Origin of the sequence: Bradyrhizobium sp. 2TAF24 (genome assembly GCF_052115025.1) — a bacterium.
Classification (GTDB): domain Bacteria; phylum Pseudomonadota; class Alphaproteobacteria; order Rhizobiales; family Xanthobacteraceae; genus Bradyrhizobium_A.
Genome location: NZ_JBFRFW010000032.1, coordinates 1 through 43,890 on the forward strand (window position 1 = coordinate 1; position 43,890 = coordinate 43,890).

42 protein-coding genes are annotated in these 43,890 nt (G+C 66.5%); 16 read left to right on the top strand and 26 right to left on the bottom strand.

Features of this window, described 5'->3' with window-relative positions; genetic code table 11:
* Nucleotides 1-249: 249 nt before the first annotated feature.
* From AB4Z37_RS30825 to AB4Z37_RS30850, 6 genes are all read right to left on the bottom strand, one after another.
* Nucleotides 250-711 (bottom strand): cupin domain-containing protein, encoded by a 462-nt coding sequence (locus AB4Z37_RS30825; protein WP_441520493.1) that lies wholly within the window; start codon nt 709-711, stop codon nt 250-252.
* 39 nt (nt 712-750) lie between these two features.
* Nucleotides 751-1,449, bottom strand: coding sequence for an ABC transporter ATP-binding protein (locus AB4Z37_RS30830; protein WP_441520494.1), 699 nt, complete (start codon nt 1,447-1,449; stop codon nt 751-753).
* Nucleotides 1,449-2,201: an ABC transporter ATP-binding protein gene (locus AB4Z37_RS30835; protein ID WP_441520495.1), complete on the bottom strand. Its 753-nt coding sequence runs from the start codon at nt 2,199-2,201 to the stop codon at nt 1,449-1,451. The genes AB4Z37_RS30830 and AB4Z37_RS30835 overlap by 1 nt, the downstream gene beginning before the upstream one ends.
* Nucleotides 2,198-3,181 (bottom strand): branched-chain amino acid ABC transporter permease, encoded by a 984-nt coding sequence (locus AB4Z37_RS30840; protein ID WP_441520496.1) that lies wholly within the window; start codon nt 3,179-3,181, stop codon nt 2,198-2,200. The genes AB4Z37_RS30835 and AB4Z37_RS30840 overlap by 4 nt, the downstream gene beginning before the upstream one ends.
* 10 nt (nt 3,182-3,191) lie before the next feature.
* Nucleotides 3,192-4,112, bottom strand: coding sequence for a branched-chain amino acid ABC transporter permease (locus tag AB4Z37_RS30845; protein WP_441520497.1), 921 nt, complete (start codon nt 4,110-4,112; stop codon nt 3,192-3,194).
* A 361-nt stretch (nt 4,113-4,473) separates the two neighbouring features.
* Nucleotides 4,474-5,628 carry an ABC transporter substrate-binding protein gene (locus AB4Z37_RS30850; protein ID WP_441520528.1) on the bottom strand — a complete coding sequence of 385 codons (1,155 nt, stop codon included), beginning with the start codon at nt 5,626-5,628 and terminating at the stop codon, nt 4,474-4,476.
* 597 nt (nt 5,629-6,225) lie between these two features.
* Here AB4Z37_RS30850 and AB4Z37_RS30855 point away from each other — a divergent pair.
* The 7 genes from AB4Z37_RS30855 (at nt 6,226) to AB4Z37_RS30885 (ending at nt 13,342) form a co-directional block, all read left to right on the top strand.
* Nucleotides 6,226-6,747, top strand: a complete 522-nt coding sequence (locus AB4Z37_RS30855) for a MarR family winged helix-turn-helix transcriptional regulator (protein ID WP_441520498.1) — start codon at nt 6,226-6,228, stop codon at nt 6,745-6,747.
* Between the two features lie 65 nt (nt 6,748-6,812).
* A complete protein-coding gene (locus AB4Z37_RS30860) occupies nt 6,813-7,646 on the top strand; it encodes an alpha/beta hydrolase (protein ID WP_441520499.1) in 834 nt (277 codons plus the stop codon).
* A 234-nt stretch (nt 7,647-7,880) separates the two neighbouring features.
* Nucleotides 7,881-9,098 carry an acyl-CoA dehydrogenase family protein gene (locus AB4Z37_RS30865; RefSeq protein WP_441520500.1) on the top strand — a complete coding sequence of 406 codons (1,218 nt, stop codon included), beginning with the start codon at nt 7,881-7,883 and terminating at the stop codon, nt 9,096-9,098.
* Nucleotides 9,099-9,258: 160 nt separating this feature from the next.
* On the top strand, nt 9,259-10,917 hold the full coding sequence (locus tag AB4Z37_RS30870) for a benzoate-CoA ligase family protein (RefSeq protein ID WP_441520501.1): 1,659 nt from the start codon (nt 9,259-9,261) through the stop codon (nt 10,915-10,917).
* A gap of 67 nt (nt 10,918-10,984) precedes the next feature.
* Nucleotides 10,985-11,416 (top strand): RidA family protein, encoded by a 432-nt coding sequence (locus AB4Z37_RS30875; RefSeq protein WP_441520529.1) that lies wholly within the window; start codon nt 10,985-10,987, stop codon nt 11,414-11,416.
* A gap of 105 nt (nt 11,417-11,521) precedes the next feature.
* Nucleotides 11,522-11,695, top strand: a complete 174-nt coding sequence (locus tag AB4Z37_RS30880) for a hypothetical protein (RefSeq protein ID WP_441520502.1) — start codon at nt 11,522-11,524, stop codon at nt 11,693-11,695.
* 75 nt (nt 11,696-11,770) lie between these two features.
* Entirely contained in the window at nt 11,771-13,342 is a 1,572-nt protein-coding gene (locus AB4Z37_RS30885) for a B12-binding domain-containing radical SAM protein (RefSeq protein ID WP_441520503.1), read from the top strand.
* A gap of 7 nt (nt 13,343-13,349) precedes the next feature.
* Here the strand turns inward: AB4Z37_RS30885 and AB4Z37_RS30890 are convergent, their stop codons facing one another.
* Together AB4Z37_RS30890 and AB4Z37_RS30895 are read right to left on the bottom strand one after the other, a co-directional pair.
* On the bottom strand, nt 13,350-14,246 hold the full coding sequence (locus AB4Z37_RS30890) for an NAD(P)/FAD-dependent oxidoreductase (RefSeq protein WP_441520504.1): 897 nt from the start codon (nt 14,244-14,246) through the stop codon (nt 13,350-13,352).
* Nucleotides 14,236-14,697 (bottom strand): Rrf2 family transcriptional regulator, encoded by a 462-nt coding sequence (locus AB4Z37_RS30895; RefSeq protein WP_441520530.1) that lies wholly within the window; start codon nt 14,695-14,697, stop codon nt 14,236-14,238. Before AB4Z37_RS30895 ends, AB4Z37_RS30890 begins: the two co-directional genes overlap by 11 nt.
* Nucleotides 14,698-14,910: 213 nt before the next feature.
* Here AB4Z37_RS30895 and AB4Z37_RS30900 point away from each other — a divergent pair, with 213 nt between their 5' ends.
* Nucleotides 14,911-15,093, top strand: a complete 183-nt coding sequence (locus AB4Z37_RS30900) for a hypothetical protein (RefSeq protein ID WP_441520505.1) — start codon at nt 14,911-14,913, stop codon at nt 15,091-15,093.
* Between the two features lie 280 nt (nt 15,094-15,373).
* Here the strand turns inward: AB4Z37_RS30900 and AB4Z37_RS30905 are convergent, their stop codons facing one another.
* Nucleotides 15,374-16,078, bottom strand: coding sequence for an SDR family oxidoreductase (locus AB4Z37_RS30905; RefSeq protein WP_441520506.1), 705 nt, complete (start codon nt 16,076-16,078; stop codon nt 15,374-15,376).
* 189 nt (nt 16,079-16,267) lie between these two features.
* Here AB4Z37_RS30905 and AB4Z37_RS30910 point away from each other — a divergent pair, with 189 nt between their 5' ends.
* The 3 genes from AB4Z37_RS30910 to AB4Z37_RS30920 are packed head-to-tail and all read left to right on the top strand — an operon-like array spanning nt 16,268 to nt 18,988.
* Nucleotides 16,268-17,272 carry a phosphotransferase family protein gene (locus AB4Z37_RS30910; RefSeq protein WP_441520507.1) on the top strand — a complete coding sequence of 335 codons (1,005 nt, stop codon included), beginning with the start codon at nt 16,268-16,270 and terminating at the stop codon, nt 17,270-17,272.
* A gap of 4 nt (nt 17,273-17,276) precedes the next feature.
* Nucleotides 17,277-17,651, top strand: a complete 375-nt coding sequence (locus AB4Z37_RS30915; RefSeq protein WP_441520508.1) for a DUF6285 domain-containing protein — start codon at nt 17,277-17,279, stop codon at nt 17,649-17,651.
* Between the two features lie 41 nt (nt 17,652-17,692).
* Nucleotides 17,693-18,988, top strand: coding sequence for an acyl-CoA dehydrogenase family protein (locus AB4Z37_RS30920; protein WP_441520509.1), 1,296 nt, complete (start codon nt 17,693-17,695; stop codon nt 18,986-18,988).
* 7 nt (nt 18,989-18,995) lie between these two features.
* Here AB4Z37_RS30920 and AB4Z37_RS30925 read toward each other — a convergent pair whose 3' ends face one another.
* Nucleotides 18,996-22,145, bottom strand: coding sequence for an efflux RND transporter permease subunit (locus tag AB4Z37_RS30925; RefSeq protein ID WP_441520510.1), 3,150 nt, complete (start codon nt 22,143-22,145; stop codon nt 18,996-18,998).
* A gap of 9 nt (nt 22,146-22,154) precedes the next feature.
* On the bottom strand, nt 22,155-23,366 hold the full coding sequence (locus AB4Z37_RS30930) for an efflux RND transporter periplasmic adaptor subunit (protein WP_441520511.1): 1,212 nt from the start codon (nt 23,364-23,366) through the stop codon (nt 22,155-22,157).
* Nucleotides 23,367-23,628: 262 nt separating this feature from the next.
* On the opposite strand from AB4Z37_RS30930, the gene AB4Z37_RS30935 reads away from it, so the two are divergent.
* Both AB4Z37_RS30935 and AB4Z37_RS30940 read left to right on the top strand, forming a co-directional pair.
* Nucleotides 23,629-24,225: a cysteine rich repeat-containing protein gene (locus tag AB4Z37_RS30935; protein ID WP_441520512.1), complete on the top strand. Its 597-nt coding sequence runs from the start codon at nt 23,629-23,631 to the stop codon at nt 24,223-24,225.
* A gap of 75 nt (nt 24,226-24,300) precedes the next feature.
* A complete protein-coding gene (locus AB4Z37_RS30940; RefSeq protein ID WP_441520513.1) occupies nt 24,301-24,537 on the top strand; it encodes a hypothetical protein in 237 nt (78 codons plus the stop codon).
* A gap of 74 nt (nt 24,538-24,611) precedes the next feature.
* Here the strand turns inward: AB4Z37_RS30940 and AB4Z37_RS30945 are convergent, their stop codons facing one another.
* The gene (locus AB4Z37_RS30945) at nt 24,612-24,968 is read right to left on the bottom strand and encodes a hypothetical protein (protein ID WP_441520514.1); all 357 of its coding nucleotides are present in this window, start codon (nt 24,966-24,968) and stop codon (nt 24,612-24,614) included.
* A gap of 410 nt (nt 24,969-25,378) precedes the next feature.
* Here AB4Z37_RS30945 and AB4Z37_RS30950 point away from each other — a divergent pair, with 410 nt between their 5' ends.
* Complete coding sequence (locus tag AB4Z37_RS30950; RefSeq protein WP_441520515.1) at nt 25,379-25,690, top strand: hypothetical protein; 312 nt, start codon at nt 25,379-25,381, stop codon at nt 25,688-25,690.
* 175 nt (nt 25,691-25,865) lie between these two features.
* Here the strand turns inward: AB4Z37_RS30950 and AB4Z37_RS30955 are convergent, their stop codons facing one another.
* From AB4Z37_RS30955 to AB4Z37_RS30995, 9 genes are all read right to left on the bottom strand, one after another.
* A complete protein-coding gene (locus tag AB4Z37_RS30955; RefSeq protein ID WP_441520516.1) occupies nt 25,866-27,089 on the bottom strand; it encodes a phenylacetate--CoA ligase family protein in 1,224 nt (407 codons plus the stop codon).
* A 187-nt stretch (nt 27,090-27,276) separates the two neighbouring features.
* A complete protein-coding gene (locus AB4Z37_RS30960; RefSeq protein ID WP_441520517.1) occupies nt 27,277-28,116 on the bottom strand; it encodes an ABC transporter ATP-binding protein in 840 nt (279 codons plus the stop codon).
* A gap of 172 nt (nt 28,117-28,288) precedes the next feature.
* Nucleotides 28,289-29,569, bottom strand: coding sequence for an ABC transporter substrate-binding protein (locus AB4Z37_RS30965; protein ID WP_441520518.1), 1,281 nt, complete (start codon nt 29,567-29,569; stop codon nt 28,289-28,291).
* A gap of 35 nt (nt 29,570-29,604) precedes the next feature.
* Nucleotides 29,605-30,678, bottom strand: a complete 1,074-nt coding sequence (locus AB4Z37_RS30970) for a branched-chain amino acid ABC transporter permease (RefSeq protein WP_441520519.1) — start codon at nt 30,676-30,678, stop codon at nt 29,605-29,607.
* A gap of 181 nt (nt 30,679-30,859) precedes the next feature.
* The gene (locus tag AB4Z37_RS30975) at nt 30,860-31,753 is read right to left on the bottom strand and encodes a branched-chain amino acid ABC transporter permease (RefSeq protein WP_441520520.1); all 894 of its coding nucleotides are present in this window, start codon (nt 31,751-31,753) and stop codon (nt 30,860-30,862) included.
* Between the two features lie 8 nt (nt 31,754-31,761).
* Nucleotides 31,762-33,693 (bottom strand): long-chain fatty acid--CoA ligase, encoded by a 1,932-nt coding sequence (locus AB4Z37_RS30980; protein WP_441520521.1) that lies wholly within the window; start codon nt 33,691-33,693, stop codon nt 31,762-31,764.
* A complete protein-coding gene (locus AB4Z37_RS30985) occupies nt 33,690-34,493 on the bottom strand; it encodes an ABC transporter ATP-binding protein (protein WP_441520531.1) in 804 nt (267 codons plus the stop codon). Before AB4Z37_RS30985 ends, AB4Z37_RS30980 begins: the two co-directional genes overlap by 4 nt.
* Nucleotides 34,494-34,920: 427 nt before the next feature.
* Complete coding sequence (locus tag AB4Z37_RS30990; RefSeq protein WP_441520522.1) at nt 34,921-35,403, bottom strand: hypothetical protein; 483 nt, start codon at nt 35,401-35,403, stop codon at nt 34,921-34,923.
* 168 nt (nt 35,404-35,571) lie between these two features.
* A complete protein-coding gene (locus AB4Z37_RS30995; protein ID WP_441520523.1) occupies nt 35,572-35,694 on the bottom strand; it encodes a hypothetical protein in 123 nt (40 codons plus the stop codon).
* Between the two features lie 734 nt (nt 35,695-36,428).
* Here AB4Z37_RS30995 and AB4Z37_RS31000 point away from each other — a divergent pair.
* The gene (locus tag AB4Z37_RS31000) at nt 36,429-36,992 is read left to right on the top strand and encodes a TetR/AcrR family transcriptional regulator (protein ID WP_441520524.1); all 564 of its coding nucleotides are present in this window, start codon (nt 36,429-36,431) and stop codon (nt 36,990-36,992) included.
* 209 nt (nt 36,993-37,201) lie between these two features.
* Here AB4Z37_RS31000 and AB4Z37_RS31005 read toward each other — a convergent pair whose 3' ends face one another.
* The 5 genes from AB4Z37_RS31005 to AB4Z37_RS31025 form a co-directional block, all read right to left on the bottom strand.
* Entirely contained in the window at nt 37,202-37,897 is a 696-nt protein-coding gene (locus AB4Z37_RS31005) for an ABC transporter ATP-binding protein (RefSeq protein WP_441520525.1), read from the bottom strand.
* On the bottom strand, nt 37,897-38,661 hold the full coding sequence (locus AB4Z37_RS31010; protein WP_211963599.1) for an ABC transporter ATP-binding protein: 765 nt from the start codon (nt 38,659-38,661) through the stop codon (nt 37,897-37,899). The genes AB4Z37_RS31005 and AB4Z37_RS31010 overlap by 1 nt, the downstream gene beginning before the upstream one ends.
* On the bottom strand, nt 38,658-39,959 hold the full coding sequence (locus AB4Z37_RS31015; RefSeq protein WP_211963602.1) for a branched-chain amino acid ABC transporter permease: 1,302 nt from the start codon (nt 39,957-39,959) through the stop codon (nt 38,658-38,660). The genes AB4Z37_RS31010 and AB4Z37_RS31015 overlap by 4 nt, the downstream gene beginning before the upstream one ends.
* The gene (locus tag AB4Z37_RS31020; protein WP_441520526.1) at nt 39,956-40,897 is read right to left on the bottom strand and encodes a branched-chain amino acid ABC transporter permease; all 942 of its coding nucleotides are present in this window, start codon (nt 40,895-40,897) and stop codon (nt 39,956-39,958) included. The genes AB4Z37_RS31015 and AB4Z37_RS31020 overlap by 4 nt, the downstream gene beginning before the upstream one ends.
* A 185-nt stretch (nt 40,898-41,082) precedes the next feature.
* Nucleotides 41,083-42,315: a branched-chain amino acid ABC transporter substrate-binding protein gene (locus AB4Z37_RS31025; RefSeq protein WP_441520527.1), complete on the bottom strand. Its 1,233-nt coding sequence runs from the start codon at nt 42,313-42,315 to the stop codon at nt 41,083-41,085.
* A 376-nt stretch (nt 42,316-42,691) separates the two neighbouring features.
* Here AB4Z37_RS31025 and fcl point away from each other — a divergent pair, with 376 nt between their 5' ends.
* Nucleotides 42,692-43,636: a GDP-L-fucose synthase gene (gene fcl, locus AB4Z37_RS31030; protein WP_441520532.1), complete on the top strand. Its 945-nt coding sequence runs from the start codon at nt 42,692-42,694 to the stop codon at nt 43,634-43,636.
* Nucleotides 43,637-43,890 lie beyond the last annotated feature (254 nt).

A 43,890-nucleotide genomic window follows, 5' to 3' on the forward strand; every position in this document is an offset into this window, starting at 1 on the left:
GCCGGACAAACTCCCGTCGTTGCTCCATCACCGACACCTTGCGCCATGGCATGGACCGACTCCCTAACAGCCTGTCCATGTATTGTGATGTGTCGGCTATGTCTCCGAACACCCGTCGGTGATGTCCCCGGACTGAACATCAAGCCCGGTGATGACGCCGTGCTTGTGAAGCCGCCGGTGGCCCGCCCAGCAAAATGCCCGGCGCGAGGCCGGGCATGATGTCGTCCACGATCGCTTGCGCCGATCCCGTCACGCCCCCGGAGGCGGCGGGAGGAAGTGGATGTTGTACTCGGCGGCGAGCGCGACCACGTCCTCGGGCTTCTGCTCCCGCATGTTGTGGATGCCCCAGAACAGGTCGTAGAGGCGGCGGGTCGGCGACACCCAGAACAGCACCTTGGCGAGCTGCTGCGACTTGTTGAAGATGCCGTGCGGCTTGCCCATCGGCAGGCGCACGAGGTCGCCCGGGGTGGCGAATTCGTCGGCGCCGTCGAGCATGAAGTCGAGGCGGCCTTCGAGGATGTAGAGATATTCGTCCTGGTCGGGATGGATGTGCGGCGGCACGAAGGTGCCGGGCGGGAAGGTGGCGTGCCAGGAGAACGAGTGCTCGGTGCGCGTCTTCGGCACATAGGTCTGGCCGAGAATGCTCCAGCTGATGCCCTGCAGGCCTTCATTGGCCCGTGTGATGCCGGCGGTCTCGATCGGGGTGGCCATGGTCGTTCCTCTCTTTCTGCGTCCCGGCGGGACGCCCTTTCAGACGTGCAAGAACCTGTCCTTGATGGTGGGGTCGTTCTTCAATTCGCCGCTTGTGCCGGTCCAGACCACGCGGCCCTTCTCGACGACGACATGACGGTCGGCGAAGGCGGCCAGCGCATCGACGTTCTTGTCGATCACCAGGATCGCCTGGCCCTCGCTCTTGAGCCGCTTGAGGCAGTTCCAAATCTCGGTACGGATCAGCGGGGCGAGGCCTTCGGTGGCCTCGTCCAGGATCAGCAGCCTGGGATTGGTCATCAGCGCGCGGCCGATCGCCAGCATCTGCTGCTCGCCGCCGGACAGCTGGGTGCCGAGGTTGTTGCGCCGTTCCCTGAGGCGGGGAAACAGCTCGTGCACGACGTCGAGCGTCCAGCGCGCCGCGCCGCGGCGCGAGGCGGCGGTGGCGACAAGGTTTTCGTCCACGGTCAGGGTCGGGAAGATCTGCCGGCCCTCGGGCACGAGGCCGATGCCGCATTGCGCGATGCGGTATGACGGCAGGCCGGCCAGCGCGGTCTGGTCGAAACGCACCTCGCCGCCGGTCGGCGCCAAGAGGCCCATGATGGCCTTGATCGTGGTGGTCTTGCCCATGCCGTTGCGGCCGAGCAGGGTGACGACCTCGCCGGCATTGATGCCGAAGGAGATGTCGAACAGCACCTGGGCTGCGCCATAGCCGGCCTGAAGATTGGATACCGCGAGCATCAGGCCGTCTCCTCGCCGAGATAGGCGGCGCGCACCTCGGCATTGTTGCGGATCGCGTCGGGCGACCCGCTGGCGATGACGCGGCCATAGACCAGCACCGATACGGTATCGGCCAGCGCGAACACCGCCTCCATGTCATGCTCGATCAGGATGATCGGCAACTCCTGCTTGAGCGCCTGCAGCGTCGCGGTGACGCGGCGGGATTCCTCATGGCTCGTGCCGGCGAGCGGCTCGTCGAGCAGGAGAAGGCGCGGCTTGGCAGCGAGCGCGACCGCAAGCTCGAGCTGGCGCTTCTCGCCGTGCGAGAGGACGCCGGCGAGCACCTCGGCGCGCGCGGCGAGGCCGAAGCGGGCGAGCAACTCGTGCGCCTCCTCGTTCAAGTGCCGCTCGGCAGCGGCATTGCCGAAGAAGCGGAAGCTCGAGCCGGCGCGCGCCTGCGCCGCCAGCGCGACGTTCTCCAGCACCGAGAAGCCGGGCAAGATCGAGACGATCTGGAACGAACGCACGAGGCCGAGCCGCGCGCGCTCGTGCATCGGAAGTCCCGTGACGTCACGGCCATCGAACAGGATGCGGCCGGTGTTGGGGGTGATGAGGCCGGAGATCTGGTGCACCAGTGTGGTCTTGCCGGCACCGTTAGGGCCGATGATGGCATGCAGCTCGCGGGCGCCGACGGTCAGGGACACGTCGTCGGTGACGCGCAGCGCACCGTAGCTCTTGCGCAGGTGCTCGATGACGAGGATCGGGCTGCTCATCGCTCGCTCCGCAGCAGGCTGACGAGGCCGCCCCGGGCGAACAGCACCACGAGCACCAGCACCGGACCGAAGATCAGGCCCCAGTATTCGGTCAGGCCGGACAGGTATTCCTCGAGCAGGGTGAACACCACGGCGCCGAGGATCGCGCCATGCAGCGAGCCGAGGCCGCCCAGCACCACCATGAAGATCAGGTCGCCGGAGCGCTGCCAGGTGGCGTAGGCGGGGCTGATGAACTCACTCTGGTTGGCGAGCAGGCAGCCGGCGAAGGTGGCGATCAGGCCGGCAATGACATAGGCGGTGAGCTGGTAGCGGTAGGGCGCAAAGCCGATCGCCTCCATCCGCACCGGGTTCTCCTTGATGCCGCGCAGCACGCGGCCGAACCGTGACGCCACGATGGCGCGGCACATCAGATAGAGCGCCAGCAGCACGCCGAATACGACGTAATAGAGCGTGAGGTCGTTCTTCAGCAGCGGCGCGCTGAAGATGCGGCTGCGCGAGGGCAGGCTCATGCCGTCATCGCCGCCATAGGCCGCCAGCGAGGTGGCGAGGAAGTACAGCATCTGGCCGAACGCCAGCGTGATCATGATGAAGTAGACGCCGCGGGTGCGCAGCGAGATCGCACCGGTGGCGAGGGCAAACAGGCCGGCGACGGCGAACGCGGCGCCAAGCTGGACGAAGGCGTCGTCGATGCCATGGCTCGACAGGATGCCGACCGCATAGGCGCCGATGCCGAGGAACGCGGCATGGCCGAAGCTGATCATGGCGCCGCAGCCGATCAGCAGATCGAGCGACATCGCCGCCAGCGCCAGGATCATGGTGCGGGTCAGCAGCGCCAGGATGAAGCCGGTGGCGCCGAACTGGGCGGCGAGCGGCACCAGCGCCAGCGCCGCGAACAGCAGGGCAGGGAGCACGATGCCGCGCCGGCGCCGGCGCGGTGGCGCCGTGGTCGCGGTGGCGTCGATCTCAGCAATATCGTTCACGTGGGCAGCCTCACTTGCGCGCCGGAAACAGGCCCGTGGGCCGGAAGAACAGCACCGCCGCCATCAGCACATAGATCAGCATCGGCGCGATCGCCCGGCCGGTCTGGCTCGCGGTTGCCGGATCGAATGCCGCGCGCAGCAGCGTCGGGGCGAAGAAGCGGCCGAGGGTGTCGGTGAGGCCGATCAGCAACGCTGCGATGAACGCGCCGCGGATCGAGCCGATGCCGCCGATCACGATCACCACGAAGGCGAGGATCAGCACGTTGTCGCCCATGCCGGGCTCGACCGACAGGATCGGCGCGACCATGGCGCCGGCGAAGCCCGCGAGCATGGCACCGACCCCGAACACGATGGTGAAGAGGAGACGGATGTTGACGCCGAGCGCCGACACCATCGGCGCGTTGCTCGCGCCCGCCCGCACCAGCATGCCGAGCCGGGTGTGGTTGACGGTCCAGTAGAGGAGGCCGCCGACGGCGAAGCCCGCGGCGATGATGACAAGGCGGTACACCGGATAGAGCATGCCCGGCGCCAGCGTCACCGTGCCCGACAGCAGCGCCGGCATCGGCACGCTGAGCGGCGCCGCGCCCCACAGGAACTTGACCGCCTGGTTGAGGAAGATGATGACGCCGAAGGTGGCGAGCACATGGGCGAGGTGGTCGCGGTCGTAGAGATGACGGAAGATCAACACTTCCAGCAGCAGGCCGAACAGCAGCGCTGCCGGCAGCGCCAGCGCAAGGCCCATGGCGAAGCTGCCGGTCATGGCGGTGAAGGCGGCGGCGAGATAGGCGCCGACCATGTACTGCACGCCATGGGCGAGGTTGATGAAGTCCATCACGCCGAACACGATGGTCAGGCCGGCGGCGATCAGGAACAGGATCAGCCCGAACTGCAGCCCGTTGAGGATCTGGACGAGGGCGAGGGTCAGCGTCATGCGCGGTGGCTGCCGGGTTGGGGTGGGCGCATCGGGGGGATCACGCGCAACATGTCCAATCGCTTTGCAAATGTAGCCCGGATGAGCGCAGCAATATCCGGGATCCAACATTGTCTCAGACCCGGATGTCGCTGCGCTCATCCGGGCTACGAGTCTTGGCAGCTAGCCATTCACCGACGTCATCACCGGGCAGGGCGATCCGTCTTTGACGGATCGCCGGGACTTAAGGTGTCCCGGTGATCCACGTCGTCACGACCGTGCAGCAGGCCAAGGCGCAAGTCGGATATATCCGACTTGCGGACAAGTCCGGCCATGACACGGTGGTCGTGGCGCACGCTGTGCCTGGTCCTGTCCTGCAGGCTCAGTTGCCTGCCGGGCAGTCCTTGGCGAACTGGTCGCCGAAGTTGGAAAACACCTTCTGCACGATCTCGGTCTGGAACTTGTTGTCCGGGCGCTTGACCGCCTTGACGAGATAGAAGTCCTGGACCGGATAGCCGTTGGTGTTGAACTTGAACGTCCCGCGCAGCGAGGTGAAGTCGGCCTTCTTCAGTGCCGCCTTGACCGCGTCCTTGTTGCTGAGATCGCCCTTGGTAGCCTTGACCGCGCTGTCGATCAGCAGCGCCGCGTCATAGGCCTGGAAGGCATAGGTGCCGGGCACGCTGTTGTAGGCGGCCTCATAGGCGGTGACGAACTTCTTGCTCTGCGGCAGGTCGAGGTTGGGCGCCCAGTTGGCGCCGCCGAACATGCCGACGGCAGCGTCCTGCTGTGCCGGCAGGGTGGATTCATCGACCGTGAACGCCGACAGGAAGGGGATGCGGTCGGCAAGGCCGGCCTGCTTGTACTGCTTGACGAGATTCACGCCCATGCCGCCGGGCATGAAGGTGAAGATGGCGTCGGGGTTGAGGGCGGCGATCTTGGACAGCTCCGCCTGGAAGTCGAGGGTGTTGAGCGGCACGTAGGATTCCTCGACCACCTCGCCCTTGTAGTCGATCTTGAAGCCGGCGACCGCGTCCTTGCCGGCCTGGTAGTTCGGCACCAGCAGGTAGACGCGCTTGTAGCCGCGCTCCTGCGCCACCTTGCCGAGCACCTGGTGGACCTGGTCGTTCTGATAGGAGGTCACGTAGAAGAACGGGCTGCAGGCCTTGCCGGCGAAGCTCGACGGGCCGGCATTCGGGCTGATCAGGAAGGTCTTGGATTCCACCACCGGCTTCTCGATGGCGCCGAGGATGTTGGAGAAGATCGGGCCGACCACGAAGTCGACCTTGTCGCGCTCCAGCAGGCCCTTGACCTTGGTCACCGCGACGTCGGGCTTGAGCTCGTCATCGACCACGATGACCTCGACATCACGCCCGCCGAGCTTGCCGCCGAGGTCCTTGACTGCGAGGTTGAAGCCGTCGCGCGCCTGCTGACCGAGCACCGCGGGCGGGCCGGACAGCGTCAGCACAAGGCCGACCTTGAGTTTCTCCTGAGCGATCGCCTGGCCGGCCATCAGGCCTGCCATTGCCGCAACCGCCATCCCTCCGAAGATCCGCTTCATCGTCGTTCTCCTGCCCATCGAGCTTGTCGGACTTGACCTGAACCTAGCTGGCTTCGCGGCATCGCCGCAAGCCGACGCCGGCCGTTGCGGTGTCGCACCATGAAGAACCCGTCTCGCTCCCTGCCATGCCGCGGTCGCCGCCGCGTCATGTTGCTTAATTATTTTAATCTTAAAGGAATTGGCGGGGTGGCGCAAGCGCCTGTGCTGCCTAAACCGCGAGCGGGCGGCTCGCCCTGCCGCTACCGTGCTGCGGCGCAAGCCGGCCTTGTATTTCCGCAGCATACACGACGCGAGGCCGGCGGCGACAGAGCTGCGACGCAATTGAGCGCGGCGCGCAAATTTTTCGCAGCGGCGCCGTCGGGGAGGAGAAAACACCAGGCACGTGGCGTCCCGCATCCAGGGCGGGGCGGGGACACTCGCCCGCGGCGCGTTCTTTGACTTTCACGCCGTTCCGAATTATTTGAAGGTTCAAGGTGATCGGTGTGACTCGATCGGCGCGACGGCCGCCGCCCTCGCCATGGATCGCGTTGGCGCCGATGCCGCAACCGGGCGCAACGGGCGACATCCCATATGTCCATGACCTTCGATTCCGAGACCAAGGCCGTCGAGACGCCGGAAGACCATGGCGACGAACTGCGGCTGTGGCTGCGGCTTTTGACCTGCACCACCCTGATCGAGGGCGAGGTGCGCAGCCGGCTGCGCGAGCGCTTCGACGTCACCCTGCCGCGCTTCGACCTGATGGCCCAGCTCGACAAGGCGCCGGACGGCATGACGCTGTCGGACGTGTCCAAGCGCATGATGGTGTCGAACGGCAATGTCACCGGCCTCGTCGAGCGCCTGGTGGAATCCGGCCATATCGACCGCCGCACCTCGCCGGAGGACCGCCGGGTGCAGATGATCCGCCTGACCAAGTCCGGCCGCGCCGTGTTCCGCAAGATGGCGGCCGAGCACGAATTGTGGATCGCCAGCTTCTTTGCCGACCTCACCGAGAAGGACGTGCGCGACATGATGCGCCTGCTCGGCAAGGCCAAGGTGTCGACGCAGCGCGCCGCCGCCGAGCGCGCGGCGCAGCGCGAGGGCGCGACGCCGGACAGCTGAGCGCCCCGGCATCATCCGCTTCATTTCAGGCAAATGACGACAAGACCTTCCGGAAGGGGCTGCCCGTGACTGCGATCGACTTCGAGGCCGAGTACAACAACCGCGCCCGCGTGCCGGAGAGCGGCGAGATCATCGCCTCCTGGGGGCGGGACGCGCAGGCCTATCGCGCCGCGCGGCACGGCCATGTCCGTACCCTGCGCTATGGCGGCGGCGAGCGCCACGGCCTCGACCTGTTCGCGGCCGATGCCGACGAGGGCGCCATTGTCGTCTTCATCCATGGCGGCTACTGGCAGGCGCTCGACCGCTCGTTCTTCAGCCACATGGCGCGGGGGCTCAACGCCCGCGGCGTCACGGTCGCGGTGCCGAGCTATGACCTGTGCCCGCAGGTCGGCGTCGCCGATATCATCACCCAGATGCGCGCCGCGGTGCGTGAGTTGGCGCGGCTGAACCGGCCGCTGGTGGTCAGCGGCCATTCCGCCGGCGGCCAGCTCGCCGCCTGCCTGCTCGCGACCGACTGGGGCGCGGTCGACAAGGCTCTGCCGGCGGGGCTCGTGGCCTCTGCCTATGCGCTGTCCGGCGTGTTCGATCTCGAGCCGCTGGTCGGCACCTCGCTCAATGGCGCGCTGCGGCTGAATGCGCAGGAGGCCCGCGCCGTCAGCCCGCTGCGCTGGACATCGCCGCGCCGCGGCAGCCTCGACGCCGTCGTCGGCGGCGCCGAGAGCGCAGAATTCCTGCGCCAGAGCCGGGACATGGCGGATGCCTGGGGCGCCGCCGGCGTGGCGACGCGGTATGAGGAGGTTCCCGGCGCCAACCATTTCACCGTCATCGCGCCGCTCGCCGATCCCGCCTCGGCGATGACCGCGCGGCTCGCGGAGCTGGCGGCGCAGGCCGCGCGCTAGCCGTATCCGGATGCAGGCGGGGCGGCGGGTTGCTGTCGGCAACCGCCTGAAACAGGCCCATTTTCCAATCAGCTGAGCGGCGACGGCGGATGCGCCGGCGCGACCGTCGGCCCGCCCTGGCGCAGGCGGCCGGCATTTTCACAGTTGCGCAAAATTATTTTAGGTTTAAAATGATTGGCAAGCGGTCGGGCAAAGACCGCAAGCTCACGAGGCTGCGAGCGGAGGCGTGATCCGATGACGACCGGTGCAATGGACACAAGGCTGGCCGAGACGCTCGCGTGGCCGTTCTTCGAGGATCGCCACCGCGCGTTCGCCGCCGAGCTTGCGAGCTGGGCGCGCGTCCATCTCGCGCCGCTGGTCGATCATCACGACGTCGACGCCTCGTGCCGCCGCCTCGTGCGCGCGCTCGGCGAGGGCGGCTGGCTGCGTGCCGCGGTGCCCGCCGCCTATGGCGGGCTGACGCCGCAGTTCGATGTCCGCACGCTGTGCCTCGTGCGCGAGACACTCGCCTATGAAAGCGGCCTTGCCGATTTCGCGTTCGCGATGCAGGGGCTCGGCACCGGGCCGATCTCGCTGTTCGGTTCCGACGAGCTGAAGCAGGTCTACCTGCCGCGCGTCGCGCGCGGTGAGAGCATCGCGGCGTTCGCGCTGTCGGAGCCCGACGCCGGTTCCGATGTCGCCGCCATGAGCACGGTCGCGGTGCCCGATGGTCCCGATCACGTGCGCATCAACGGCCTGAAGACCTGGATTTCCAACGGCGGCATCGCCGATCACTATGTGGTGTTCGTGCGCACCAATGAGGCAGCGGGTGCCCGTGGCATTAGCGCCTTCGTGGTCGATGCCGGCACGCCGGGCTTCGAGATCGGCGAGCGCATCGACGTCATCGCGCCGCATCCGCTGGCGACGCTGCATTTCACCGACTGTCGCGTGCCGCTGGCGCGCCGCGTCGGTCCCGCCGGCGAGGGCTTCAAGGTCGCGATGGCGACCCTCGATGTCTTCCGCTCCACCGTCGGCGCCGCCGCGCTCGGTCTCGGCCGCCGCGCGCTGGATGAGGCGCTCAGCCGCGCCGCGAGCCGCCGCATGTTCGGTGGCGTGCTCGGCGACCTGCAGCTCACCCAGGCCGGCCTTGCCGACATGGCGACCAGCATCGATGCCGCAGCGCTGCTCGTCTACCGCGCCGCGTGGACCAAGGATCGCGGCGCTGCGCGCGTCACGCGCGAGGCAGCGATGGCCAAGATGTTCGCTACCGAAGCCGCGCAGGCGACGATCGATCGTGCCGTGCAGGTGTTCGGCGGCCTCGGCGTCAAGAGCGGCGTCAAGGTCGAGGAGCTCTATCGCGAGATTCGCGCGCTGCGCATCTACGAGGGCGCGACGGAAGTGCAGAAAGTGGTCATTGGCCGCGAATTGATGAAGACCGCGCAGACGGTCGCAGTGCAGCGCGCCGCGGAGTGATCCGCGGCTGCAGGCGCTGCTGGAATGAATGCCGGCTCCGCCATGTGAGTGGCGCGAGACATGCATAGGGCAGCGGGAGGCCCGGCTGCCGCGATCGGGCGAGACGTCTGACGTCTCGTGACGACGCGGTGCAACGGGCGACGCTGAAAAGGAACGCACGATGGCACAGACGGCTCATGTCGATACATTCGCCCGCGATCATCTTCCGCCTCGCGAGCTGTGGCCGGATTTGATCTTCACCCGCCCGGAATATCACTATCCGGAGCGGCTCAACTGCGTGCACAACTTCCTCGACCGCTGGATCGCGGAAGGCCATGGCGACGCGCCCTGCATCTACACCGACAAGAAGACCTATAGTTATCGCGAGCTGCAGCAGCTGGTGAACCGCATCGCCAATGCGCTGACCCGCAAGCTCGGCCTCGTGCCGGGCGGCCGCGTGCTGCTGCGCTCGGCCAACACGCCGATGATGGTTGCGGCCTATCTCGCGGTGATCAAGGCCGGCGGCATTGCAGTCGCCACCATGCCGCTGCTGCGCGCCAAGGAAATCGCCTATCCGGTGCAGCGCACGAAGATCGCGCTGGCATTGTGCGACCACAAGCTCGCCGACGAGATGGAGAAGACCAAGACGGTCGCGTCCGAGCTGCAGCGCGTCGTGTACTGGGAATCCGGCGCGCCGGATTCGCTGGAAGCGCTGATCGCCGACGAGAGCGACGTCTTCACCGCGGTCGACACCGCCGCCGACGATCTCTGCCTGATCGCGTTCACGTCGGGCACCACCGGCGACCCCAAGGGCACCATGCACTTCCACCGCGACATGCTCGCGGTGTGCGACGGCTTCGCCGGCAACATCCTGCGCGCCCGCAGCGACGACCGCTTCATCGGTTCGGCGCCGCTCGCCTTCACCTTCGGGTTCGGCGGCGTGCTGTTCCCGATGCACATCGGCGCCTCGTTCATCCTGCTGGAGAATCCGGCGCCGCCGAACCTGGCGGCTGCGGTCGAACGCTTCAAGGCGACGGTGTGCTTCACCGCGCCGACCGCCTACCGCGTCATCCTCGGGCTCAACGGCAAGCACGATCTGTCGTCGTTGCGCAAATGCGTATCGGCGGGCGAGACGCTGCCCAAGGGCACCTTCGACGCCTGGCTCAAGGCGACGGGCCTCAAGCTGATCGACGGCATCGGCTCGACCGAGATGCTGCACATCTTCATCAGCGCCACCGAGGACGAGATTCGCCCCGGCGCCACCGGCAAGCCGGTGCCCGGCTATGAGGCCAAGATCGTCGACGACGACGGCCATGACGTGCCGCCGGGCACGCTCGGCCGCCTCGCGGTGCGCGGGCCGACCGGCTGCCGCTATTTCGCCGATGAGCGCCAGCGCAAATACGTCCTCAATGGCTGGAACCTGACCGGCGACACCTATGTGATGGATCAGGACGGCTACTTCTGGTACCAGTCGCGCTCCGACGACATGATCGTGTCGGCCGGCTACAACATCGCCGGCCCCGATGTCGAGGCCGCGCTGATGACCCACGACGCGGTCGCCGAGTGCGGCGTGGTCGGCGCGCCCGACCATGACCGTGGCATGATCGTGAAGGCCTATGTGGTGCTGCGGCCCGGTGTCGTCGGGGATGCCGCGCTGGTCGGCGCGCTGCAGGACCATGTCAAGCGGGAGATCGCCCCGTACAAGTACCCGCGTGCGATCGAATTCGTGACGGAACTGCCGAAGACCGCAAGCGGCAAGCTGCGCCGCTTCACCCTGCGCCAGATGGCGCAGGCCGAGGCAGAGGCCGTCAAATCCATGACCAGCACCGCGGCGGAATGAGTCCGCCGCGGCGCCTACCCTTGAAGGAGACAGGCCGGTGAACGCACCGAAAGCAACCAATGTGGCGGTGTTGCCCGCGACCCAGGAGCAGCCGCCGGCAGGGCGCCCGCAGGTGCTGCAGCCCGGCGGCTGGCCGCGGCCGAAGGGCTATGCCAACGGCATGCTGGCCGAAGGCCGCCTCGTCGTCACCGGCGGCGTCGTCGGCTGGGATGCGGAAGGCCGCTTCCCGAACACTTTCGTGGCACAGGTGCGGCAGACGCTGGAAAACATCGTCGCCATCCTGGCCGAAGGCGGCGCCGGGCCGCAGAACCTCGTTCGGCTGACCTGGTACGTCGTCGACATGGAGGAGTATGTCTCCAACCTGAAAGCGATCGGCCAGGCCTATCGCGAGGTGTTGGGCGCTCATTATCCCACCATGGCGCTGGTCCAGGTGGTGCGGCTGGTCGAACCGTCCGCACGGGTCGAGATCGAGGCGACGGCGGTTCTGCCGCGCGACTGAGCGGCGCGGCGCTCGCGCGCCACATGTCCTGCCTTGTGAACCTGAATGCCGCCGTCGCCCGCAACGGACCATGGGTCCTCTGCCGGCGGCGGCGTTGTCATGTGCATGATGCGCAATGTGTCTGATCATGGCTATGCGCGTCTGACGGTGCGCGATGCGCAAATGTCGCGCCCCAAAGCCGCCATGCTGACCGGCAAATGCCACAATCGCTCGGGATGCTCGCGCATGACGATCTGCGGGGCCGGCACCAAAGCCGGCGATGCGGGTTGTCATGGGTGATCTGGCACTTGATCAGCGATCGGTTCGCAGACCGGTCGGTCTGACGCGATCGGGGGATCCATGGCGCATGACGGCATGTTGCCGGCACGGAAGATTCTGTGCGTGTTTCCGCGCTACACGCCCTCGTTCGGGACGTTCGAGTATGCCTACGCCCTGACCGACGGGGTGCGCGCCTTCATGCCGCCCCAGGGGCTGCTGGTGATCGCGGCGGTGCTGCCGCCGTCCTGGCAGGTGCGCTTCGTCGACGAGAACATCGATCCGGCGACGCCCGGGGATTTTGCATGGGCCGACGCGGTGTTTGTCAGCGGCATGCATATCCAGCGTCGCCAGATCAACGATATCTGCGGCCGTGCTCATGCCGCCGGCAAGGTGACCGCGCTCGGCGGCCCATCGGTCAGCGCGTGTCCCGAGTACTATCCCGATTTCGACTATCTCCATATCGGCGAACTCGGCGACGCCACCGATACATTGATCGAGCGGCTGGGCCGCGATCCGTCGCGTCCGGCCCACCAGGTGCGCCTGACCACGGCGGTGCGTCGCGACATGACCGAGTTTCCGCAGCCGGCCTACGAACTGCTGCCGCTCCAGCGCTACTTCATCGGCAGCATTCAGTTCTCCAGCGGCTGTCCCTACCAATGCGAGTTCTGCGACATTCCCGGCCTCTACGGCCGTAACCCGCGCCTGAAGACGCCGCAGCAGATCACCGCCGAACTCGACAAGCTGCTCGCCTGTGGCCTGCTCGGCGCGGTGTATTTCGTCGACGACAACTTCATCGGCAATCGCCGCGCGGTGCAGGAGCTGCTGCCGCATCTCATCGCATGGCAGAAACGCAACGGCTTCGCCCTGCAATTCGCCTGCGAGGCGACGCTCAACATCGCCAAGCGGCCCGAAATTCTCAGCCAGATGCGCGACGCTTACTTCACCACGGTGTTCTGCGGCATCGAGACGCCGGACCGCGACGCGCTCAAGGCGATGGCGAAAGCCCACAACACGATGGTGCCGATCCTCGAGGGCGTCCAGACGCTCAATCGGTATGGCATGGAGGTGGTGTCCGGCATCATCCTTGGCCTCGACACCGATCGGCCGGACACCGGCGACAGCATCCTCGACTTCATCGCGCAGTCGCAGATCCCGATGCTGACCATCAACCTGCTGCAGGCGCTGCCGCAGACGCCGCTGTGGGATCGCCTGGCACGGGAGAACCGCCTCGTCGACGACGACGGCCGCGATTCCAATGTCGACTTCCGCCTGCCTTATGACATGGTGGTCGGGATGTGGCGGGAGACCATGGCGCGCGCCTACACCCCGCAGAAGCTGTTCGCGCGCTTCGAACACCAGGACCGCGTGACCTATCCCAACCGCCTGCAGCCGCCGAACTCGCCGCAGCGGGTGTCGTGGCCCAACATCAAGCGCGGGCTCACCATGCTGGCCAAGATCCTGTGGAAGGTCGGCGTTTGCAGCGACTACCGCCGCGAATTCTGGCGCTTCGCCTGGCCGCGGCTCAAGACAGGCGACATCGAGCGTATCATCAGCGTCGGCCTCGTCGCCCACCACCTCATTCTGTTCGCGCGCGGCGCCGCCAGCGGCCGGCAGAACGCGTCGTATTATTCGACGCGGCTGCGTGAGGCGGCGGTGCCGGCGGAGTAGCCGCTTCTCAGGCGGCCGCCATTACCAGCGAACGATGGGCGGCGACGCCGGCCATGGCGCCGTCGGCGACCGCGAGCGACACCGACGTCATCGCCAGCGCCGCGTCGCCGCAGGCGAACACGCCGGGCACGCTGGTTGCCTTGAATTCGTCGGTGGTGACGTACGGGCCGAGCATGCCTTCGGTGAAGGCGCAGCCGAGTTGGGCCGCCAGCGGGCTCGCCGGCTCGGTCCGCGGCGCCGCGAACAGCCCGGCGAGAGGGAAGGTGCGGCCGTCGGCAAGCTCCACGGTGACGTCGTCGTTGCCGGTGACGGCCGCAACTGCGCCGGCCACGACGGTGACGTTGCGCCGCCGGAGCATCGCCTGCTGCTCGTCGTCGGGTGTGAAGCTGTCGTTGAGGAACAGCGTGGTCGGGCCCCAGTCCGGCACCAGTTGCGCGTGATGGAGCGCGAGAGGTCCCGACGCCAGCACGCCGAGGGGCCCCTGCGCGAACTCATAGCCGTGGCAGTAGGGGCAGTGGACCACTGTTCGGCCCCAGCGCTGGCGCAGGCCCGGGATCTCCGGCAGGTGATCGACGATGCCGGTGGCAAGCACCAGCCGCCGCGCGTCGTGGCGCTCGCCGTTCGCCGTCGACACCGCGAAGGCGTCGATCGATCCTGCCGCCTCGGATGCGCGGCCCTCGCGCCAGGTGACGGTGGGGTAGGCGAGCAGCTGCGCTCGCGCATCCGCGGTGATCGCCGCCGGCGGGCGGCCGTCCTGGCCGAGAAAGCCATGGGAGGCATGGGCGAAGCGGTTGCGCGGCTCGCCGGCGTCGATCACTAGCACGTCGCGGCGGGCACGCGCGGCCTGCAGGCCGGCGGCGATGCCGGCGTAGCTGCCGCCGACAATGATGACATCATACGGCACGGGGTTTCTTTCTCGATTGACTGCGGTAGGCGGCGAACCGCCGGTTGAAATCGTCCGACAGGTCCGCCAGCGAAATGGTTCCGAGACGCGCGAGCAGCAGGGCTTCGGCATCATGGAACGCGCTGTCGAGCGCGCTGTTGAGCGCCTGCTCGACAAGGCAGCCGGGCGCCTCGGTGCGGTTGCCGAGCGCGAACACCGTGGGCGCGCCCAGCGCGTCGTAGATGTCCTTGATGCTGACGGCCTTGAGGTCGCAGGCGATGGTCCAGCCGCCGCCATGGCCCTTTTCGGATTGCACGAAGCCCGCTTCGCGCAGCCCCGCCATCATGCGCCGTACCACCACGGGGTTGGTGCTCATGCACAGAGCAAGTTCGTCCGATGTCATCGGCTGGCCGCGCTCGGCCATGTGCAGCAGCACATGCAGGGCGCCGGAAAGTCTGCTGTCTCGTCTCACGTAACTTCGTATGCTACATGAAGCCGGCGACGTCAAGCGCGCCATGGCGTCCGTCGGGATCGGTCAGCAAGTCTGACCGTGACGCACCAGCGATCGTGATCGGCGCTGCCTTGCGGTCGCCCCGATGCGGGACGACATTCGAGGGCAGGGGCGCATCCGGCGTTGTCGTTGCGATCACCAGGCGTGGTCGGAGCGGCACAGAGGAGTGACACCATGCGCGAGATGGAAATCCACGACATCGCCCGTCAGATGCTCGAGCGTCACGGCCAGCAGGCCATCGCCACCGCTGCGCAGAAGGCGCAGGCGTGCGAGAAGGATGGCGACAAGGTCGAGGCGCGGAACTGGCGCCACATCGAGGACGCCATGAAGATGATGCGCGGCCCGCATCAGAGCTAGCTGCGAGGCGCCTACATCCGTTCCTGATGGCGAGGAGCGGCCAAAGGCCGCGTCTCGAACCATGAGGCCGGTGCGCATCGTCGGTGGCCTCATCCTTCGAGACGGCTGCTCCGCAGCCTCCTCAGGATGAGGGGAAAGCAGCGAAGGTCGTCTTGTCCTTGCTTGTGATTGAAGCCCGCGCGCCGGGGCCGATCCAAACCCGGGTGAGCACGGCGATATCCAGCAGCCCCGATCTCTCCGCAGTGGCCGGGCTTGTCCCGGCCACCGTTGCTTCCGATGCTCACACCGACCGGGTGATGCCGCCGTCGACACGGATGTTCTGGCCGGTGATGTAGCCGCCGCCGGGCGAGGCGAGGAAGGCGATGGTCGCGGCGATCTCCTCGCTTTTGCCATAGCGGCCCATCGGAATGCGCTGGCGGCGGTCTTCCGTCTCCGGCAGGCTGTCGATGAAGCCGGGCAGCACGTTGTTCATGCGCACATTGTCGGGCGCGTACTTGTCGGAGAACAGCTTGGTGTAGGCCGCGAGCCCGGCGCGGAACACGCCGGAGGTCGGGAACAGCGGATCGGGTTCGAACGCGGCGTAGGTCGAGATGTTGATGATCGCGCCGCCGCGCTGTGCCGCCATGATCGGCGCGACGAGACGCGTTGGGCGGATCACGTTCATCAGGTAGACATCGAGGCCGGTGTGCCAGTCGTCATCCGTCAAATCGAGGATCGGCGCGCGCGGACCGTGGCCGGCACTGTTGACGAGCACGTCGACCCGGCCCCATGCGGCCATCGCGGCCTCGACCAGCCGGCCGAGGTCGTCGTTGGAGCGGTTGGAGCCGGTGATGCCGATGCCGCCCAGCGACGTTGCCAGCGCCTCGCCCTTGCCCGACGACGAGAGGATCGCGACCTTGAAGCCATCGGTGGCGAGGCGCTGCGCGGCCGCCGCCCCCATGCCGCTGCCGCCCGCGGTGACGATGGCGACCTTGTGCTGAGACATGACGATCCTTTCGATGCTCGTGCTCTTTGCGAGATGGGCGCCTTGATAGCATCGGTCGCCGCGATGTTCGATCGGGTTTTTCGTCACGCAGAAATTCGCGCGGCGCATGCGACGGCGGAGGGCCTATCCTTCCCGCCTGTTTGTCGTCATGATCCCCGCCGCAATGATGGCTCGGCGCGGCAGGGATCGATGACCGATGTGACCACAGCGGACGAATTCTCCACGGCGCTGACGCACCTCGTCCCGCGGCTGTTTGGTGCCGACTGGCGGCTCTCCGCGCTCCACCGGCTGTCCGGCGGCGCCAGCAAGGAAACCTGGGCGTTCGACGCGACCGACGGCGGCGCGCGGCGCCGGCTGATCCTGCGCCGCGCGCCGCCGCATGCCAATGCGCGCATGGGCGGGGCGGAGCTGGAAACCGAAGCGGCCCTGATGCGCCTTGCCGGTGCCGCCGGCGTGCCGTCACCGCATGTGTTGCATGTGCTGTCGGAAGCGGACGATCTCGGCCAGGGCTTTGTCATGGCGCATGTTGCGGGCGAGACCATCGCACGCAAGATCCTGCGGGACGAGGCGTTCGCGCGCCTGCGGCCGCGCCTCGCGCGCGAACTCGGCGGCATCCTGGCGCGGCTGCATGCCATCGCCGTCGACAGCCTGCCGCCGCTCGGCACCGTCACCGCGGCGGAAGAATTGGCGCACATGCGCGAGACCTATCGTGCCGACGGCCAGCCGCGGCCGGTGTTCGAATACGCCTTTCGCTGGCTCGCCGACCATGCGCCGGCCGAGCCGCCGCCGTCGCTGGTCCATGGCGATTTCCGTCTCGGCAACTTCATCGTCGACGGGCAGGGCGTGCGCGCGATCCTCGACTGGGAGCTTGCCCATCTCGGCGATCCGCTGCGCGACATCGGCTGGATCTGCACCGGCTCCTGGCGCTTCGGCGGCATCGACAAGCCGGTCGGCGGCTTCGGTGAGCTCTCCGACCTCGTCGCCGGTTATGAAGACGCCGGCGGCGCGCGCGTGGATCTGGCGCGGGTCAAATTCTGGGAAATCTTCGGCTCGCTGCGCTGGGGCGTGATGTGCCTCTCGATGCTGGCGCGCTACGAGCGGGGAGGCGACCGCACCATCGAGCGTGCCATGATCGGCCGCCGTGCTTCCGAAACCGAAATCGACCTGTTGCGGCTGCTGTTGCCGCGGAGCTGATGCCATGCAGGACCGTCCCGATCCCGTCGACCTGATCCGCACCGTCGCCGCCACGCTGCGCGACAAGCTGATGCCGCAGCTTGCCGGCAGTGCCGCATTCGAGGCCCGCGTCGCCGCCAACGCCCTCGATCTCGTCGTGCGCCAGCTCACGCTGGCCGGTGCCAGCGAGGACGCCGAGCTGGTGCGGCTCGAGGCGCTGCTCGGTGTGGGCGGCCCGCTCGCCGACCTCAACCGCTTGCTGTGCGAGCGCATCGCGACCGGCGCCATCGCCGCTGATGACGCGGCGCTGCGCGACCATCTGTGGGCGACCACGCTCGACAAGCTCGCGGTCGATCAGCCGACCTACGCCGCCTACCGTGCGGAGGCCGGCAAGACCTGACCTGCGCCTGCACAACGACAAGAGCCGAAAAGGGAAACGCCATGGATTTTTCGCTGCCGCCGGAGCTGACCGCCTATCTCGCCGAGCTCGACGCCTTCATTGCCAGCGAGATCACGCCGCTGCAGCAACAGGACGACAACGGCCGCTTCTTCGACCATCGCCGCGAATGGGCGCGCACCGATTTCGACAATGACGGCCTGCCGCGCCATGAATGGGAAGCGCTGCTGCGCGAGGCCAAGAATCGCGCCGACCGCGCCGGCCACCTGCGCTTCGCGCTGCCGAAACGCTATGGCGGCCGCGACGGCAGCAACCTGTGGATGGCGGTGATCCGCGAGCACTTCGCCAGCCAGGGGCTCGGCCTGCACAACGACCTGCAGAACGAGCATTCGATCGTCGGCAATTTTCCCCTCGTCACCATGCTCGACACCTACGGCACCGAGGCGCAGAAGCAGCGCTACATCGAGGCCAGCATCCGCGGCGAGGTGCGCATCGCTTTCGGCCTGACCGAGCCCGATCACGGCTCGGACGCTACCCACATGGAGACGCGCGCCGTGCGCGAGACCCGCGACGGCATCGACGGCTGGCGCATCGACGGCGAGAAAATGTGGACCACGGGCATGCATGTGGCGACCCACTGCGCCACCTTCGTGCGCACCTCCGGCAAGGACGGCGATGCCTCCGGCATCACCTGCTTCCTGGTGCCGACCGACACGCCGGGGGTGAAGGTCGAGGAGTACCTGTGGACCTTCAACATGCCGACCGACCATCCGCGGGTGTCGTTCACCAATGTTTTCGTGCCCGACGAGGCGCTGTTCGGGCCCATCGAGCGCGGGCTGTCGCTGGCGCAGTGTTTTGTGCATGAGAACCGCATTCGCCAGGCGGCGAGCTCGCTGGGCGCTGCGGTCTATTGCATCGAGGAGAGCGTGGCTTACGCGCGCGAGCGCAAGCCCTTCGGCAAGCCGCTCGCCGACAACCAGGCGATCCAGTGGCCGCTGGTGGAGCTGGCGACGCAGGCGGAAATGCTGCGGCTGCTGATCCGCAAGACCGCCCACGAGATGGATGGCCTCAGCCGCGATGGCATCGAGAAGACGCTGTCCGACAAGGTCTCGATGTGCAATTACTGGGCGAACCGGCTGTGCTGCGAGGCCGCCGACCGCGCCATGCAGGTGCATGGCGGCATGGGCTACTCCCGCCACAAGGCGTTCGAGCACATCTACCGTCATCACCGCCGCTACCGCATCACCGAGGGTAGCGAGGAGATCCAGATGCGCAAGATCGCGGCCTTCCTGTTCGGCTTCATGGGGCCGCGCAAAGTCAGGGCAGGCACGTTGGCGTGACGCGCAGCTAACGGGGGGCAGCGGCGCCCTGCGGCTTGCTCCGCCGCGCCGCCAGCCAGTTCTCGAAGCGCTGCACGACGACGAAGAAGGCCGGCACGAACAGCACCGCGAGGCAGGTCGATGCGATCATGCCGCTGAACACGGTGATGCCGATCGACTTGCGGGCGCTGGCCCCCGCGCCGGTGGCCAGCACCAGCGGCGCGACGCCGAGGATGAAGGCGAACGACGTCATCACGATCGGGCGGAAACGGGCGCGCGCGGCTTCGATCGCCGCGGCGAGCAGCGGCTTGCCGTCGCGGACATAAAGCTCGCGCGCGACCTCGACGATCAGGATGGCGTTCTTGGCCGACAGCGCGATCAAGAGGATCAGGCCGATCTGGACATAGAGATTGTTCTCGATCCGCAGTCCCGTCAGCACGGACATCGGCCCGAGCAGCGACAGCGGCACGGCGAGGATGACTGCGACCGGCGCGTACCAGCTCTCGTACTGTCCGGCCAGCACCAGATAGACCAGCAGCATGGCGAGGCCGAAGACGTAGTAGATCTGCCTGCCGACCGCCTTTTCCTGGTAGGACATCGCCGTCCATTCATAGGCCATGCCGCGCGGCAGGGTTTTGGTCGCGATCTCTTCCATCAGCGCGATCGCCTGGCCGGAGCTGAAGCCCTGGGCGGGCAGGCCGACGACGGTCGCGGAGGGGTAGAGGTTGTACAGGCTGACCAGCGATGGGCCGATCGTCGGCGTCACCTTGGCCACGGTCCCGAGCGGAATCATGCTGCCCTGCTGGTTGCGCACCATCAGGCCCTCGATGTCCTGCGGGCGCAGGCGGAACGGGGCGTCCGCCTGGGCGTAGATCTGGAAGGTGCGGCCGAAGCGGTTGAACTGGCTGACGTAGCTCGACCCCAGATACGAGGCCAGCGCCGAGAACACCTGGTCGGTCGAGACGTGCAGCGTCTGAATCTTGACACGGTCGACCTCGACATTGAACTGCGGTACGGCCGAGCGGAACGGCGAGCTCACCCGCTGCAGGGCGCTCTGGGTTGCGGCGTTGGCGACGACGGCGTTGGTCACGGCCTGCAGCTTGCCATAGTCGGAGCTGCCGTCGCGCAGCTCGACCTGCATGGCGAAGCCCGCGGCGTTGCCGATGCCCTGGATCGGAGGCGGCGGCAGCACGATGATGCGCGCCTCGGCAATCGCGGCGAGCGACTGGTTGAGGCCGACGACCAGCGCGCGCAGGTCTTCGCCGGCGCCGCGCGCGCTCCAGTCGTTCAGAACGATGTAGGCGACGCCGGCATTGGCAAGGCTCGCACTGTTGTCGAGGGCGGAGATGCCGGAAATGCCGATGGTGTGGGCGACGCCGGGCGTCCTGCCGGCGATCGCGCTGACCTCGTCGAGCACGCGCTGGGTGCGGTCGAGCGCGGCGCCGTCCGGCAACTGGACGGCCGCCAGCAGGTAGCCCTGATCCTCGATCGGCAGGAAGCCGGTCGGCACCCGCGCGAGACCATAGCCGCCGACGCCGATCAGGATCAGCGCGACCAGCACCGCCGCATGGCTGTGTTCGACCAGCCGTCCGATCAGGCCGGCATAGCCGCGCTCGATCCGGGCGTAGATGGCGTTGAAGCCGCGATAGAACCAGTTGCGTCGCTCGGCGGGCACCGGAGGCCGCAGCCACAGCGCGCATTGCGTCGGCTTCAATGTCGCGGCGTTGATGGCGCTGATCAGCGCGGTGGCGGCGATCACCAGGGCGAACTGGGCGTAGATCCGTCCGGTGAGGCCGGGGAGGAACGCGGCCGGCAGGAACACCGACACCAGCACCAGCGTGATGCCGATGATCGGGCCGAACAGCTGATTCATGGCACTGATCGCCGCCTGCGGTCCGGTCATGCCGCGCTCGATGTTGTGGGCCGCGCCCTCGACCACGACAATGGCGTCGTCGACCACGATGCCGATGGCGAGCACGATGGCGAACAGGGTGGAGAGATTGACGGTGAAGCCGAGCGCGGCCATGGCGGCGAACGCGCCGATGATGGTGACCGGCACCGTGGTCGCCGGCACCAGCATCGCGCGCCAGTCCTGCAGGAACACCAGGATCACGATCAGCACCAGAAGGGCGGCCTCGACCAGGGTCTTGTAGACCTCGTCGATCGAGGCGGTGACGAACTTCGTGGTGTCGAAGGGGATGTCGAAGGTTAGCCCGGACGGGAAGCCGCCGGACAGCTCGGTCATTCGCGCGCGGACCGCGTTGGCGACATCGAGCGCGTTGGCGCCCGGCGACTGGAACACGCCGATGCCGGTGGCGGGACGCCGGTCGAGCGAGAACACCTGGCTGTAGGTCTGGGCGCCGAGCTCGACGCGGCCGACGTCGCGCAGCCGCGTCACATCGCCATTGTCGCCGGTCTTGACGATGACATCCTCGAACTGGGCGGCCTGGTCGAAGCGGCCGTTGACGTTGAGCGTGTACTGGAACGCCTGGCCGGCGGGCGTCGGCGGCATGCCGACCTGTCCGGCGGTCACCTGCTGGCTCTGCTGCTGCACCGCCTGGACGACGTCCTGGGGCATCAGGCCGCGCGACTGCAGCCGGTTCGGGTCGAGCCACAGCCGCATCGAGTACTGGCCGGCCCCGAACACATTGACATTGCCGACGCCGGGAATGCGCGCGAGCTCGTCCTTGATGTTGATGGTGGCATAATTGCTGAGATAGAGGCTGTCGTAGCGCGCATCCGGCGAGGTCAGCGTCACGAACATCAGGATCGCCGTCGACCGCTTCTGGACGTTGACGCCTTGCGTCTGCACCGCCTGCGGCAGCGACGACAGGGCGCTCGACACGCGGTTCTGGACCAGGACCTGTGCGAAGTTGAGATCGGTCCCGATCCTGAACGTCACCGTCAGGGTGTAGGTGCCGTCGGCGCCGCTGTAGGACTGCATGTAGAGCATGCCCTCGACGCCGTTGACCTGTTGCTCGATCGGCAGCGCGACGGTGTCGATGACGATCTGGGCGCTGGCGCCGGGATAGCGCGTCGTGACCTGCACGGTCGGCGGCACGACGTCCGGATACTGCGCGACCGGAAGGCCGAGCAGTGCAACAGTGCCGATCAGCACCATCAGAACGGCGATGACATTGGCGAGAACGGGCCGCTCGATGAAGAATTTCGAGATCATGGGCGATCCCTATTTGTCAGCCGCGCGGGTCTGTTCGCTCGGGCGCTGCACCGGGTCGACCTTCTGGCCGGGGATCGCGCGCAGCAGGCCGGACACCACGATCCGGTCATCCGGACCAAGGCCCTTTTCGATGACCCGCAGCTCGCCAAGGATCGGCCCGACCTCGACCTTGCGCTGCTCGACGATATTGTCCTTGTTGACGATCAGCACGTAGCGGCCGCCCTGATCGCTGCCGAGCGCGACATCGGGCACCACAAGGCTGTCCGGCGTTTCGCGCAGCGGCACGCGGACACGGACGAAATAGCCGGGCAGCAACGTGCGGTCGGCATTGGGCAGCACGCCGCGCACGGTGAGCGTTCCCGTCGACTGGTTGACGGTCGGCGCGGCATAATCGAGCTTGCCGGCATGGGGATAGCCGGTGTCGGTCTGCAGGCCGACCTCGATGCGGACTTTCTGCAGATCGTCCGAGGTCAGGCCCTGGCGCATCGCGCCGGCATGGATGCGGATGACGTCCTGCTCGCTGACCGTGAAGTTGACGTAGATCGGGTCGAGCTGGACGATGGTCGCAAGCTGGGTCGGCGATGCCGCCCCGACCAGTTCGCCGACCGAGACGAGATGCGCGCTGACGATGCCGTCGAACGGGGCCTTGACGCTGGTGTAGCCGTAATTGACGTCGGCGATGCGGGTGTTGACCTGCGCCTGCTGCAGGTTGGCGCGGGCATTGTCGCGGGTGGCTGCGGATTGCTCGAAGGTCGCCTGCGACGCGAACTGCTTGGCGGCGAGATCCGACTGGCGCTTGTAGTCGGCTTCCGACTGGGTCAGCGACGCCTGGGCGCCGGCCTCCGCCGCCTGCGCCTGCTCGAGCTTGAGCTTGTAGGTCTGCGGTTCGATCGTGAACAGCGTGGTGCCCTGCTTGACGAAACTGCCGTCCTTGTAGTCGATGGTCTCGAGCACGCCCTGCACCCGCGCGACGAGATCGACGATCTTGACCGGTGCGGTGTTGCCGGTGGCTTCGAGATAGCGCGTCACCGCTTGTCGCTGCGGCGTCGCGACGTCGACCTTCGGTGCGGGTGGCGGAACGAAGTTGTTGTCGTCGCATCCGCCGAGCGCTGCGAGCGATCCCGCCGCGGCGATGACGGCGATCGGGAAACGCGCGTGATGTGCGACGGTCCTGATGCAACCGCGAAGTCGCGGGCCCATCGAAGGATGCCTGGGCGTCATCGCCGTTCTCCCTGTCGATCGCGTTCGGCGGTCGCTGCGCCACGTCAATGGTACATTCGCGCTTGCTGAACAATTCAAAAACAGGCAGTCTGGTCCGGATTGAGGTCTCTCTGCTGATCGGTTGCCTGATCTGACGTGATCGAAGCCGCCTTCATCGAAGGCAAAGTGCTGGAGATCCGAAATGCCTCACTCAAATGTGTCTCATCATGTAAAGCGCCGTCCTGCGACGCAAGCCATTTTCATCGCGGCGGCCAGCCTTGTTGTGACAAGCCTGGCCCTGACGGCGCCGGTTGCGTCGCAGCAACCGACGCAGGCGCAACGCGATGCGGTCCGTGCGGCATGCCGGTCCGATTATGAAGCGCACTGCGCGAGCGTGCCGCCAGGGGGCAAGCCGGCGCTGATGTGCCTGAAGAAAAATCTGGCAAGCCTTTCCGAGCCATGCCAACGCGCGGTCAATGCGATCGTGGGCGCAGCCGCGCCGGCCGCTCAGCCGTCGGCGCCCGCTGCCGCGACGGCTGCACCCGCAGCGTCGGCCGCATCGACGGCATCGCCTGCGACGGCGGCCAACCCGCCCGCCGCCGCGCCGCCGGCGGCTGCGACGACGCCCAAAGCCGCCGCCGTGCCRCCGCCGTCCGGCGGCGGGCAGGTGGCAGTCGGGGCCGCGGCACCTGCTGCGATGCCGCGTGCGATGTCGCCGCGTCAGGAAATCGTTCTGGTGAGATCGTCGTGCGGTCGCGATTTCCGCATGCTGTGCGGCGATGTTCCACTTGGCGGCGGCCGCGTGATCGAATGCCTGCGCGCCAACGAAGCCTCGCTCTCCGCCCGTTGCCAGAGCGCGATGGCCGGGTTGCGTCGATAGGCCTGGTGGCGCCGCATGCGGCGTGGCGGCTGCGCACGTCCTCGTTCGTATCGAAGTGAAGTGAAGGAGAGTCTGATGAAGCGCGTCATCTTCGGACTGCTGGTCGTGATCGGGATGACGGCGTTCGGGGCAGGTGGTGCATCCGCTGCTCCGGCGCCCGACGGACTGGCGCGTGCGGCGTCATCGGTCGGTCAGCCCTTCGATCCCGCCTATTATGTCGTTCGCCGTGGCTACTACGGCCCGCGCGGCGGGTGCCGGCGCGTGCGCGTCTGCGGCCCCTACGGCTGTGTCTGGAGACGGCGCTGCTGGTAGCAGGCGACTGAACGCGGACGGGCTGTCGTCGCCTCTGGCGAGACAGCTCCGTGCCGCGTGCGCGTTGCCGCTCGTCACTCGCCGCGGAAGGCGAGAATGAGCTGGATCAGCCGAACGGACAGGGCGAAATAGGACACCGCCAGAATGATCTGGAGGGCGGTATGCCATTGCCTCTTGGACAGCTTGAATAGCCCGTCGATGAAATTCATGACGAGCAGGGCGATGCCAAAGAGCTCGACCCCGAGACCGACGAAGCTGTGGCGCAGATAGCCGAAGAGCTGGATCGCGGGCTCGGTGCTCGAAACGTGCGCGCCGGCGGAGATGATCAGCGTGCCGATGATGATCTTTTCGACATGCTCGAAGACAGACTTGATGCCGCGTTCGATATGCCTGGCGTAGAACGCCTGCCAGCGTCTCCCGGTCGCCTGCATTCAGACCTCCCTGCGCTGTGAAGCGCGTGACCTGTATGAACCGTGACCCACGATCGGCCTGTGAACGGTGCCGAGGGATCCGCACTATAGAGGAAGCGTGCGCCGGCCGGGAGACGCCGGTCAGGGCTGCATCCGGCGCCTCGGACCGGGGATTGTCATCACCGCCGCCGCAGGACGGCTTCTGCGGGCTGCGCCGGTGATGGCCAGCTGATATTTTTCACAGGCTGATCTTTGTCGCACCCTGGTGTAGGGTGCCGCGCTCCGGGCCGCACCGGTTCGGGGCGGGACGCGCGCACGTGACCTGAACCTGACAGGTGACATCAACCTGACAGGGGCGGTGTGCGCTATCAGCGGATGAGATCGGATAAGGGATGCAGTCGGATATGGTCAAATCGGGTGGGATGAAAGCGGTGCTGACGGCCATCCCGGCATTGATGCTGGCAACCGCGGCGATGGCCGCGCCGCAGGGCGGGGGTTTTGCGTCACGGGCGCCGGAGACGATCACGCAGGTTCGCCTGGTCTGTGACCAGTTCTGCAATTGCTGGTCGACGAAGTATCAGGAGCGGCGCCAGCGCGAGCGCCCCGAGGAGCTGAGCGGTCCGCGCTGTCCCCGTGGCGGCCACCTCAATTACTACTATCAGGCAGGGGCGCCGACCGAGACGAACTTCTTCGACAATTTCTTCGGCCTCATCCCGCCGGGGCCGTCCTATCGCAGCTGGTGACGCGGCGGCGCGCAACGACCTTCGCTCCTCATCCTGAGAAGCCTGCGCAGCAGGCGTCTCGAAGGATGAGTTCCAGACGTTGTCGCTCATTGGCCTCATGGTTCGAGACGCGCGGCATTGCCGCGCTCCTCACCATGAGGAGATCGAACGCGACGGAACGGAAGAGTTTTTGACTCTACCGCTCGTCGGCGATCACCTTGCCGTCGTTCGGCAGCGAGCCTGGTGTCACCAGGTCGACGGCGCCGCGCAGCTTGGTGACGCCTTGCAGCGTGGCTGCGACGGCACTGCGCAGCGCGTCGCTGATGTCGGCGGCTTCGGCCCTCAGCGTCATGGCATCGGTCTCGCCGGCGCGGCTGACCACGAGGCGCAGCCGGCCGAGCTCGGGATGGCGGCGGCCGACATCGGCGATCTGCTCGGGCCGCACGAACATGCCCTTGACCTTGGCGGTCTGGTCGGCGCGACCCATCCAGCCCTTGATGCGCATGTTGGTGCGGCCGCAGGGGCTGACGTCCGGCAGGGCCGCCGTGAGATCGCCGAGCGCAAGACGGATCCAGGGATGGTGCTGACAGAGCGAGGTGACGACGATCTCGCCGACATCGCCGTCGCGCACGGGCGTGCCGGTGCCGGGCTGCACGATCTCCAGGATGAGATCCTCGTTGACCACGAGGCCGTCGCGTGCCGGCGTCTCATAGGCGATGAAGCCGAGATCGGCGGTGGCGAACGCCTGGTAAGCGTCGATGCCGCGCGTCCTGAATTCGTCCTGCAGCGACTTGGGAAACGCCGCGCCGGACACCACCGCGCGGCGGATCGAGGACACATCGCGCCCGGCGGTGGCGGCGGCATCGAGCAGGATCTTGAGGAAATCGGGCGTGCCGCAATAGGCGGTCGGCCGGTAGGCCTCGATCAGCTCGAACTGCTGCTCGGTGTTGCCCGGGCCTGCCGGGATCACCGCGCAGCCGAGCGCGCGCGCCGCGCCGTCGAAGATGAAGCCGCCGGGGGTGAGATGATAGCTGAAGGTGTTGAGCACGACGTCGCCCGGTCGCAGTCCCGCAGCATGGAGGCAGCGTGCGCCGCGCCACGGATCGGCCGCAGCCGGCTCGGGCTCGAAGATCGGACCCGGCGAGGTGAACAGGCGGCCGAACGCGCCTGGCGGCGCGTGCACGAAGCCGCCGAACGGCGGCTTGCCCTTGTGCAGCGCCGGCAGGTCGGATTTGCGCAGCACGGGCAGCCGCGCCAGCGCCGCGCGGTCGGTCACGCCGGCCGGATCGACGCCGGCGAGGTGCTCGGCATAAGCCGGCGCGGCCATCGCCTTGCGCAGCACGTCGGGCAGGCGGCCGAACAGCTCGGCATCGCGCTCGGCCGGGGAGCGGGTCTCGCGGGTGTCGTAGTGGTTGGTCATGGCCGCTCTTTCGCTTCTGTCCTGTCGTTCTGCTCATGGTGAGGAGCGCAGCAAAACCGCGCGTCTCGAACCATGTGGCCGAGGCGTTGCTATCGTTGAGGCCTCACCCGTCGAGACGCCTGCCGTGCAGGCTGCTCAGGATGAGGAAGGTTTGCCGCACGGCGCGGGGCCGGGCTTCACGAAATCCTCACAGCCAGCGCTTGCGGCGCTTGAAGCTCTTGAGGTTCTTGAAGCTCTTGCGCTGGTCGCCGGCGCCGCCGAGGTAGAATTCCTTGACGTCCTCGTTGTCGCGGAGATCGTCGGCGGTGCCGTCGAGCACCACCTTGCCCTGTTCCATGATGTAGCCGTGGTTCGCCACCGACAGCGCGGCGCGGGCGTTCTGCTCGACCAGCAGGATGGTGACGCCGAGGTCGCGGTTGATCTGGCGGATGATGCCGAACACTTCCTTGACCAGCAGCGGGGACAGGCCCATCGACGGCTCGTCCATCAGGATCATCTTGGGCCGCGCCATCAGCGCGCGGCCGATCGCCAGCATCTGCTGTTCGCCGCCGGAGAGATAGCCGGCAAGGCCGGTGCGCTCCTTCAGCCGCGGGAAATAGTTGTAGACCATTTCGATGTCGCGCTCGACCTCACGGTCGCGCCGCGTGAAGGCGCCGAGCCGCAGGTTCTCGAGCGAGGTCATGTCGGAGACGATGCGGCGGCCCTCCATCACCTGGAAGATGCCGCGCCGCACGATCTTGTCGGGATCGATGCCATTGATGCGCTCGCCGTCGAACACGATGTCGCCGCGGGTGACCTCGCCGTCCTCGGTCTTGAGCAGGCCCGAGATCGCCTTGAGTGTGGTGGACTTGCCGGCGCCGTTGGCGCCGAGCAGCGCCACGATGGCGCCGCGCGGCACGTCGAGGCTCAAGCCCCGCAGCACCAGGATGACGTCGTCATAGATCACTTCGATGTTTTTCACCGACAGCAGCGGCGCCGGTGCCGTGGACGGCGTCGGTCCGGTGGACGGTTGGGGAGCCTGCAACATCGTGATCCTCGGTTCAGGGGTGAAGCCGCCCGACCTTGGTCGGGCAGCATGTCCTGTGTCAGCTCCTCATGGTGAGAAGCGCGGCGCCGCCGCGCGTCTCGAACCATGGGGCCTCATCCCTGCGAGACGCGGCCGCTGGCCGCTCCTCAGGATGAGGAGAAGCGCGGCGCGCTTACCAGCCCAGCCACTCGGGCTTGCGCGGCAGTTCGACGGTCTTGACCTTCTCCAGCTTGATGACGCCCTTGGCCATCAGGTCGTTGAGGTCGCCGTCGGTCGAACCCGTGACCTTCGCCCGGTAGAGATCGACCTTCATCGTGCCGCGATGATCCTTGTCGGTCCAGGTCGACGGGCTGCAGACGCCCTCGAGGCCGGCCGGCACCCAGTCCTTCTTCTGATAGAAGCCCTTCACCACGTTGTCGCCGGTCGCGCCCCCGTTCTTGAGGGCCCAGTCGAGCGCTTCCTTGGTGTAGAGCGCGGCGCAGACCGCGGCGACATAATGCACCGGCCGATAGATCTTGCCGGTCGGGTCGGACATCTTGGAAATCTCCATCACCGTCTTCATGCCCGGCGCGTTGCCGCCCCAGCCGACCGCGGTGCGCAGCGGGAAGATCACGCCATCGGCGGCTTCGCCCGCGGCCTTCGCCGCATTCTCGTCCATGCCCCAGACGTTGCTCAGGAACTGGACGTCGACGCCGGCTGCCTTGCAGGCCTTCATCACCGAGATGCCGGAGGCGGCGGTGTTGCCGAGATAGGCGTAGTTGGCGCCGGAGCTCTTCAGGCTGAGGCACTGGGCGCTGTAATCGCCCGGCGTCATCGTGAACACCAGCGGCGGCAGCACATCGAAGCCGAGCTCCTTGGCCATGGCCTCGCCGGCTTCCTTCGGCGCGTTCGGGTAGGGGTGGTTGGCGCCCATGTGCACGAACTTCGGCTTGCCCGCCTTGCCCTTGGCTTTCCAGTCCTCCGCCGCCCAGGTCAGCTCGGCGCGCAGCGCATCCGAATAGGTCGGTCCATAGAAGAAGTTGTAGGGCGCCGCCTTCGCCTTGCCGCCGGCACCGGTCGGATCGGCGATCGCCGCGGCATAGGAGCCGGAGATATAGGGGATCTTGTCCTGGGTCAGGAAGCCGCTGAGCGCTTCGGTGTCGGCCGTGCCCCAGCCCATGATCAGGGCGACCTTGTCGCTGCCGGACCACTTCTTGTACTGCGCCACCGCGCGCGGCACCTGGTAGCCATAATCGACGGTGTCGACGTCGAGTTTGGCGCCGTTGATGCCGCCGTTCTTGTTGAGCCAGGCGAAGGTGTCGGCGACGGCCTGGCCGAACGGCGTGCCGACGTCGGCGGTGCCGCCGGAATAGTCGGCAAGGTGTCCGATCTTGACGGGCGACTGCGCCAGCGCGCCGCTGCCCGCGAGCAGCAGCGCGACCGCGGCCGTGCCGAGGGTGGTCTTGATGGTCATGAACGTATCCTCCTTTTTTGATCTTTCACATTGTTCTAGTGGGAGAACGGATAGAGCTTCCAGTAGGCCTTGATCTGGCGCCAGCGGTGCGCAAGGCCATCCGGTTCGAAGATCAGGAACAGGATGATGATCAGGCCGACGGCGATCTCGCGCAGGAAGGTCAGGTTGTTGTTGAGCTGCAGCGCCTGGTCGATGGACGAGCCCTTCAGCACGGCGCTCAGCCATTGCATCGATTCCGGCAGGATCACCACGAACGCGGTGCCCATCAGCGTGCCCATGATCGAGCCGGTGCCGCCGATGATCACCATGGCGAGGAACAGGATCGAGCGGTCGATGCCGAAGCCCTCGTTGGAGACCACGAGCTGGTAGTGCGCATAGAGCGCGCCGCCGACGCCGGCGAAGAACGCGGCGAGGCCGAACGACAGCGTGCGGTACTTGGTGAGGTTGATGCCCATGATCTCGGCGGAGAGATAGTGGTCGCGCACCGCCACCAGCGCACGACCGTCGCGGGTGCGCATCAGGTTGGTCACCAGGATGAAGCTTGCGATGACATAGGCCAGCACGACGTAGAAATACTGCCGGTCGCCGTTGACGACATAGCCGAAGATCGAGAACGGCTCGGCCATCGCCGGCACGCTGCCGCCGGTGAACCATTCGGCGCGCGAGAAGAAGTCGAGCAGGATGTACTGTGCCGCCAGCGTGGCGATGGCGAGGTACAGCCCCTTGAGCCGCGCCGCCGGCAGGCCGAAGACGAGGCCGACCAGCGCGGTGACGGCCCCCGACAGCGGGATGGCGAAGAACGCCGGCACCGACAGCTTGCTGGAGAGGTAGGCCGAGGTGAAGGCGCCGAACAGGAAGAACGCGGCGTGGCCGATCGAGATCTGGCCGGTGAAGCCGACCAGGATGTTGAGCCCGAGGGCGGCAATACCGAACATGCCGATCTGGATCAGGATCGCGACCCAGTAGTCGCTGATCAGCCAGGGCGCGATCGCCACCAGCACGATGCCGAGGATCGCGGCGTTGCGGCTGGTGACCGTCGGGAAAATGGTGGTGTCGGCCGCATACGAGGTGCGGAAGTCGCCGGCAGGAAGGAGGGACTGGTTCGCCATGATCAGGCCTCCTGTGCGAGGGGCTGTGGCCTCATGGTCCGAGACGCGCGTGCCGCGCTCCTCACCATGAGGAGTTGTCCCTTCCAGCTGGGGAATTTCCCCTCATCCTGAGGAGCGGCCCCTTGGCCGCGTCTCGAAGGATGAGGCCCGTGAGCCGAGATCATTGCCATATTGCCGCTCATCAGATCCGCTCGATGTCCTTGGTGCCGAACAGGCCGTAGGGCTTGATCATCAGGATGATGATCAGCACGTAGAACGGCGCGATTTCGAACAGGTTGCCCCAGTGCAGGTACTCGCCGTCGACGAACTGGGCGATGTTTTCCAGCAGGCCGATGATGATGCCGCCGATCACCGAGCCGGCGATGCTGTCGAGGCCGCCGAGGATCACGGCCGGGAACACCTTGATGCCGTAGGCGGACAGGCCCGACGACACGCCGTTGACCACGGCGACGACGATGCCGGCGACCGCCGACACGGTGGCGGAGATCGCCCATGCCATGGCGAACACGCTCTTGACGGAGATGCCGAGCGACTGCGCCACCTGCTGGTTGAAGGCGGTGGCGCGCATGGCGAGGCCATACTTGGAGACGCGGAAGAACCACGCCATGCCGCCCATCATCGCCACGGAGACCACAAGGCTCAGCACATAGACGGTCTGCAGCTGGAAGCCGGCGAAGCTCACCGTCTGGCTGGCGAAGATCTGCGGGAACGGCTGCGGGTTGACGCCGAACATCCACTTCATCAGCGCCTGCAGGATGGTCGACAGTGCGATCGTCACCATGATCACCGAGATGATCGGCTCGCCGATCATCGGCCTGAGCACAACGAGTTGCACCGCGATGCCGAACGCGAACATGAACACCAGGGTGATCGGCATGCCCAGCCAGAACGGCACCTGGTACTTGGTCAGCAGCGCCCAGCACACCCAGGCGCCGACCAGCAGCAGTTCGCCCTGGGCGAAGTTGACGACCTGGGTCGCCTTGTAGATCAGCACGAACGACATCGCGACGACGCCATACAGCGTGCCGACCACGAGGCCGTTGACGAGAAGCTGGATCAGCAGGTGGGTGTTCATCGCGCGTCCTACTCGGCAGCTTCGGCGAAGGGGCGGCCGCCCGCGAGGTCGACCACGGTCAGCGTGGTGCGCACGCGCTGGGTCGAGCCGTCCTGGAAGCGGATCACGGTGTCGACGTCGATATCCGGACGGCCGGAGTAGATGGCGTCGATGATGTCGGCGTATTTCTCGTTGATCACGCCGCGGCGCACCTTGCGGGTGCGGGTCAGCTCGCCGTCGTCGGCATCGAGCTCCTTGTAGAGCAGCAGGAATTTGGCGATGCGCTGCGCCGGCGGCAGCGTTGCGTTGACGGTCTCGACCTCCTTGCGCAGCAGCGCATAGACCTCGCGGCGCGAGGCGAGGTCGGTGTAGGTCGTGAAGGCGATGCGGTGCTTCTCCGCCCATTTTGAAATGATCGAGTAGCGGATGCAGATCATCGCCGCGAGCTGGTCGCGCCCGGCGCCGAGCACCACCGCCTCGGCGATGTAGGGCGAGAACTTCAGCTTGTTCTCGATGTACTGCGGCGAGAAGCGGTCGCCGCGGGTGGTCTCGGCGAGGTCCTTGATGCGGTCGATGACGACGAGCTGGCTGTCCTTGTTGAAGTAGCCGGCATCACCCGAATACATCCAGCCGTCGCGGATGTCGGCGGTGGAGGCCTCCGGGTTCTTGTAGTAGCCGAGGAACATGTTGGGGTGGCGCACCACGATCTCGCCGACGCCATTGGCGTCCGGCGCCTCGATGCGGATCTCGATATCCCTCGCCATCGGCACGCCGGTGGTGTCGGGATCGACATGATCGGGGCGGTGCAGGGTATAGGCGCCGAGCAGCTCAGTCTGGCCGTACAGCGTGCGCAGCGGCACGCCCATGGCGCGGAAGAACTTGAAGGTGTCGGGGCCGAGAGCGGCGCCGCCGGTGGCCGCCGAGCGCAGGCGGGTGAAGCCGAGGCGGTCGCGCAATGCGCGGTACAGCACCGCATCGGCGAACGCGGAGTGGCCGCCCTGCGCCAGCGCGGCGAGGCCCGCTTTGGTGCCGACGTCGTAGAGCTTCTGCTTCAGCGGGGAGGCGTCCATCACCCGGGCGCGGACGTCGGCGGCGATCGATTCCCAGATCCGCGGCGCGAACAGCACGAAGGTCGGCGCGATCTCGCGGAAGTCGTTCATCATGGTGTCGGCGTGCTCGACGAAGTTGACCTTCATCCGGCACAGCAGGCCTTTGCCGAGCGCGTAGACCTGCTCCATGATCCAGGGCAGCGGCAGCACCGAGACGTACTCGTCGTCCGGGCCCTTGGGGTCGAAGGCGAGGTACGTCGCGCAGTGGCGCAGCACGCGCCCGGGGGCCAGCATCGCGAGCTTGGGGTTCGAGGTCGTGCCCGAGGTGGTGCAGAGGATCGCGACATCCTCGCCATGGGTGAGGTCGACCATGCGGTCGTAGAGGCCCGCGTTCACAGCGCCGTATTCGCGCCCCAGCGCCGCGAGCTTGTCGGCTTCGATCAGGCGGGGGTCGTCGTACTTGCGCATGCCGCGCGGGTCGGAATAGACGATGTGCTTGAGGTGCGGCGCGCGCTCGCCGAGCCCGAGCAGCTTGTCGACCTGCTCCTCGTCCTCGGCGAACACGATCTTGGCTTCGCCGTAGTCGAGGAGGTAGCCGACTTCCTCCTCCAGCGCGTCGCGGTACATGCCGAGGCTCATGCCGCGGATGGCATGGGCGGCGATCTCGGCGGCGACCCAGTCGGGGCGGTTGTCGCCGATGATGCCGACGACATCGCCGGCGCCGAGGCCGAGCGCGGTCATGCCCAGCGCGAAGTCATGCACCCGCGCCTGGTAATCGTTCCAGGTGAACTCGCGCCACAGCCCGAAATCCTTTTCGCGCAGCGCCACGGCGTTGCCATGCTCGGCGGCATTGAGGCGCAGCAGCTTGGGGTAGGTGTCGGCGGCGGCGACGCGGCCCGCATAGTCCATCATGCCGAGACCTCCGCCGGCTGGTCGTCGGGGCTCGTCAGCAACTCGTCCTCTTCGCCGAGATAGGCGCGCTTGACATGCGGATCGGCGAGCACCGCGGCGGGATCGCCCTCGGCGATCTTGCGGCCGAAGTCGAGCACCATGACGCGATGCGAGATATCCATCACCACGCCCATGTCGTGCTCGATCATCATTACCGTCATGCCGTACTCTTCGTTGAGGTCGACGATATAGCGGGCCATGTCCTCCTTCTCTTCGAAGTTCATGCCGGCCATCGGCTCGTCGAGCAGGATCAGGCTCGGCTCCAGCGCCATGGCGCGCGCCAGCTCGACGCGCTTGCGCAGGCCATAGGACAGCGTGCCCGCGGTCGCCTTGCGCACCGCCTGCAGGTCGAGGAAGTCGATGATCTCCTCGACCTTGCGGCGATGCTCCAGTTCCTCGCGACGCGCGCCGGTCAGCCAGTACAGCGAACCGGTGAGGAAGTTGTTGTTCAGCAGGTGGTGGCGCCCGACCATGATGTTGTCGAGCACGCTCATGTGGTGGAACAAGGCGAGATTCTGGAAGGTGCGGCCGATGCCGATGCCGGGCCGCGCATTCGGCGTCAGGCCGGTGATGTTCTTGCCGCGGTAATGCAGGCTGCCCTCGGTCGGGCGGTAGCGGCCGGAAATGCAGTTGACCATTGAGGTCTTGCCGGCGCCGTTCGGGCCGATGATCGAGAACAGCTCACCCTCGTTCACCGTAAAGCCGACGTCGGTCAGCGCGCGGACGCCGCCGAACCGCAGCGAGATGTTGCGCACTTCCAACGCGACGTTGGATTCGTCCCTGGCCAAGCTCGTCGTCTCCCCTGACGGCGCGTTTCGCGCTCTTGTTGTGGTTGGCGATTGATCGTCCGGACACGAAACCTACCCGGTTTCGGCCTGCTAACCTATTCAACGAAGGGCATAATCTTTGTCCAATCGCCGGCTCGGTCGCACGACCGATGCACCTTTCGCGGTGCGTGTGTCCGACGATGGTGCGTTCTGCTCCCATGTTATCAAAGTCGCAGGCGTTGTTCACCCGACGCTTGGATGTGTCTTCGCCCGAAACGGGGCGCAAGAATATCGCCCAGACGACATTTGGAGCGCGGCGCGGTGCGAGCGCTCTCGACCATGGTGCTGTGCACAATCAATAACGGTGCATTGCAATATGTCCGGCAGCTCGGAATGTCCGGGCGACTTCCATTCCGTGCGATCAGAGAGCGGCGCGACGCTGTCCGCCGCAGGCCGGATACCCGAAGCGCGCCACGATCTCCCGGCCGGAGATCGGGTGGAATTCGAACGTGTCCATGAAATGGTGTTCGGTGACGTACTGGCGCAGCGCCGCATTGTAAGCGCTGAGCATGTGCTGTGTCGCCGTCATGCTGATGCCGGTGCGCTGGTTGCCGCCGGCATGAAACAGCAGCGTCGCATTCGGCGTGACGCAGACATTGCGGATCGACAGGAACATGGTGCAGGCGGACTGGCAGTGGCTGTCGATGCGAAAGCGCTCACCCGAAGCGTTGTATTTCGCGATCACCTCGTCGAACAGCTGCATTTCGCCGCGGTGGGCGCCCATGCCCATGAGCTCGCCGCTGGGCTTGCGTGATGTGGAGACTGAGCCGTCGGCGTGCGCCGGCGCGATCGTAGAGGCGGTGAGGGCGCAGAAAAGGGCCGCGATCAGCCACGCGTGTCTCATGGTCACGCTTCCTTGTGGAGGATCGCTGTTGATGGGAATTCCGTCGATCGATCCCCGAGCCGAGCGAATGTCTGGCACGGCTGTGGATGTTCGACAAGACGGATCGGCGGCGCGGGCTGCGAAAGGTGCAGAGGTGTCCGGGTCAACAATCCGTCACGGACGACTGACTTAAAATGCAGCCAGTCGCACGTGGGCTTCCTGCATCGCGCGGGTGATGCTGCGGGTGTCGTCGCAGCCGTCGCCCAGCGCGTGATTGGTGCAGGTGCGGTCGGAGTAGGTGTTCGCGATCATCCGGCGTTCACKGGCGGCGCGCTCTCGGGCGCAACAGATATTCGATGGGCGTGTCGCGCGGGTTGTCGGATCAGCGCAACGCGGGGCGTTGGGGGCAGAAGGCAATGCCGGAAATGATTGCGCTCGCGGAAAGTACCGTGTACTTATAGTACACACTTATGGTACATGGTGCTGCCGTGATCGCTTTCAGACTCCTCTTGACGGTCCCTGTTGTGGTGCTGCTCACCCAACCGTTGTGGGCGCCCGAATGGGGAGCCGGCATTCTTGCTGAAGTCGGAGGCCTCACGCCGATGGGGGCGGCCGCCATCGTGCTCTTTTTCTTTGGGCTTGTGGCTCTTTACTGCGTCAGCCTGCAGCGGTTGTTGCTTGCAATTCCCCCGACCGGTCGCGCCATATCGCCAAGCTCGATATGGCTCATGTTTGCGATCCCGTACAATTTCGTCGAAGACTTCTTTATTGTTGGAGCATTAGCGAAATCGTTGAGGAATGATGACCGGATCCGCGCGAGCAGTCGGAGCTTTTGGCTATTCCTCGGTATGGCCTGGTGCAGTTTTCAGATTGTGTCACTTCTTCCAGGATCAGTCGGGATCGTGAGCGGTGGCCTTGCCCTTCTGCTATGGTTGGCGCATTGGGTGCTCACCGAATGCATGACACGGTCTCCGGTCGGGTCCTCAGCTGACGCAAAGTCTTCTGATACGAGTATGCGAAGTCCTGACTTTCCAACGTGATATCGAATGCCGCTGCCACGCTTCGATCGCCTTCCCGCCGCAACACGAGCTGCGTTTCTCGCGGTCGCACGCGCGCATTTTGCGAGCGAGGGGCGTGACGGCGCCTCAATCAACAAGATCATCGAGGACACCGGCTTCTCGAAAACCTCTGCCTACAACTACTTCGACGGTAAGGACGACCTCTTCGAGACGGTTCTAACGGACACATTCCGTCGCATCAGCGACGTGCTTGGCGAGTGGCGCGTTACCGACAATGAGGCGGCGCTCTGGGCGAACTTCCACAGCGCAAATGAGAGGGTCAATCGCTTCCTTCTCGACAACCCAAACGACCGATTGTTGCTCCAGTACGATACGACGCCGGCGGAGCCCGCGGGCTGGTTGCATGCCTTTTTCTCCAATGCGGTCGAAATCGGCCTTGTCGACATTACGCCGGGGGCTGATTTGCTCGAGCGAGCCACGTTGGCAGTGCTGCGATCATTCGATGACTGGACGCTCGACCGGTTTCCAGAAGCAGCCAGCGCTCAGGCGACCGTGGAGCAACTTTTGCGCCGTCTCTGGACACGGCGATAAACCACCACAAGACCAACGCTGCTCACCCGTTGTTCGAGCGGGAAAAGTTGCTGGAGGAGCAAGAGCAGACCGGAACATGGAAACGCAGGCGCGCCGGGGCATGGTCTGGGAGCGCGGTGGCGGAACGATCCTCGAACAGTCAGATATTGCCGCCGCAGCGCAAAGCCGAGTTGCTGTGCTCAGGGCGACGGATCGCACATGATCGCAGGCTAGACCTCCAGCCACTCCTTGCGCACGCTGGCGTTACCCTTGAGATCGGCGGGGGTGCCCTCGAACACCACCCGGCCGTGGCCCATCACATAGACGCGGTGGGAGATGCGCATGGCGATCGACAGCTTCTGCTCGACCAGCAGGATGGCGACGCCGCGGCGGGCGATCTCGGCGATGAGGTCGCCGACCTGCTGCACGATCAGCGGCGCCAGCCCTTCGGTCGGCTCGTCGATCATGATCAGCTCGGGATCGCCCATCATGGTGCGGCAGATGGTCAGCATCTGCTTCTCGCCGCCGGACAGCACGCCCGCGGCGGTGTCGGCGCGGGCGGCGAGATTCGGGAACATGGCGAGCATGTCGTCGAGCTTCCACTTGCCGGGCTTGCGCGGATCCTTGACCCCCATCAGCAGGTTCTGCCGCACCGTCAGGGTGGGGAAGATGTCGCGGTTCTCCGGCACGTAGCCGAGGCCGAGGCGGGCGATGCGGTGGTTGGGCAGGCCGGCGATGTCCTGGCCCTTGAAGCGGATGGCGCCGTGGGGCGCGACCTCGCCCATGATCGCCTTCACCGTGGTGGAGCGGCCGACACCGTTGCGCCCGAGCAGGCTGACCACCTCGCCGGCGTCGACATGCATGTCGACACCCTGCAGGATGTGGCTCTTGCCGTAATAGGCGTGCAGATCGCTGACCTCCAGCATCAGGCGGCCTCCTCGCCGAGATAGGCTTCCTTGACCTTGGGGTTGTTGCGGATCTCCTCGGGCGTGCCGGAGGCGATGATCTGGCCGTAGACCAGCACCGAGATGCGGTCGGCGAGGCCGAACACCACGCTCATGTCGTGCTCGACGATCACCAGCGTGCGCCCCTCGGTGAGGCGGCGGATCAGCGCCACGGCGCGCTCGGTCTCGGCATGGCTCATGCCAGCGGTCGGTTCGTCGAGCAGGATGACGTCGGCGCCGCCGGCCGTGGTGATGCCGATCTCCAGCGCGCGCTGTTCGGCATAGGTCAGCAGGCCTGCCGGCACGTCGCGCCGCGCGGTGAGGCCGATGTCCTCGAGGATGCGCTCGGTGCGCTCGCGCACGGCGGGCAGGCGGTCGACATTCTTCCAGAACGCGTAGCGCTGGCCGCTCGCCCACAGCACCGCGCAGCGCACGTTCTCCCACACGCTCATGTTGGCGAACACGTTGGTGACCTGGAAGCTGCGCGACAGGCCGCGGCGGTTGATCTGGTAGGGCGGCAGGCCGGAGATCACCTGGTCGCGCAGCAGGATCTCGCCGGAGGTCGGCGTGATGTAGCCGCTGATCAGGTTGAAGGTGGTCGACTTGCCGGCGCCGTTCGGGCCGATCACCGCATGGCGCTCGCCCTGGGCGATGGAGAGGTTGAGGTCGCGGATGATGGCGACGTTGCCGAAGCTCTTGCTGACGTGGCGGACGGTAATGGCCGCGGGGGTGGAGGACGATGTCATGCCGCGATCCCTTTCTCGCGCGCCGCGGTCAGGGCGTCGTCCCAGGCCCGGGCGACATACGCCCAGGTCCGCCGCGCCAGCAGGTAGCCGACGATCATCAGTGCGGCCGCCAGCCCCCAGATCAGCGGGCTCGCCGCATCGAAGCGCATGCCGAAGGCCTGGATGACCGGATCGTCCGAGGCATTGACGGTGTGGTGGACGACGATCTCGATGGCGAGCACGAGGCCGCCGAGCATGGCGAGCGTGGGCACCAGTGCCACGAGGTAGGCGCGCAGCACCGGCATCATCTGCCCGGAGCGCAGCAGCGGGCGGTGCTTCATCAGGACACCGGCGATGCCGCCGGGCGCGAACGCCACCACGGCGATGAAGATCAGGCCGAAATAGAGCTGCCACACCGAGGTGAGGTCGGACAGCACCAGCGACAGATAGGTGACGAAGATCGCGCCGAGGATCGGGCCGACGAAGAAGCCGATGCCGCCGATATAGGCGGCGAGCAGCACGACGCCGGATTGCGTGGCGCCGAGATAGGCGGAGTTGGCGATCTCGAAATTGACTGCCGACAGCGCCCCGGCGATGCCGGCGAAGAAGCCGGAGAAGCAGAACGCGATGTAGCGCACCACATGCGGGTCGTAGCCGACGAACTGCACCCGCTCGGGGTTGTCGCGCACCGCATTGCACATGCGGCCGAGCGGCGTGCGGGTCAGGGCGTACATCGCGATCATGGCGATCAGCGTCCAGGCGGCGACCAGGTAGTAGACCTGGATCTGCGGGCCGAAGCTCCAGTCGAACAGCCGGAACAGCTTGGCGCGGTTGGTGGTGATGCCGGCCTCGCCGCCGAAGAAGCTGCGCAGGATCAGCGCCGAGGAGGCGACGAGCTCGCCGACGCCGAGCGAGATCATGGCGAAGGCGGTGCCGCTGCGCCGCGTCGACACCCAGCCCAACGCCATGGCGAACACGAGGCCGGCGAAGCCGCCGATCAGCGGCACCAGCGGCAGCGGCACCGGCAGCTTGGAGGTGATGATCAGGTTCATGCCGTGCACGGCGAGAAAGCCGCCGAGCCCGTAATAGACCGCATGGCCGAACGACAGCATGCCGGTCTGCCCGAGCAGGATATTGTAGGACAGCGCGAAGATGATGGCGATGCCCATCAGGCTCAGCGTGGTCAGCGAGGCGCCGGAGGAGAATATCCGCGGCATCACCAGCAGGGCGACCACGACGGCGAGCCACAGCCCGTAGAAGCGGACATTATCCGACAGGATAGCGCGGGCACGGGGCGCGTGGGACGAAATCTCGCTCATGTTTCACGCGTTCCCAGCAGGCCCATCGGGCGCAAGATCAGGATCAGCACCAGCAGCACATAAGGCAGGATCGGCGCGACCTGGGCGACGGTGACGTTCCAGACGTCGGCGAGCAGGGTGTGGCCGGGCCCGAGCGGGCCGAACACGCTCGCCAGCGAGCCGTTGATGGAGACGGCGAAGGTCTGCAAAAGGCCGATCAGCAGCGAGGCGATGAACGCGCCCGGCAGAGAGCCGAGGCCACCGACCACCACCACCACGAACAGGATCGGACCAAGCAGCCCGGCCATGTTCGACTGCGTCACCAGCGCCGGGCCGGCGATGACGCCGGCAACCGCCGCGAGCGCGGTGCCGAAGCCGAACACCAGCATGAAGATGCGCCCGACATTGTGGCCGAGATGACCGACCATGTGCGGATGGGTCAGGGCCGCCTGCACGATCATGCCGACCCGCGTCTTCTTCAGGCCGATCAGCAGCGCGGCGAAGATCGCCACCGCGACCGCCAGCATGAAGATTTTGTAGGCGGGATAGTTGGTCGAGAAGATCGTGAACGCCGGGAAGTCGAGCACGGCGGGAACGCGGTAGTCCATCGGGCTCTTGCCCCAGATCATCTGCACCACTTCCTCGATGGCGTAGGCGAGACCGAAGGTGAACAAGAGTTCGGCGACATGGCCGTTCTTGTGGACGTTGCGCAGGCCATAGCGCTCCACCGCCGCGCCCAGCGCACCGGCGAGCACGGGCGCGATGATCAGCGCCGGCCAGAAGCCGAACCAGCGGCTGAGCTGGAAGCCGAAGAACGCGCCGAGCATGTAGAAGCTGGCATGGGCGAAGTTGAGCACGCCGAGCATGCTGAAGATGACGGTGAGGCCACTCGCCATCAGGAACAGCAGCATGCCGTAGAGGATGCCGTTCAGGGTGGAGGTGATGATCAGCTCGAGCAAAAGGGTCTCCTGCGTTCCCGTCCGCAAATCTCTCCTCACGGTGAGGAGCGCGGCAGAGCCGCGCGTCTCGAACCATGAGGCCCCGAAAGCGCCGGTGGTGTCGGCCCCGGCCTCATCCTTGGAGACGGCTGCTGCGCAGCCTCCTCAGGATGAGGAGCGAGGTCGACGCTTCAGCGCGTCCGGACTTACGGCCGGTCCATCTTGCAGGTGGTCGGCAGTACGGTGTTGTTGGCGTCGAGCTTGGCGACGAGCTTCCAGCCCCAGCCGGTCTTTTCCTCGTCGAACGGCTCCTTGTCGGAGCGCTCGCCGAGCGATGAGATGTACATCGGCTGGAAGAACTGGTGGTCGTCCTTGCGCATGAAGCCCTTGCCGCCGTCATAGACGTCGAACTCCATGCCCTCCAGCGCGGCCGCGACCTTCACCGGGTCGATCGACTTGGCCTTCTCGGCGGCGGCGGCCAGCATGCGCATCTCGTTGACCGCGCGCGGATAGAACAGGCTGAAGTCGTACTTGGCGCGCAGCGCCTTCTCGAAGGCGTTGGCGGGGGCGTAGTCGAGGTTCGGTACGCCTTCCGAGATCTGGAACACCTGGTGGTTGAGGCCGGCCTGCTTCACCGCGGTCGGGCCGCCGGTGCCGCCGGCATAGTAGGTGAACCAGTTGACCTTGAGGCCGGCGTCGGCGGCGGCCTTCAGCAGCAGCGCAAAATCCTGGCCCCAGTTGCCGGTGATGACGCTGTCGGCGCCGGACGCCTTGATCTTGGCGACATAGGGCGCGAAGTCGGTGATCTTGAGCAGCGGATGCAGCTCGTCGCCGACGATCTGGATGTCCGGCCGCTTCTTGGACAGCATCACCTTGGCCTGGGTGCGCACCGACTCGCCGAACGAGTAGTCCTGGTTGATCAGGTAGATCTTTTTGACCGCCGGCGTTTCCTTGATGTAGCTGGTCAGGGCTTCCATCTTGATGTCGGAGTTGGCGTCCCAGCGGAAGTGCCAGTAGCTGCACTTGTCGTTGGTCAGGACCGGATCGACGGCGGCATAGTTGAAGTACAGCACTTCCTTGCCGGGGTTGCGCTCGTTGTACTTGGTGACGAAGTCCGACAGCGCGGCGGCGACGGCCGAGCCGTTGCCTTGCGTGATGTAGCGCACGCCGGCGTCGATCGCCTTCTGCGCCTGCACCAGGCTCTCCTGCGGATTGGTCTTGTTGTCGAGCGGAACGATCTCGACCTTCTTGCCGAGGATGCCGCCCTTGGCGTTGAGCTCGTCGGCGAGAAACTGGAAGGTTTTGAGGCCGACCTCGCCGACGCTCGCCCCGCCGCCCGACAGCGGATCGATGTAGCCGATCTTCACCGTCTCCTGGGCGAGCGCGGTGGCGCCCATCAGCGGCAGCGCCAGCAGCGCCGTGATCATTGTCTTTCGCATCGTCATCCTCCTTGGACTTTTCTTGTTGGAGCGTTTCGTCCGGGTCGTCGTGACATCACGGCCACGCGGCAACGCATTTCGTGGCGCGAAATGCGTGTCCAGGGTGTCCGGATGGCTTGGCGTTTCAGGTTTTTGTTGTCGTTATGATTTTGTCGGCCGGATTGTGGTCCAAGCGATGCGGGGTGGCAAGGCCGCGATGCCGGCCTGCGGCGCTGGCGCGCAGGTCGGGTGTGGATGCCATTCCGGCGGCCGGTTCCGGCCGGGGCCGGCAGCGGCCCGGCCCGCTCAAAATCGCGTCACCGGGCAGCGCCGCAGCCGGCTGGCGCAGAATCGTCGGGTCGCCTAAATGAAGGGCACCGAGACAGAGGAAGAGACCATGGCGACGCCGCCCTATGAATTGACAGGCAAGACCGTCTATGTGGCGGGCCATCGCGGCATGGTCGGCGGCGCGCTGGTACGGCGGCTGGCGGGCGAGGGCGTGACGCTGTTGACCGCGTCCCGCGGCGAGCTCGACCTGACGGACCAGGCGGCGGTCAACCGCTGGTTCGCGGCGAAGCGGCCCCAGGCGGTGTTCTTCGCCGCCGCCAAGGTCGGCGGCATCGTCGCCAACAACACGCTTCGTGCCGAGTTCATCTATGACAACCTGATGATGGCGACCAACGTCATCCAGGCGGCGCATGTCAACGGCGCCGAGAAGCTGATGTTTCTGGGCTCGTCCTGCATCTATCCCAAGCTGGCGCCGCAACCGCTGCGTGAGGATTCGCTGCTGACCGGGCCGCTCGAGCCGACCAACGAGCCCTATGCCATCGCCAAGATCGCCGGCATCAAGCTGGTAGAAGCCTACCGTGCGCAGTATGGCAGCGATTTCGTCAGCGTCATGCCGACCAACCTCTATGGCCCCGGCGACAACTACCATCCCGAATACAGCCATGTGGTGGCGGCGCTGATCCGCCGCTTCCACGAGGCCAAGGTCGCGGGCGCGCGCGAGGTGGTGGTGTGGGGCACCGGCACCCCGCGCCGCGAATTCCTGTTCGTCGACGACATGGCGGACGCCTGCGTCCACCTGATGAAGACCTATTCCAGCCCGGACCTGATCAACATCGGTTGCGGCGAGGACATCACCATCGCCGAGTTCGCCCGCGTGGTCGCCGAGACCGTCGGCTTCGAAGGCACGATCACCTTCGACACGACAAAGCCCGACGGCACGCCGCGCAAGCTGCTCGACGTCGGCCGCCTGGCGCAGCTCGGCTGGCACGCCCGCACCTCGCTACGCGACGGCCTGCGGCTGGCGTATCAGGCGTTTCTGGAAAGGGCGGGGTAGGGCGGCGACCGCTAACGGCATATTCTGCGTCATCACCGGGCCGGCGCGTAGCGCCGTGACCCGGTGATCCAGCTTCAAAGGAAGCTCGTTACGCGGTGAGCAAGATGGATTGCCGGGTCAAGTGTTCAGTCCGGGGACATCACCGACGGGTGTTCGGAGACATAGCCGACACATCACAATACATGGACAGGCTGTTAGGGAGTCGGTCCATGCCATGGCGCAAGGTGTCGGTGATGGAGCAACGACGGGAGTTT

Bases quoted from the DNA above. Each gene is read 5' to 3' on its own strand.
- AB4Z37_RS30990 (WP_441520522.1), bottom strand. From the start codon at position 35,403: ATGAGACACGCGTGGCTGATCGCGGCCCTTTTCTGCGCCCTCACCGCC.
- AB4Z37_RS30980 (WP_441520521.1), bottom strand. From the start codon at position 33,693: ATGATGGACTATGCGGGCCGCGTCGCCGCCGCCGACACCTACCCCAAG.
- AB4Z37_RS31010 (WP_211963599.1), bottom strand. From the start codon at position 38,661: ATGACATCGTCCTCCACCCCCGCGGCCATTACCGTCCGCCACGTCAGC.
- AB4Z37_RS30865 (WP_441520500.1), top strand. From the start codon at position 7,881: ATGACGACCGGTGCAATGGACACAAGGCTGGCCGAGACGCTCGCGTGG.
- AB4Z37_RS30915 (WP_441520508.1), top strand. From the start codon at position 17,277: ATGCAGGACCGTCCCGATCCCGTCGACCTGATCCGCACCGTCGCCGCC.
- AB4Z37_RS30940 (WP_441520513.1), top strand. From the start codon at position 24,301: ATGAAGCGCGTCATCTTCGGACTGCTGGTCGTGATCGGGATGACGGCG.
- AB4Z37_RS30930 (WP_441520511.1), bottom strand. From the start codon at position 23,366: ATGACGCCCAGGCATCCTTCGATGGGCCCGCGACTTCGCGGTTGCATC.
- AB4Z37_RS30910 (WP_441520507.1), top strand. From the start codon at position 16,268: ATGACCGATGTGACCACAGCGGACGAATTCTCCACGGCGCTGACGCAC.
- AB4Z37_RS31005 (WP_441520525.1), bottom strand. From the start codon at position 37,897: ATGCTGGAGGTCAGCGATCTGCACGCCTATTACGGCAAGAGCCACATC.
- AB4Z37_RS30960 (WP_441520517.1), bottom strand. From the start codon at position 28,116: ATGTTGCAGGCTCCCCAACCGTCCACCGGACCGACGCCGTCCACGGCA.
- AB4Z37_RS30835 (WP_441520495.1), bottom strand. From the start codon at position 2,201: ATGAGCAGCCCGATCCTCGTCATCGAGCACCTGCGCAAGAGCTACGGT.
- AB4Z37_RS30825 (WP_441520493.1), bottom strand. From the start codon at position 711: ATGGCCACCCCGATCGAGACCGCCGGCATCACACGGGCCAATGAAGGC.
- AB4Z37_RS30945 (WP_441520514.1), bottom strand. From the start codon at position 24,968: ATGCAGGCGACCGGGAGACGCTGGCAGGCGTTCTACGCCAGGCATATC.
- AB4Z37_RS30845 (WP_441520497.1), bottom strand. From the start codon at position 4,112: ATGACGCTGACCCTCGCCCTCGTCCAGATCCTCAACGGGCTGCAGTTC.
- AB4Z37_RS30830 (WP_441520494.1), bottom strand. From the start codon at position 1,449: ATGCTCGCGGTATCCAATCTTCAGGCCGGCTATGGCGCAGCCCAGGTG.
- AB4Z37_RS30885 (WP_441520503.1), top strand. From the start codon at position 11,771: ATGTTGCCGGCACGGAAGATTCTGTGCGTGTTTCCGCGCTACACGCCC.
- AB4Z37_RS31000 (WP_441520524.1), top strand. From the start codon at position 36,429: ATGCCGCTGCCACGCTTCGATCGCCTTCCCGCCGCAACACGAGCTGCG.
- AB4Z37_RS30920 (WP_441520509.1), top strand. From the start codon at position 17,693: ATGGATTTTTCGCTGCCGCCGGAGCTGACCGCCTATCTCGCCGAGCTC.
- AB4Z37_RS30900 (WP_441520505.1), top strand. From the start codon at position 14,911: ATGCGCGAGATGGAAATCCACGACATCGCCCGTCAGATGCTCGAGCGT.
- AB4Z37_RS31015 (WP_211963602.1), bottom strand. From the start codon at position 39,959: ATGAGCGAGATTTCGTCCCACGCGCCCCGTGCCCGCGCTATCCTGTCG.
- fcl (WP_441520532.1), top strand. From the start codon at position 42,692: ATGGCGACGCCGCCCTATGAATTGACAGGCAAGACCGTCTATGTGGCG.
- AB4Z37_RS30905 (WP_441520506.1), bottom strand. From the start codon at position 16,078: ATGTCTCAGCACAAGGTCGCCATCGTCACCGCGGGCGGCAGCGGCATG.
- AB4Z37_RS30925 (WP_441520510.1), bottom strand. From the start codon at position 22,145: ATGATCTCGAAATTCTTCATCGAGCGGCCCGTTCTCGCCAATGTCATC.
- AB4Z37_RS30965 (WP_441520518.1), bottom strand. From the start codon at position 29,569: ATGACCATCAAGACCACCCTCGGCACGGCCGCGGTCGCGCTGCTGCTC.
- AB4Z37_RS31025 (WP_441520527.1), bottom strand. From the start codon at position 42,315: ATGCGAAAGACAATGATCACGGCGCTGCTGGCGCTGCCGCTGATGGGC.
- AB4Z37_RS30975 (WP_441520520.1), bottom strand. From the start codon at position 31,753: ATGAACACCCACCTGCTGATCCAGCTTCTCGTCAACGGCCTCGTGGTC.
- AB4Z37_RS30970 (WP_441520519.1), bottom strand. From the start codon at position 30,678: ATGGCGAACCAGTCCCTCCTTCCTGCCGGCGACTTCCGCACCTCGTAT.
- AB4Z37_RS30955 (WP_441520516.1), bottom strand. From the start codon at position 27,089: ATGACCAACCACTACGACACCCGCGAGACCCGCTCCCCGGCCGAGCGC.
- AB4Z37_RS30880 (WP_441520502.1), top strand. From the start codon at position 11,522: ATGATGCGCAATGTGTCTGATCATGGCTATGCGCGTCTGACGGTGCGC.
- AB4Z37_RS30855 (WP_441520498.1), top strand. From the start codon at position 6,226: ATGACCTTCGATTCCGAGACCAAGGCCGTCGAGACGCCGGAAGACCAT.
- AB4Z37_RS30870 (WP_441520501.1), top strand. From the start codon at position 9,259: ATGGCACAGACGGCTCATGTCGATACATTCGCCCGCGATCATCTTCCG.
- AB4Z37_RS30995 (WP_441520523.1), bottom strand. From the start codon at position 35,694: ATGATCGCGAACACCTACTCCGACCGCACCTGCACCAATCACGCGCTG.
- AB4Z37_RS30850 (WP_441520528.1), bottom strand. From the start codon at position 5,628: ATGGCGGTTGCGGCAATGGCAGGCCTGATGGCCGGCCAGGCGATCGCT.